The 45241-nt window shown below is 70.0% G+C and carries 44 protein-coding genes; 19 read left to right on the forward strand and 25 right to left on the reverse strand.

From position 1 onward, the window contains the following. A partial coding sequence (gene hppD, locus VM306_RS35240) for a 4-hydroxyphenylpyruvate dioxygenase (protein WP_325522708.1) occupies window positions 1-1020 on the reverse strand: 1020 nt, incomplete at its 3' end. A 113-nt stretch (window positions 1021-1133) separates the two neighbouring features. Between hppD and VM306_RS35245 the strand changes: the two genes are divergently transcribed. After that, window positions 1134-1604, forward strand: coding sequence for an Lrp/AsnC family transcriptional regulator (locus tag VM306_RS35245; RefSeq protein WP_325522710.1), 471 nt, complete (start codon window positions 1134-1136; stop codon window positions 1602-1604). A gap of 25 nt (window positions 1605-1629) precedes the next feature. Here the strand turns inward: VM306_RS35245 and greA are convergent, their stop codons facing one another. Together greA and VM306_RS35255 are read right to left on the reverse strand one after the other, a co-directional pair. Further along, window positions 1630-2124 carry a transcription elongation factor GreA gene (greA, locus tag VM306_RS35250; protein WP_325522712.1) on the reverse strand — a complete coding sequence of 165 codons (495 nt, stop codon included), beginning with the start codon at window positions 2122-2124 and terminating at the stop codon, window positions 1630-1632. A gap of 187 nt (window positions 2125-2311) precedes the next feature. Then, on the reverse strand, window positions 2312-2734 hold the full coding sequence (locus VM306_RS35255) for a DUF4307 domain-containing protein (RefSeq protein WP_325522714.1): 423 nt from the start codon (window positions 2732-2734) through the stop codon (window positions 2312-2314). Between the two features lie 94 nt (window positions 2735-2828). On the opposite strand from VM306_RS35255, the gene mca reads away from it, so the two are divergent. Both mca and VM306_RS35265 read left to right on the forward strand, forming a co-directional pair. Beyond that, window positions 2829-3698, forward strand: coding sequence for a mycothiol conjugate amidase Mca (gene mca, locus VM306_RS35260; protein ID WP_325522716.1), 870 nt, complete (start codon window positions 2829-2831; stop codon window positions 3696-3698). A gap of 35 nt (window positions 3699-3733) precedes the next feature. Then, on the forward strand, window positions 3734-3967 hold the full coding sequence (locus VM306_RS35265; RefSeq protein WP_325522791.1) for a hypothetical protein: 234 nt from the start codon (window positions 3734-3736) through the stop codon (window positions 3965-3967). Here VM306_RS35265 and VM306_RS35270 read toward each other — a convergent pair. From VM306_RS35270 to VM306_RS35285, 4 genes are read right to left on the reverse strand one after another with little or no spacing between them, the layout of a single operon-like run. Then, the gene (locus VM306_RS35270; RefSeq protein ID WP_325522718.1) at window positions 3964-4722 is read right to left on the reverse strand and encodes a nucleotidyltransferase domain-containing protein; all 759 of its coding nucleotides are present in this window, start codon (window positions 4720-4722) and stop codon (window positions 3964-3966) included. The two genes, VM306_RS35265 and VM306_RS35270, sit on opposite strands and share 4 nt — an antisense overlap. After that, on the reverse strand, window positions 4719-5333 hold the full coding sequence (locus VM306_RS35275; protein ID WP_325522720.1) for a nucleotidyltransferase domain-containing protein: 615 nt from the start codon (window positions 5331-5333) through the stop codon (window positions 4719-4721). Before VM306_RS35275 ends, VM306_RS35270 begins: the two co-directional genes overlap by 4 nt. Continuing rightward, the gene (locus VM306_RS35280; RefSeq protein WP_325522722.1) at window positions 5330-7798 is read right to left on the reverse strand and encodes a polynucleotide kinase-phosphatase; all 2469 of its coding nucleotides are present in this window, start codon (window positions 7796-7798) and stop codon (window positions 5330-5332) included. The genes VM306_RS35275 and VM306_RS35280 overlap by 4 nt, the downstream gene beginning before the upstream one ends. Next, complete coding sequence (locus VM306_RS35285) at window positions 7798-9135, reverse strand: 3' terminal RNA ribose 2'-O-methyltransferase Hen1 (protein ID WP_325522724.1); 1338 nt, start codon at window positions 9133-9135, stop codon at window positions 7798-7800. Before VM306_RS35285 ends, VM306_RS35280 begins: the two co-directional genes overlap by 1 nt. Before the next feature lie 55 nt (window positions 9136-9190). Here VM306_RS35285 and VM306_RS35290 point away from each other — a divergent pair, with 55 nt between their 5' ends. Continuing rightward, window positions 9191-11167 (forward strand): thioredoxin domain-containing protein, encoded by a 1977-nt coding sequence (locus VM306_RS35290; RefSeq protein ID WP_325522726.1) that lies wholly within the window; start codon window positions 9191-9193, stop codon window positions 11165-11167. Window positions 11168-11223: 56 nt separating this feature from the next. Next, window positions 11224-11778 (forward strand): hypothetical protein, encoded by a 555-nt coding sequence (locus tag VM306_RS35295; RefSeq protein WP_325522728.1) that lies wholly within the window; start codon window positions 11224-11226, stop codon window positions 11776-11778. Here the strand turns inward: VM306_RS35295 and VM306_RS35300 are convergent. Further along, window positions 11771-12646: a DMT family transporter gene (locus VM306_RS35300; protein WP_325522730.1), complete on the reverse strand. Its 876-nt coding sequence runs from the start codon at window positions 12644-12646 to the stop codon at window positions 11771-11773. The genes VM306_RS35295 and VM306_RS35300 overlap by 8 nt on opposite strands. Before the next feature lie 47 nt (window positions 12647-12693). Here VM306_RS35300 and VM306_RS35305 point away from each other — a divergent pair, with 47 nt between their 5' ends. Beyond that, window positions 12694-14040: a PLP-dependent aminotransferase family protein gene (locus VM306_RS35305; protein ID WP_325522732.1), complete on the forward strand. Its 1347-nt coding sequence runs from the start codon at window positions 12694-12696 to the stop codon at window positions 14038-14040. Between the two features lie 60 nt (window positions 14041-14100). Here VM306_RS35305 and VM306_RS35310 read toward each other — a convergent pair whose 3' ends face one another. Then, a complete protein-coding gene (locus VM306_RS35310) occupies window positions 14101-14226 on the reverse strand; it encodes a hypothetical protein (protein WP_325522734.1) in 126 nt (41 codons plus the stop codon). 88 nt (window positions 14227-14314) lie between these two features. Between VM306_RS35310 and VM306_RS35315 the strand changes: the two genes are divergently transcribed. The 5 genes from VM306_RS35315 (at window position 14315) to VM306_RS35335 (ending at window position 20297) form a co-directional block, all read left to right on the forward strand. Next, complete coding sequence (locus VM306_RS35315) at window positions 14315-15844, forward strand: ATP-dependent DNA ligase (RefSeq protein WP_325522736.1); 1530 nt, start codon at window positions 14315-14317, stop codon at window positions 15842-15844. Window positions 15845-16316: 472 nt separating this feature from the next. Next, window positions 16317-17099, forward strand: coding sequence for a GNAT family N-acetyltransferase (locus tag VM306_RS35320; protein WP_325522738.1), 783 nt, complete (start codon window positions 16317-16319; stop codon window positions 17097-17099). Window positions 17100-17135: 36 nt separating this feature from the next. After that, entirely contained in the window at window positions 17136-18575 is a 1440-nt protein-coding gene (locus VM306_RS35325; protein WP_325522740.1) for a GuaB1 family IMP dehydrogenase-related protein, read from the forward strand. Window position 18576: 1 nt separating this feature from the next. After that, window positions 18577-19530, forward strand: a complete 954-nt coding sequence (locus VM306_RS35330; protein ID WP_325522742.1) for an ABC transporter ATP-binding protein — start codon at window positions 18577-18579, stop codon at window positions 19528-19530. Next, on the forward strand, window positions 19527-20297 hold the full coding sequence (locus tag VM306_RS35335) for an ABC transporter permease (protein WP_325522744.1): 771 nt from the start codon (window positions 19527-19529) through the stop codon (window positions 20295-20297). Before VM306_RS35330 ends, VM306_RS35335 begins: the two co-directional genes overlap by 4 nt. A gap of 54 nt (window positions 20298-20351) precedes the next feature. On the opposite strand, the gene VM306_RS35340 is transcribed toward VM306_RS35335, so the two are convergent. Next, window positions 20352-21644, reverse strand: coding sequence for a PhoH family protein (locus VM306_RS35340; RefSeq protein ID WP_414672494.1), 1293 nt, complete (start codon window positions 21642-21644; stop codon window positions 20352-20354). A 397-nt stretch (window positions 21645-22041) separates the two neighbouring features. After that, window positions 22042-23292, reverse strand: a complete 1251-nt coding sequence (locus VM306_RS35345) for a DUF885 domain-containing protein (protein WP_325522746.1) — start codon at window positions 23290-23292, stop codon at window positions 22042-22044. A gap of 223 nt (window positions 23293-23515) precedes the next feature. Here VM306_RS35345 and VM306_RS35350 point away from each other — a divergent pair, with 223 nt between their 5' ends. Both VM306_RS35350 and VM306_RS35355 read left to right on the forward strand, forming a co-directional pair. After that, window positions 23516-23809 (forward strand): hypothetical protein, encoded by a 294-nt coding sequence (locus VM306_RS35350; RefSeq protein WP_325522748.1) that lies wholly within the window; start codon window positions 23516-23518, stop codon window positions 23807-23809. A gap of 93 nt (window positions 23810-23902) precedes the next feature. After that, window positions 23903-24178, forward strand: coding sequence for a hypothetical protein (locus VM306_RS35355; protein WP_325522750.1), 276 nt, complete (start codon window positions 23903-23905; stop codon window positions 24176-24178). Between the two features lie 54 nt (window positions 24179-24232). Here VM306_RS35355 and VM306_RS35360 read toward each other — a convergent pair whose 3' ends face one another. Then, the gene (locus VM306_RS35360) at window positions 24233-25012 is read right to left on the reverse strand and encodes an isoprenyl transferase (RefSeq protein ID WP_325522752.1); all 780 of its coding nucleotides are present in this window, start codon (window positions 25010-25012) and stop codon (window positions 24233-24235) included. Between the two features lie 77 nt (window positions 25013-25089). Between VM306_RS35360 and trhA the strand changes: the two genes are divergently transcribed. Beyond that, a complete protein-coding gene (gene trhA, locus VM306_RS35365; protein WP_325522754.1) occupies window positions 25090-25761 on the forward strand; it encodes a PAQR family membrane homeostasis protein TrhA in 672 nt (223 codons plus the stop codon). A gap of 80 nt (window positions 25762-25841) precedes the next feature. Here the strand turns inward: trhA and VM306_RS35370 are convergent, their stop codons facing one another. Further along, a complete protein-coding gene (locus tag VM306_RS35370; protein WP_325522756.1) occupies window positions 25842-27236 on the reverse strand; it encodes a class II fumarate hydratase in 1395 nt (464 codons plus the stop codon). A gap of 62 nt (window positions 27237-27298) precedes the next feature. Between VM306_RS35370 and VM306_RS35375 the strand changes: the two genes are divergently transcribed. Further along, window positions 27299-28267 (forward strand): NAD(P)/FAD-dependent oxidoreductase, encoded by a 969-nt coding sequence (locus VM306_RS35375; RefSeq protein ID WP_325522758.1) that lies wholly within the window; start codon window positions 27299-27301, stop codon window positions 28265-28267. Window positions 28268-28289: 22 nt separating this feature from the next. Here VM306_RS35375 and VM306_RS35380 read toward each other — a convergent pair whose 3' ends face one another. Continuing rightward, entirely contained in the window at window positions 28290-28751 is a 462-nt protein-coding gene (locus VM306_RS35380; RefSeq protein ID WP_325522760.1) for an Lrp/AsnC family transcriptional regulator, read from the reverse strand. 110 nt (window positions 28752-28861) lie between these two features. Between VM306_RS35380 and VM306_RS35385 the strand changes: the two genes are divergently transcribed. Then, window positions 28862-29803: a Glu/Leu/Phe/Val dehydrogenase dimerization domain-containing protein gene (locus tag VM306_RS35385; RefSeq protein WP_325522762.1), complete on the forward strand. Its 942-nt coding sequence runs from the start codon at window positions 28862-28864 to the stop codon at window positions 29801-29803. Between the two features lie 55 nt (window positions 29804-29858). Here the strand turns inward: VM306_RS35385 and VM306_RS35390 are convergent, their stop codons facing one another. The 8 genes from VM306_RS35390 to VM306_RS35425 form a co-directional block, all read right to left on the reverse strand. Next, a complete protein-coding gene (locus tag VM306_RS35390; RefSeq protein ID WP_325522764.1) occupies window positions 29859-30269 on the reverse strand; it encodes a L,D-transpeptidase in 411 nt (136 codons plus the stop codon). A 77-nt stretch (window positions 30270-30346) separates the two neighbouring features. Further along, a complete protein-coding gene (locus tag VM306_RS35395) occupies window positions 30347-30865 on the reverse strand; it encodes a L,D-transpeptidase (protein ID WP_325522766.1) in 519 nt (172 codons plus the stop codon). A gap of 170 nt (window positions 30866-31035) precedes the next feature. Beyond that, complete coding sequence (locus VM306_RS35400) at window positions 31036-31806, reverse strand: serine protease (protein ID WP_325522768.1); 771 nt, start codon at window positions 31804-31806, stop codon at window positions 31036-31038. A gap of 132 nt (window positions 31807-31938) precedes the next feature. Then, window positions 31939-32979, reverse strand: a complete 1041-nt coding sequence (gene glpX / locus VM306_RS35405; RefSeq protein ID WP_325522770.1) for a class II fructose-bisphosphatase — start codon at window positions 32977-32979, stop codon at window positions 31939-31941. A 66-nt stretch (window positions 32980-33045) separates the two neighbouring features. Continuing rightward, a complete protein-coding gene (locus tag VM306_RS35410) occupies window positions 33046-33279 on the reverse strand; it encodes an exodeoxyribonuclease VII small subunit (protein WP_325522771.1) in 234 nt (77 codons plus the stop codon). After that, entirely contained in the window at window positions 33276-33620 is a 345-nt protein-coding gene (locus VM306_RS35415; protein WP_089949705.1) for a hypothetical protein, read from the reverse strand. The genes VM306_RS35410 and VM306_RS35415 overlap by 4 nt, the downstream gene beginning before the upstream one ends. Next, the gene (gene xseA, locus VM306_RS35420) at window positions 33610-34860 is read right to left on the reverse strand and encodes an exodeoxyribonuclease VII large subunit (protein ID WP_325522775.1); all 1251 of its coding nucleotides are present in this window, start codon (window positions 34858-34860) and stop codon (window positions 33610-33612) included. Before xseA ends, VM306_RS35415 begins: the two co-directional genes overlap by 11 nt. Next, window positions 34857-35363 carry a lipid droplet-associated protein gene (locus VM306_RS35425; RefSeq protein WP_325522777.1) on the reverse strand — a complete coding sequence of 169 codons (507 nt, stop codon included), beginning with the start codon at window positions 35361-35363 and terminating at the stop codon, window positions 34857-34859. Before VM306_RS35425 ends, xseA begins: the two co-directional genes overlap by 4 nt. Before the next feature lie 63 nt (window positions 35364-35426). On the opposite strand from VM306_RS35425, the gene VM306_RS35430 reads away from it, so the two are divergent. Further along, on the forward strand, window positions 35427-36371 hold the full coding sequence (locus VM306_RS35430) for a 4-hydroxy-3-methylbut-2-enyl diphosphate reductase (RefSeq protein WP_325522779.1): 945 nt from the start codon (window positions 35427-35429) through the stop codon (window positions 36369-36371). Between the two features lie 8 nt (window positions 36372-36379). Here the strand turns inward: VM306_RS35430 and VM306_RS35435 are convergent, their stop codons facing one another. From VM306_RS35435 to VM306_RS35445, 3 genes are all read right to left on the reverse strand, one after another. Continuing rightward, window positions 36380-39793 (reverse strand): hypothetical protein, encoded by a 3414-nt coding sequence (locus VM306_RS35435; protein ID WP_325522781.1) that lies wholly within the window; start codon window positions 39791-39793, stop codon window positions 36380-36382. A 147-nt stretch (window positions 39794-39940) separates the two neighbouring features. Continuing rightward, a complete protein-coding gene (locus VM306_RS35440) occupies window positions 39941-40681 on the reverse strand; it encodes a DUF6542 domain-containing protein (protein ID WP_325522783.1) in 741 nt (246 codons plus the stop codon). A gap of 89 nt (window positions 40682-40770) precedes the next feature. Then, window positions 40771-41682, reverse strand: coding sequence for a DNA recombination protein RmuC (locus VM306_RS35445; RefSeq protein ID WP_325522785.1), 912 nt, complete (start codon window positions 41680-41682; stop codon window positions 40771-40773). A gap of 98 nt (window positions 41683-41780) precedes the next feature. Between VM306_RS35445 and VM306_RS35450 the strand changes: the two genes are divergently transcribed. Together VM306_RS35450 and VM306_RS35455 are read left to right on the forward strand one after the other, a co-directional pair. After that, on the forward strand, window positions 41781-42920 hold the full coding sequence (locus VM306_RS35450; protein WP_325522787.1) for an exonuclease SbcCD subunit D: 1140 nt from the start codon (window positions 41781-41783) through the stop codon (window positions 42918-42920). Continuing rightward, window positions 42917-45241, forward strand: a 2325-nt coding sequence (locus VM306_RS35455; RefSeq protein WP_325522789.1) for an SMC family ATPase, incomplete at its 3' end; no start/stop codon positions are given. The genes VM306_RS35450 and VM306_RS35455, both read left to right, overlap by 4 nt.

Below are 45241 nucleotides of genomic sequence, written 5' to 3' on the forward strand. Positions count from 1 at the left end.
GCCTTCGTCGTCCCGGTCGATCAGAATGCCGAGCTCCTGCAGCGGCGCCAGATCCTCGTCGATCTTGCCGACCCGATCGAGGACGGTCTCGTAATAGGTCGCGGGCACGCGCAGAAACTCGACGCCGCGGTCGCGGAGCGCGGTGACGGTCTCGACGATGTTGTTCGTCGCGATCGCGAGGTGCTGGACGCCCGGCCCGCGGTAGAACTCGAGGTACTCGTCGATCTGCGACTTCTTCTTGCCTGCCGCCGGCTCGTTGATCGGAAACTTGATCCGGTCGTTTCCGCTCGCGACGACCTTCGACATGAGCGACGTGTACTCGGTCGAGATGTCCTTGTCGTCGAACGAGATCAGATTCCGGACCCCCATCACATCCTCGTAGAACTTGACCCAGACGTTCATCTTGCCGAGCTCGACGTTGCCGACGCAGTGGTCGACGGCCTGGAACAGGCGCTTCGGCGCACCCTCCGGCCGCTTCACGGTGGAGGTGCGAGCGATGTAACCCGGCAGGTAGGGGCCGGTGTAGCGAGAGCGGTCCACGAGCGTGTGGCGGGTCTCGCCGTACGTCGCGATGGCCGCGAGACGGACCGTGCCGTGCTCGTCGGAGACGTCGTGCGGCTCTTCCAGCACGGTCGCGCCCTGCTTGCGGGCGTGCTCGATGCACTGGTCGACGTCGCCGACCTCCAGCGCCAGGTCGACGACGCCGTCGCCGTGGCGGCGGTGGTGGTCGAGGAGCTCGGAGCCGGGCGTGACGCCGCCGTGGATCACGAAGCGGGCCGAGCCCGACTTCAGCACGAACGACTTGTGGGTGCGCTGGCCGGTCTCGGGGCCCGCGTAGGCCACGAGCTCCATGCCGAACGCCACCTGGTAGAGCCACGCGGTCTGCGTGGCGTTGCCCGCGACGAACACCACGGCGTCCATGGCGCGCACGGGGAATGGGTCCTTGGTCGCGTCGTAGTCGACCAAGCCCACGAGCTGCCTGAGCTGGTCGTAGCTCACGTCGTCAAGCTGCTGCGTCATGCTCATCAGCATGAGTCGACCTAGCAGGGTGAGCAATAGTCGACGAAATTACTGCACGATTTGTACAGTGATCTGTGCCCAACGACCAGCAGAGTGAGCACTCTGACCAGCCCGTGGACGAACTCGACGCGAAGCTGTTGCTGCTCTTGACGGACGAGCCGCGCCTGGGCGTCCTCGAATGTTCCAGAAGACTCGGCGTCGCGCGCGGAACGGTGCAGGCCAGGCTGGACCGGCTCACGGACAAAGGTGTGCTCACCGGGTTCCCGCCGGCGCTCGACCTCGGCGCGATGGGCTACGGGCTGACGGCGTTCGCGGTCGTCGAGATCGCGCAGGGGCGGCGGGCCGAGGTGTGCGAGGGACTGGCCGCGATCAGCGAGGTGTGCGAGGTGCACGCGACGACGGGTCAGGGAGATCTCTTCGTGAGAATGGTCGCACGGTCGAACGCGGACCTGCAGCGCGTGGTCGACCACATCGTCGACGTCCCGCACGTGCGCCGGCTGTCGACCTCGATCGCGCTATCGACGCCGGTGCCCCCACGCGTGCGGCCTCTCCTGGAACGCGTGAAGGGGCGGTCACCGCGGTGACCGCCCCTTCGACAACGTCGTCGTGTTACCCGGCGTAGGGGACAGCCGAGATCAGCGTGACCTTCTGGAGCTTGCCGTTGGGCAGCTCGTACTGAACGGTCTCGCCGTCCTTCGCGCCGTTGAGCGCCTTGCCGAGCGGCGACAGCGGGGAGTAGACCTCCATCTCGCCGTGCGCGCCCTCTTCGCGGGTGGCGAGCAGGAAGGTCTCCGTCTCGTCGTCACCGTCGTAACGGATCGTGAGCACCGTGCCCGGCGCCGCGACACCCTTCGTGGTGGGGGCCTCGCCGACCTTGGCGGCCTGGAGCAGCTCGTGCAGCTGACGAATCCGCGCCTCCTGCTTACCCTGCTCCTCGCGGGCCGCGTGGTAGCCGCCGTTCTCGCGGAGGTCGCCCTCCTCGCGGCGGGCGTTGATCTCGGCAGCCATGACCGGGCGGTACGCGATGAGTTCGTCCAGCTCAGCCTTGAGCCGGTCGTAGGCCTCCTGGGTCAGCCAGGTCACCTGGGTGTCGCTCACGGTCACCAACTCCTCGTCTTGCTCTGGCGCACGCGTGTGCGCCAGATAGTTCCCGGGCCGTGGGCCCGGAACGGAAAAACACGGCCCGCGCCGGGGCCGTGCTTGAGCTGCAACAGTAACACGGAGACAACGCTCAGCGACGGCGATTTGTTCCCAATCCCGCCGTTCAAAACGCAGATCACCCGCTTGGCCGCTAGCTCGTGGACAAGTAGGGGGGAACCTGGTAGGAGCACCCGAAGACCTCGCCGGTGACCGGCGGCTTCGAGCTCCGGAGAACTGTTGTCTCGACGACGAGCGAATTTCCCGGTGGAACGAGAACTTCACGTCGGCCCGCTTCGTCCCCGTCCTCGGACCGGGCCCGAATGATGCAGACCGCCGCACGCTCCGGTTGATCTCGGGAAACCTCGAAACTGACCTCTACGCGGTCGTCGCCGAGGATGGTGAACGCCGTCTGCTTCGCCTCGATCGGCTTTGTGCCGAGATTTCGGTAACCGACGAAGGCGACCAGGGCACCGACCGCGATGGCTACAGCGAGTAACGCCCACCGGGCCCACTTGGCGAGCGGCTTGCCGCCCTGCCTGCTGTACCGCCCCGCCGGGAGCGCGCGTTGTGCCACTTCCCGCGCCCTCCTCAGTCTCTGGGGAACAATGGTGGCCGACGTTCAGTTGTTGAGTGTCGCAGGACCGCTCACACAGGAGGACCACGGGGGTATGGCCGACAAGCTGCGCCTTATGGCAGTGCACGCACATCCCGACGACGAGTCGAGCAAGGGCGCGGCCACGATGGCCCGCTACATCGCGGAAGGTCACGACGTGATGGTCGTGACCTGCACCGACGGTGGTGCGGGCAGCATTCTCAACCCGGCGATGGACAAGCCGGACGTGCTCGAGAACATCATCGAGGTCCGCCGCGAGGAGATGGCCGCCGCGGCCAAGATCCTCGGCATCCAGCACCGCTGGCTGGGGTTCAAGGACTCCGGCCTGCCGGAGGGCGACCCGCTGCCTCCGCTGCCCGAGGGGTGCTTCGCCCTCGTGCCGCTGGAGGAGTCGGTGCCGTCGCTGGTGGAGGCGATCCGCGACTTCCGCCCGCACGTCGTCGTCACCTACGACGAGAACGGCGGCTACCCGCACCCGGACCACATCCGCACGCACGAGGTCTCGATGGCAGCTCTGGACGCCGCCGCGGACCCCGGGTACCAGCCCGAGCTGGGCGAGGCGTGGGAGCCGCGGAAGGTCTACTACGGGCACGGGTTCTCGCGCGCGAAGATCCTGGCCTTCCACGAGGCGATGGAGGCTCGTGGCATCGAGTCGCCGTACACCGAGTGGCTCGCGAACTGGAGCGCCGACCGTCCCGACGTCATGGACCGCGTGACCACCAGGGTCGAGTGCGCGGACTACTTCGACGTGCGTGACGAGGCGCTGAAGGCGCACGCCACCCAGATCGACCCGACCAGCCGCTGGTTCGCCATCCCGATGGAGATGCAGCGGGAGATCTGGCCGACCGAGGAGTACGAGCTGGTGCGCTCGCAGGTGGACTCGACGCTGCCGGAGAACGACCTGTTCGCCGGAGTTAAGGTCTAGGGGTGCTTTCCCCTGAATTCGACCTCGGCAGCACGGTGGCGTTCGTCGCCGTGCAGCCGTCGAACACGAACGACGACAAGGGCGGCCAGGGTGAGGACTTCGGCAAGTCCTCCCCGGTCGGCCTCGTCCTGCTGATCGTCTTCTTCATCGCCGTCTTCTTCCTCGTGAAGTCGATGAACAAGCACATCAAGGGCTTGCCGGCGTCGTTCGACGAGCCGGCCGCGGAGGAGAAGCCCTCCGGGGCCGCCTCGGAGACCAAGAAGGACTAGCTCAGCCGGGTAGCGACGACGAAGTCGTGGACCGCCTCGAACGCGGGCGGGTCCACGGGCAGGTCGCTCGCCTCCCGTGCCTTCGCGAGCTGCTCGTGCCAGTGCGCGAGGTCCGCTTCCAGCCGTTCGGGCGCGGGCCGGTCGGGCAGGCCTGCCAGCCCGCGGTGCTCGCCGAGGGCCTTGGCCTCGATGAGCGACGGCAGGTAGTCCGGTCCGTCGAGCTTCTCCAGCAACGTCGGCAGGTGCGCGTTCACCTCGCCGGTGCGCAGCAGGTGCACGCCGGTGAGCAACGCACGGAACGTGTAGAGCAGCGGCTTGATCTCGCCGGTCTTCTCGAACAGCCGCCACTGCGTCGCCGCGAACCCGCGGTAGTGGTGCCCGTGCCGTGAGGTGAGACACCCGGCGGCGAGGTCCACCAACTGCCGGTGCGCGTCCGTGCTGTGCACGACCAGCGGCGAGAGCAGCTGCTCCAGCACGTAGCCGTTGGGGCGGGTCAGCAGCCTGCAGAACTTCTGCACGTCGTGGGTGACGAGGTCGATCTCGACCCCGTCCCGCACCCACATCCGCTCCTTCGTCTCCGGTCCGCTGCGCAGGCCCAGGACCTCGGCGAGCGGCAGGACGTGCACGCCGCGCAGGTCCACGTCCGAGTCGCGGGACGGGAACCCGTACAGGTGCGCGCCGGACACGGTCGCGAACAGCAGGCCATGGGACTGCTCGGCCACGACCTCGCTCAGGTCGGGCACCTCGTAACTCACAACGACCTCCTGCGCACGGAAACCAGCCAGTCCTCGACGCGTGCCCGGTCCGGTTCCTCCGGCAACGGGCCCTCCGCGGTGGCAATCTCATCACCGAGCCGGTGCGCCCACGCCACCGCGTCGTCCCACGGCATCGACCCGTCGCGGATCTTCAGCAGCGTCCGGTCGGCGGCGATGTCGTAGCGGCCGGTCCGCAGCAGGGTCAGGCCCACCAGCCGGAGCCGCACGACGTGCATGAGCTGCTTCGGCTTGAGGTTGCGGCCGGCGCGCGACAGCTGCGTCTCCGTCGCGCGCGTGAACGCCCGCACCGCGTACCGGGAGAGGAACGCGGGCAGCAGGTCCCGCAGCTCCTCTCCCAGCGGCGTGCTGATCTCGACCAGCGGGCTCACCAGCGTCTCCAGCACGGTCGGGTTCGACTTCAGGCCGAGCCCGCAGAAGTGCTCGACCTCCCAGCTCAGCCGCTCCGGCTCCGGCCCCTCGATGCTCGTCGGGGGCTTCTCCAGGCGCCAGAACGCCTCCGTGGGCGCGACGAACACACCGCGTCTGTCCACGTCGGACTCCGCGCTCGCGAGCCCGTAGGCGTGCGAGCCGATGATCACTTCAAGAATCACAGCCTGGGGTCCACCGGTTCCGATTCCAACGCCAGCACACCGAAAACGCATTCGTGGACGCGCCACAGCGGCTCGCCGCGCGCGACGCGTTCCAGTGCCTCGATGCCCAACGCGTACTCGCGCAGGGCAAGTCCGCGCTTGCGGCCGAGACTGCGCTTGCGCAGCCGCGAGAGGTTCTCCGGTTGCGTGTAGTCCGGGCCGTAGATGATCCGCAGGTACTCGCGCCCGCGGACCTTCACGCCCGGCTGCACCCGTCCGCCGAGGTTCGCCAGCGGCTTGACGACCATTCCCTCGCCGCCGTCCGCCGTCAGCCCCTCCCACCACTTCACGCCTGCCGCGACCTGCTCGGGATCACCGACGTCGACCACGAGGTGCCGGGTCTGCTGGAACAACGGCCCTTCCAGCTTCGCCAGCGTCTCCAGGTGCCACAGGTGCGACCGGTCGTGGAACGTCCGCCCCTCGGCCGCCAGCAGCTGGAACGGCGCGATCCGCACGCCCTCCAGCCCGTCGGTCGGCCAGCAGTACCGCTCGTAGGCCGCGCTGTACGCCGAAGCGTTCGCGGCGCGCTGGGACGTGCGGGCCAGCAGGTCCGCGACGTCGACACCGCGGGCGGCCGCAGTCCCCAGCGCCTCGACCGCGACCGGCAGCGCGCCGTTCGCCGCCGCGCCGACCGCCGCGTACTGCTCGCGGATCAGCCCGGACGCCTTGGCGTTCCACGGCATCAGCTCCGCGTCGATGAGCAGCCAGTCCGTGGAGAGCTCCTCGAACAGTCCGGTGCACGCCGAACGCACGCGATCCAGCAACGCGTCACCCAGCGCGCCGCCGAAGAACGCGCGCCCGGTGCGCGTGTAGATCGCGCCACCTTCCTCGCGCACCAGCAACACCGCACGCGAGCCCATGTGCTTCTCCTCGCAGATCACCTGCGAGACCCCGGCCGCCCGGTACTCGGCGAAGGCGTCCTCCGGGTGCTCCAGCACGTCGTCGCGCTGCGAGGTCGCCGTCGGCGCCATCGTCGGCGGCAGGTACAGCAGGTCGTGCGGGTCGATCGCGAACCGGCTCATGACCTCCAGCGCCGAAGCCGACTGCTCGGCGCGGATCGTCACGGCGCCCATCACCGACGTCTCGATCCGGCGCAGGCCCGTGACGTCGGTCAGCGCCAGCACGTCCGGTGCGCGCTCGACGGCCCCGGGAGGGAACGGCGAGCTGTTCTCGTACCAGGTCTGGTGCGCCTTCACGGACACGATCTCGCGCGACGGGTAGCGCAGCGCGGTCAGCTTCCCGCCGAACACCACACCCGTCTCGAGGCACATGGTGTTGTTGACCCACTCCGCCTCGGGCACCAGGACGTGGCCGTACAGCACCATCGCGGCGCCGCGGTAGTCGTTCGCCCACGGCAGGCGCACCGGCAGTCCGAATTCGTCGGTCTCGCCGGTCGTGTCGCCGTACAGCGCGAAGCTGCGCACCTTCGCCGACGCACGGCCGTGGTAGCGCTCGGGCAGACCGGCGTGCGCGACGACGAGGTTGCCGCCGTCGAGGACGTAGTGCGCGACCAGGCCGTCGCAGAACCTCGTGGCGGCCAGGCGGAACTCCTCGGACTCGTGCGCGAGCTGCTCCAGCGACTTCTCCAGCCCGTGCCGGACCGTCACCTTGTGGCCGCGCAACGCCCGGACCAGCTTCTCCTCGTGGTTTCCGCGCACGCTCAGTGCGTGGCCGTTGCCGACCATGCCCATCACGAGCCGCAGCACGCCGGGCGTGTCCGGTCCGCGGTCCACGAGGTCACCGACGAAGACGGCCTTGCGGTCCTCCGGCGGCACGGCGTCGACGGGGCGGCCCTCGTCGTCGCGGACCAGGGTGTAGCCGAGCTCGGTGAGCAGCTCCTCCAGCTCCGCGCGGCAGCCGTGCACGTCGCCGATCACGTCGAACGGGCCGGTCTCGTGCCTCAGGTCGTTGAGCAGCTTCTCGTAGACGATGGTGGCACTGTCCACCTCGGACTCGGAGCGCAGCACGTGGACGCGCTTGAAGCCCTCCTTGCCGAGGTACTTCAACGACCGCCGCAACGCGGCCCGGTGCCGCTTCACGACGTGCGCGCCGAAGTCGCGGTCGGGACGTGTCGCGTTGCGCCGCAGACACACCTCGGTCGGGGTGTCGAGCACGATCGCGACCGGCAGCACGTTGGCCTTCCTCGCGACCTCGACCAGCCTCGCCCGGTCGGGAGCCTGCACGTTGGTCGCGTCGATCACGGTGACGCGGCCGGCCTCCAGCCGCTTGCTCGCCACGTAGTGCAGCACGTCGAACGCCGCCGCGGACGCCGACTGGTCGTTCTCGTCGTCGGACACGAGCCCGCGGAAGTAGTCGCTCGACAGCACCTGGGTGGGGAGGAAGTGCCTGCGCGCGAACGTGGACTTGCCCGAACCGGAGGCGCCGACGAGCACCACCAGACACAGGTCGGGGATCTTCAGTTCCATCAGTTCACGTCCTTCGAGCTGAAAACGGCCATCTGGGTCGGAGCGCCGCGTTCGGCGTCCTCCGGCCCGATCGGCACGTAACGCACTGCGTAGCCACGGCGTGCGGCCACGCCGCCGGCCCATTCCGCGAACTCTGCCCGAGTCCATTCGAAACGGTGGTCGGAATGCCTCATCTGGCCCTCCGGCAACGTCTCGAAGAGCGGGTTGTACTCCACGTTCGGCGTGGTCACCAGCACCGTGCGCGGCCTCGCGACCGCGAACACCGAGTGCTCCAGCGCGGGCAGGCGCGACGGGTCGACGTGCTCGACGACCTCCATCAGCACCGCCGCGTCGTACCCCGCGAGCGCGCTGTCGGCGTACGTCAAAGCCGACTGCCGCAACGTGATCCGCTCGCGCTGCCGCTCGCCCATGCGGTCGAGGTGCAGCTTGCGCGCGGCCTCCTGCAACGCCTTCGCGGACACGTCGACACCGTGGATCTCGGTGAACCCGGGTTCGTTCACGAGCACGCGCAGCAGCGCCCCGCCGCCGCAGCCGAGGTCGAGCACGCGCTTGGCCCGTGCGTCCTTCAACGCCTGGACCACGGCCTCCTTGCGCTGTGCGGCAAGGGAGATCTTCGGTTCGGTCAGCGCGTTGTCGAGCTCCTCCGGCTCGACCTCGTCGACGTCCGCGAGGCGCTCCAGGGCCGAGGTGATCAGCGGGCGCCTGCGGGCGAGGTACCTGGTGGTGATCAGCTCCTTGTCCGGGTGCGCCGCCAGCCAGCCGTCACCGGCCTTGAGCAGCTTGTCGACCTCGTCGGCCGCGACCCAGTAGTGCTTGCCGCCGTCGAGGACGGGCAGCAGCACGTACAGGTGCTTCAGCGCGTCGCTGACCCTGAGCGTGCCGGTCAGCGTCACGTCGCCGTAGCGCGAGTCGCCGTGACCGGTCGTCTCGACGGTCCAGCCGAGGGGCGTGAACAGCCGTTCCGCGAGCCGGTGCGGCAGCGCGGGAATGCGGATGACCAGCGGGATCGGCGTCCGGGCGAGCTCGGGGAAGCTGTCGCTGCGGCCGTTCATGGCCGTGCGGAAGACGGTGCCGAGCGCGACCGTGAGCAACGACCCCGCCGCGTACGGCCGGTCGTTGACGTATTGGGTGAGCGTGCTGCCGGGACCTCGCACCAGCGCGATGGGGTCGACCTCCAGCAGGAGTGCGACCGTGCATTCGTCGTGCGTCGCCTTGGGGTAGAAGACGTGCGCGACACCCGAGCTCGTCGTGAAGGACTGGGCCCGGTCAGGGTGCTTGTGCAGCAGGTGACCGAGATCGGTCGCCGGCTGGTGGGTGGTGGTCATGGTGAGCAGCACGCGCACGAGTCTGATCGAGAGTCGCTGTCCGCGCTGCCCATTTAGTGTGGATGGCATGGCGAACCGACTCGCGGACGCGACCAGCCCGTACCTGCTGCAGCACGCTGAGAACCCGGTCGACTGGTGGCCGTGGGGCGAGGAGGCGTTCGCGGAGGCACGACGGCGCAACGTCCCGGTGATGCTGTCCGTCGGGTACGCGGCCTGCCACTGGTGCCACGTGATGGCGCACGAGTCGTTCGAGGACCCCGACGTCGCCGCGTACCTGAACGAGCACTTCGTGTCGGTGAAGGTGGACCGCGAGGAACGTCCCGACGTGGACGCCGTGTACATGGAGGTCACGCAGGCCATGACCGGCCACGGCGGGTGGCCGATGACGGTGTTCCTGACGCCGGACGCGCGTCCGTTCCACGCGGGCACCTACTACCCGCCGTCGCCACGACCGGGCATGCCGTCGTTCAGGCAGCTCGTCGAGGCCGTGTCGGCCACGTGGACCTCGCGCCCGGACGAGATCCTGCAGTCGGCCTCCGCCGTGGTCGACGAGATGTCCCGGCACGCCGCGCCGCTTCCCCCATCCACTGTGGACTCGGACGCGCTGGCGGGCGCGGTCGTGTCGTTGCTGGGCGAGTTCGACCGGCGCAACGGCGGCTTCGGTGGCGCGCCGAAGTTCCCGCCGTCGATGGTCGTGGAGTTCCTGCTGCGCCACCACGAGCGCACCGGCTCGGTCGAGGCGATCTCGATGGCGACCGCGACGGCCGACGCGATGGCGAACGGCGGCATGTACGACCAGCTCGGCGGCGGCTTCGCGCGGTACAGCGTCGACGCGTCGTGGGTCGTGCCGCACTTCGAGAAGATGTTGTACGACAACGCGTTGCTGCTCCGCTTCTACACGCACCTGACGCGGGTCACCGGTTCGGAACGCTACGCGCGCGTCGCCCGTGACACCGCGTCGTTCCTCCTGCGGGACCTGCGCACCGGTGAAGGCGGCTTCGCGGCTTCGCTGGACGCGGACACCGATGGCGTCGAGGGCCTGACCTACGTGTGGTCCTCCGAGGAGCTGGGGGACGCGGCGGCGGCCTTCGGCGTCACCGAGGAACCGAACTTCGAGGACGGCAAGTCGACGCTGCGGTTCGTGTCGGAGCCGGGGGAGGACGTGCGGGCCTCGTTGCTGGCCCGGCGGTCCGCACGGCCCCAGCCCGGTCGTGACGACAAGGTGGTCGCGGCCTGGAACGGCATGGCGATCGCGGCGCTGGCCGAGGCGGGAGCGTTCTTCGGGGAGCCCTCGTGGATCGCGGCGGCCTCGGAGGCGGCGTCGTTGCTGGCCTCCGTGCACCTCGTCGAGGGCCGGCTGCTGCGGACCTCGCGGGACGGCGTGGCCGGGCAGTCCTTCGGCGTGCTGGAGGACTACGGCTGCCTCGCCGACGGCCTGCTTGCGTTGCACCAGGTCACGGGGTCGATCCGGTGGCTCGACCTGGCGTGCGGGCTGCTGGACACGGCTCTCGCGCGGTTCGCCGTTCCGGACTCGCCGGGCGCCTACTACGACACCGCCGACGACGCCGAGGCATTGGTGCGCCGTCCCGCCGACTCGACCGACAACGCGTCGCCGTCCGGCGCGTCCTCGCTGGCTTCGGCGTTGGTGACGGCGTCGCTGCTGTCCGGCGCCGACCGCTCTTCGCGTTACCTGGAGGCGGCTTCGGCGGCCGTGACGCGCGCTGGACTGCTGGCCGCGCGTGCGCCGCGGTTCGCCGGCCACTGGCTGACCGTCGCCGAGACGGTGGTCGCCGGGCCGCTGCAGGTGGCCGTCGTGGGTGCGGCCGACGACCCGCGCCGTGAGTCGCTGTGGGCGGCGGCGGTCGCCCATGTGCCCGGAGGCGGCGTCGTCGTGGCCGGAGAACCGTCGTCCGTGCCGTTGCTGGAAGACCGTCCGTTGCTCGACGAGGCCCCTGCCGCGTACGTGTGCCGCGGTTATGTGTGCGACATGCCGGTGGCCTCGGTGGATGCGCTGGTCACTTCACTGACGGCGAACACCCTCTGACTGATTGCAGGCGTAACGTCGGTAACGACGTAATCATGTAATCAGGGGTGGTTGAAATGGGACGTGGATGGCGAGGACGAGGCGGGTGGCAGCAGGCTGACCTGCCCTCCGCCGACGACGCGGCGGCGTGGTTCGCGGGCAGGCTGCCCGACGCCTGGTTCACGGGCGCGCCCGAGGTGGTCGTCGACCGCGAGGAGATCACGGTCGTCGGCACGCTGGCCGACCTGGAGGGCGAGTTCGACGACGCGTCGCGGGCGGCTGCCGAGTCGGGCCGCATCGCCCGCTGGCGCGAGGAGACGCGGGACGAGCGCATCGAGATCGCCCGGCAGGCGGAGCACCGCTACGGCCGCAAGGTGGCCTGGGGCGCCGTCCAGGGAGGCACGCGTGAGCTGTTCACGCACCTGGCCGTCCCGGTGATGACGCGCCTGCGCCAGCCGGAACGCCAGGTGCTCGACACCCTGGTCGCCGCCGGCGTGGCCCGCTCACGTGCCGACGCGCTGGCGTGGGCCGTGCGGCTGGTCGGCCAGCACGCCGACTCGTGGCTCGATGAGCTGCGGGACGCGATGTCCCGCGTGGACGACCTGCGTTCGCAAGGGCCCGACCTCACGTGACGCTGGGAGCCGCCCGTTCGACTGCGAGGTCGGCGGGCGGCTCTTGTGCCGTCTGAGGCCCGCGAAGACCGATGACGCACCCGAGTGCGACCGTGATGGCGCCGAGGGCGGACACGAGCGTGAGTTGCTGTGCGCCCAGCAACACGGACGCCACCAGACCGGACACCGGCATCAGGCCGATGAGCACCCCGGCGCGGCCGGAGCCCAACCGGTTGACGGCGAAGTACCAGAGCCCGAAGGCCAGAGCGGTCACGACGGTCGCCAGCAGCACGAGTGCGAACGTCTGCCGTGCGTCCGGCACCTGCCAACCGCCGACGAACGTGCCGAGAACCGCGCCGATCACCGTGGCGAACAGGCAGGTCCAGGTGGCCACGCCCAGCACGCCGAGCCTGCCCACGACTCCGACGGAGAACAGCGTGAAGCAGACTTCGCCGACCAACGTGAGCAGCGCGAGCACGAGGCCGGGGCCGTGCCACGAACCGCCGCCGGACAACAGCACGATGCCTGCCGCCACCACCACGGCGCCTACAACGGCCGAGGTGGTGCGCTTGCGTGAGAGCAACGCCAGCGCGATAGGGGCGCCGCCCATCACGGCGGCCACGAAGCCTGGTTCCGCGTACTGCTGTGCGGCGAGCAATAGGGCGTTGAAGCCGAGCATCCCCGACACCACCACGCCCAGCAACGGCGGGATGTCACGCCACGACGGCATGGGTAACCGACGTGCGACCAGCAGCAACACGGCCGCACCCAGTGCGTAGCGCATGGCCTGACCGGTCAGGACCGGATAGCCCTCCAGCATGCCCGTGATCGGCACAGACGCGCCGACGATCGTTGCCGCTATCGCTCCCGCGGCCACCCCGATTTTCATGGTTCAGAGCCTTGCGTTCGACTGGTCCAGGTTTAAGCTCCACTTCAATGGCCACGAACTGGACCACTTTTCGCGAACTGCTGTTGCCGGGGCACCAGCGGCGGCGCGGGGTGGAGGCCGAGCTGCGCCGTGCGATCCGCGACGGGCGGCTCGTGCCGGGCACGCGGCTGCCGTCGAGCCGGGACCTCGCGGCGCAGCTCGGGGTGGCACGCGGGACCGTGACGTCGGCGTACACGCAGCTCGTGGCGGAGGGCTACCTCACCACCAGGCGCGGTTCGGGGACGACGGTCGCGAGCCTCGGACCGGCCGGCGCGTCCGGTGTGCCGGAGCCGCCGCAGCGGTGGCGCTACAACCTGCGGCCTGGGCTGCCCGCACTGGGCGCTTTTCCACGTGCCGAATGGGTTGCCGCCCATCGGGCAGCCCTCGCCGAGCTTCCCGACGACGACCTCGCCTACCCCGACCCGGCCGGGTTCCTGGGGCTGCGCAAGGAGATCGTCGACTACCTGGCCCGTGTGCGAGCGGTCGTCGCGAAGGACGCGGTGATCACCAACGGCGCGGCGGACGGCTTGCAGCTCACCGCACGGCTCCTGAGCGGCAGCATCGCGATCGAGCAGCCCAGTCACGTCGGCGCCGAGGACATGCTGCGGTCGCACGGGCTGGAGACCGTGCCGATTCCGGTGGACGACAAGGGGATCCGGGTCGATCTTCTGTCCAAAACGGACTGCCGCGCCGTGCTGGTGACCGCCGCGCACCAGTTCCCGCTCGGCGTGGTGCTGCACCCGGAACGGCGTCGCGCGCTCGTGGAGTGGGCGCGCGAGCGGGACGCGTTGATCATCGAGGACGACTACGACGCCGAACACCGGTACGACAGGCCGGCGCTGGGGGCGTTGCAGGCGCTGGCGCCCGAGCACGTGGTGTACCAGGGGACGACGAGCAAGGTGCTCTCGCCCGCGTTGCGCCTCGGATGGCTCGTGGTGCCGGAACGGCTGCGCGAGGGCATCGTGGAACGCAAGAAGTACAACGACATGGGCACCGGCACGATCCCGCAGGCCGCGCTCGCGCACCTGTTGCGGACAGGCGGCTATGACCGGCATCTGCGGCGTACGCGCGCGCTCTACCGGAAGAGGCGGGATGCGTTGCTGGAGGCCGTGGCGGAGCACCTGCCGGAATGGCAGCCCATCGGTGTCGCGGCCGGGCTGCACGTCGTGCTGCGCATGCCGGACGGGACGGACGACCTCGCGTTGAAGAGCAGGCTCGAGGAGCGCGGGGTGCACGTGTGGGCGTTGGCGCAGTACACGCGCACGCCGATGTGGCCCGGCTTGGCGCTGGGATACGCGTCCCTGTCGCCCGACCGCCTGCGGGAGGCCGTCAGGGAGATCGCGGACGCGGTCTAGTGGCCCAGAACGCCGCCGGGCGAATTCGCGGCCAGACGGGCGCCGTTCTGGGCCACGCGACTAGAGGATGTGCTCGCGCTTCGAGCTCGTGTCGCTGCTCAGGATGTGCTCGCGGTCGCCGGTGCCGGGACCCGCGAGGGCCGTGACGAGCGCAAGAGCGGCGGCGACGATCGTGAAAGCGCGCATGGCCGAAAACCCCCAGGTAGACCGGCTGGTCCGGTCAGCCTAGCCCGCGCCTCCAGAAATTGTCAGTGCGCGGGTGCACCATGGTCCTGTGCTCCTCTCCGAAGTAGTCGACACGTCGGCCGCCGTGGCGGCGACCCGGTCGCGCCTGGCCAAGGTCAAGGCGCTGTCGGCGTTGCTGCGCTCGGCGACGGCCGACGTCGTGGTCGCGGTGGTGTCGTTCCTGATCGGCACGCCGCGGCAGGGTCGCATCGGCGCGGGCTGGCGCACGGTCGTCGACCTCTCGGTGCCGCCGGCCGCCGCGGCCGACCTCACGATCGCCGAGGTCGACGCCGCGCTCGCCGAGGTGGCGGGGACGTCCGGCAAGGGCTCCGCGCAGCGCCGGACCGACCTGCTGACCGCGCTCTTCGCCCGTTCCACCGAGGCGGAGCAGGACTTCTTACGACGGCTGCTCACCGGCGAGCTGCGCCAGGGCGCGCTGGAGGGCGTGATGCTCGACGCCATCGCCTCGGCCGCGGACGTGCCGGGCGAGACGGTGCGGCGCGCCTTCATGCTGTCCGGCCGCTTGCCGGAGACGGCCGTGACGGCCCTGGAGGGCGGCTCCGAGGCCCTGGAGGCGTTCCGCCTGGAGGTCGGCCGCCCGCTGCGCCCGATGCTCGCCTCGCCCGCGGAGTCGCTGGACGATGCCTTGGGAGAGCTGGGCAGCTGCGTGGTGGAGCACAAGCTCGACGGCGCACGGATCCAGGTGCACCGCGCGGGCGACGAGATCCACATCTACACCCGCACGTTGCGCGAGATCACCAAGACCGTGCCCGAACTGGTCGAGCTGGTCCGCGGCCTGCCGTGCACGTCCGTGGTGCTCGACGGCGAGACCCTGGCCCTGACGGACGAGGGCAGACCCCGCCCGTTCCAGGAGACGATGAGCCGCTTCGGCGCGCAGGACGAACGCGAGCTGCTCCTGCACCCGTACTTCTTCGACTGCCTGCACCTCGACGGCGAGGACCTGCTCGACGCACCCCTGCGCGAACGCCTGGCGGCGTTGCAGCAGGCGGCGGGCGAGCACGTCATCCCCGGCGTGCTGGACCCGTCACCGGAGGAGGCCGCGGCAGTCGTCACGGCATCGCTGGCCGCGGGCCACGAGGGCGTGATGGTGAAGTCGCTGGCCTCGCCCTACGCAGCCGGCCGCAGAGGCCGCGCCTGGCAGAAGGTGAAGCCGGTGCACACCCTCGATCTGGTGGTGCTCGGCGTCGAGTGGGGCAGCGGCCGCCGCCGGGGCTGGCTGTCGAACCTGCACCTGGGAGCCCGCGACCCGGACGGCGGCCCGCCGGTGATGGTCGGCAAGACCTTCAAGGGCCTCACCGACGAACTGCTCAAGTGGCAGACCGAGGCCCTCCAGCAGATCGCCACCGACCGCAACGACTGGGTGGTGATGGTCCGCCCGGAACTGGTGATCGAGATCGAGCTGGACGGCGTGCAGGTCTCGCCGCGCTACCCCGGCGGCGTCGCACTGCGGTTCGCCCGCGTCGTGCGCTACCGCCCGGACAAGGACCCGTCGGAGGCGACGACGATCGAGGAGGTGAGGGCCCTCCTGCCCACGGCACAACCGAACCCGGAGGCCTGAGCCCGAAAGCCGCTGCCGTGCCGCCGGCTGCTGGGCTGCTGCCCGGCCGCTGGGCTGCTGGCCGCTGGACTGCTGACGCGCCGCTGACTGCTGGGCCGCTGACGCGCCGCCAGTCGCCGGACCGTTGGGGCCGCCGGGCGTTGACGGGCTGGCGGGGACGCTGGACGCGCCGCCGGGCTGCTTGGGCTGCTGGCAGGCCGCTGGGACGTTGACGGCCGCCAGGCCGCGCGTTGCGAGGGCGGTCGGCTCGACCTGCCTGGCAGGCCACCCACCAAGCCTCCTCGCCCCGCCGTGCCCGCTCGCCGCTCCTTCCGCCAGCCCGCCATGCCCACCCGGCTCGGCCGCGTCCGCCAGCCCGCCATGCCCACCCGGCTCCGCCGCGTCCGCCAGCCCGCCGCGCCCGCCCCCACCCACCCGCTCCCACCCGTAATTCGCGTGCGGCCCCTCCCCGCTCGCCAATACCGTCAGGCCAGTGACCGACGCGGCCGCGCTCCTCCGCGCGTTCGCCGACCAAGCCCGCTCCGCCGAGTGGACGTCCCGCGACCCCAACGCCACCGTCGACCGCGACGGACCGGTGTTCCGGGTGTCCTGGCCGCACCGGCGAGGGTTCGTCGCGGGGCCGCCCGACCTCGGCGTCACCGGCCGGGAGCTGGACGAGCTCATCGCACGGCAGCGCGACTTCTTCGCCGCGCGCGACCAGTCCGCCGAGTGGAAGACCTGGGGGCACGACACCCCGGCCGACCTGCCGGAGCGGCTCGTCGCGGCCGGGTTCCACTCGGAGGGCCGGGAGACCGTGCTCATCGGACTGGCCGAGGAGATGGTCGCGCCCGTCCACCTCGACGGGATCACCCTGCGCGAGACCAGGGACGCGGCCGACATCGAGAGACTGGTGGCTTCGTCGAGCGAGGCGTTCGGCAAGGACGTCAGCTACCTCATCCCCTACCTGACCGACAAGAAGGACGACCCGGACACCGTCATCGTGGTCGCCGAGACGGGGGACCGCCGCGTCGTCTCGTCCGCGCGGCTGGAGGTCGTGAACGGCACGGAGTTCGGCGGTCTCTGGGGTGGCGGCACCGTCCCGGAGTGGCGCGGCAGGGGCATCTACCGGGCGCTCGTCGCCCACCGCGCGAAGGTGGCGCTCACCAGGGGCGTGAAGTACCTCCAGGTCGACGCCACCGAGAACAGCAGGCCGATCCTGGAACGCCTCGGGTTCGTGGCCGTCACCACGACGACCGGGTACGCCCTGGAACCGTGAGGCCCTGCTGAGACGCTGCGGGTATCGTGGAAGCACGTGCGGTTCATCGAAGGGCATCGACCCTCTTACGACCTGACCTACGACGACGTGTTCCTCGTTCCCGGCCGCAGTGCCGTGGAGTCCCGGTTCGGCGTCGACCTCTCCACTTCGGACGGCACCGGGGCCACGATCCCGATCGTCGTCGCGAACATGACGGCCGTGGCCGGGCGGCGGATGGCGGAGACCATCGCGCGGCGCGGCGGGATCGTCGTCATTCCGCAGGACGTGCCGACCGAGGCCGTCGCGGAGATCACCTCGTGGGTCAAGGAGCGGCACCCGGTCTGGGACACCCCGCTGACGCTCACCACGGGCGACGCGGTCGCGGACGCGTGGAACCTGCTGCACAAGCGGGCTCACGGCGCCGTGGTGATCGTGGACGACGGAGGGCGGCCCCTCGGTGTCGTTGACGAGGCGGCGCTCACGGGCGTCGACCGGTTCGCGCGTCTCGGCGACGTGATGAACACCGACGTGCTGAAGCTGTCCCTCGGCACCAAGCCGCAGGAAGTCTTCGAGAAGCTCCACCACAGCGCGCACAAGATCGCGCTGGGCGTCGACGGAACCGAACGGCTCAGCGGTGTGCTGACCGAGCTCTCGGCACTCAGGGCCGAGGTCTACAAGCCCGCGACCGACGACGACGGCAGGCTGCGGATCGCCGCCGCGGTCGGGGTCAACGGCGACGTCAGGGCCAAGGCCGAGGCGCTGCTCAAGGCCGGTGTGGACGTTCTCGTCGTGGACACCGCGCACGGGCACCAGGAAAAGATGATCACCGCGCTCAGGGCGGTCAGGGAGGCGAACCCCGGCGTGCCGATCGCGGCGGGCAACGTCGTCACCGCGGAGGGCGTGCGGGACCTGGTCGAGGCCGGCGCGGACATCATCAAGGTCGGTGTCGGGCCGGGCGCGATGTGCACCACGCGCATGATGACCGGCGTCGGGCGGCCTCAGTTCAGCGCCGTCGCGGAGTGCTCGGCCGAGGCCCGCAGGCTCGGCAAGCACGTCTGGGCCGACGGGGGCGTGCGGCACCCGCGCGACGTGGCGCTGGCGCTGGCCGCGGGTGCCAGCAGCGTCATGGTCGGCAGCTGGTTCGCCGGCACCTACGAGTCGCCGGGCGACCTGCAGCGCGACGAGCGCGGAAACCTCTACAAAGAATCGTTCGGAATGGCGTCGAAACGCGCTGTGACGGCCCGGACGCGGAGCGACAACGCTTTCGACCGCGCCAAGAAGGGGTTGTTCGAGGAAGGGATCTCTACGTCGAAGATGCGCCTGGACCCGGTGCGCCCGAGCGTGGAGGACCTGCTCGATGCGATAACCTCCGGCGTCCGCTCGGCCTGCACGTATGCCGGCGCGAACTCGTTGGAGGAATTCCACGTCAAGGCTGTTCTCGGCATCCAGTCGGCGGCTGGGTTCGCGGAAGGGCGGCCCCTGCCAGGGGGATGGTGAGATGGACGACGCGGTCGAGGTAAGAGAACTCCGCAAAATCTACAAACCAGGACAAAAACCAGCGGTGGACGGGTTGAGCTTCACCGTCCGCCGCGGTGAGGTCTTCGGTCTGCTCGGCCCGAACGGCGCCGGCAAGACGACCACCGTCGGCGTGCTGACCACGCGCGTCCGCCCCACCGCGGGGCAGGCACTCGTGGAGGGCGTCGACGTGGTCGCGGACTCCAAGCGCGCGCGGCAGCTGCTCGCCGTCGTGCCGCAGCGCAACAACCTCGACCGCTCGCTCAACGCGCGGCAGAACCTGCTGTTCCACGCGGCCTACCACGGCATCGGGCCGAAGGAACGCCAGGAGCTCGCCGACGACATCCTCGAGCGGATGGGTCTGAAGGACCACGCGAAGGCGCTCGTGGACACGTTGTCCGGCGGTCAGGCGCAACGGCTGATGATCGCCCGCGCGCTCATGCACCGCCCGAAGGTGCTGTTCCTCGACGAACCGAGCACCGGCCTCGACCCGCAGGCACGGCTCTTCGTCCACGAACGCATCGCCGCCCTGCACGCCGACGGTGTCACGGTCGTGCTGACCACGCACGACATGGACGAGGCCGCCAAGCTGTGCGACCGCGTCGGCATCGTCGACCACGGCAAGCTGCTGACACTCGACACGCCGGACGAGCTCACGAGGAGCCTGCCCGGCAGCAACACCGTCAGCGTCACGGTGAGCCCGAACGGCCACGAGCCCGCCAAGATCACCCAGGCGCTGTCCGAAGTGGACGACGTGCAGCGCGTCGAGGAGCTCGGCGCCATGTTCCGCGTCTACACCGACGCCGACACAGCGGCCACGTTGCCCGCGGTGCTGAACGTGTTGCGCGACCTCGACGTCGTCGTCAGCGACGTCGCGATCGGCAAGCCCAGCCTGGAGGACGTCTTCATCCACCTGACCGGCAGGGAGCTGCGGTGAGCCAACTCAGGACGTTCCAGGCGATCCTGTGGCGCGACGTCTTCGTCACGGGCCGCGAGCTGCCGAGCTTCCTCGCGCAGGTGATCATCCAGCCGTTCTTCACCCTCTTCATCTTCGCGAAGGTGCTGGGGGACATCGGGTACGTCCAGGGCGACTTCGCCCAGGTGCTGCTTCCCGGCATTATCGCGATGAACGGGTTCCTGGGCGCGTTGCAGAACACGACGCTGCCGCTGGTGCTGGACTTCTCGTGGACGCGGGAGATCGAGGACCGGCTGCTCGCACCGATCTCCATCCCGCTCGTCGCGGTCGAGAAGATCGTGTTCGGCGCGATCCGCGGGTTCTTCGCGGCGATCCTGATGGTGCCGGTCGGGTTCTTGATGCTCGACGTCTCCTGGGCCTGGGAAGGCGTTCCCGGCGCGCTGCTGGTGGTCATCCTCGGCTGCCTCGCCGGCGGGAGCGTCGGCATGGTCGTCGGCACGTCGGTGCCCGCGCGCCGGGTCAACGTGATGTTCGCGGTCATCCTGACCCCGTTGCTGTTCACGGGTTCCTCGCAGTTCCCGTGGAGGTCCCTGGGCGGTGACCTGCTGTGGTTCAAGGTGGTCTGCGCGCTCAACCCGCTGACGTACGTGAGCGAGGGCATGCGCGCCGAGCTGGTGCCGGGCGTGCCGCACATCCCGCTGCCGATCGTGCTGCTCGTGCTCGTCGTCGCGATCGCGGGCTTCGGCGGCCTCGGCCTGCGCGGGTTCATGAAGCGCGCGCTCGACTAGGAGCAGAAGGAAAACGGCCCCGCAACGAAAGCGGGGCCGTTTCCTTTCACGACACTAGGAGGCGTAGTCCTCCAGCATCTCGGTGACGAGCGCCGCGATCGGCGAACGCTCCGAGCGCGTCAGGGTGACGTGGGCGAAGAGCGGGTGGCCCTTCAGCTTCTCGATCACCGCCGCCACGCCGTCGTGCCGGCCGACCCGCAGGTTGTCGCGCTGCGCCACGTCGTGCGTCAGCACCACCCGCGAGTTGCTGCCCAGACGCGACAGCACGGTCAGCAACACGTTGCGCTCCAACGACTGCGCCTCGTCGACGATCACGAAGGAATCGTGCAGCGAGCGACCGCGGATGTGGGTGAGGGGCAGGACCTCGAGCATCCCTCGGTCCATCACCTCTTCCACCACCGCCTGGCTCACCAGCGCGCCGAGGGTGTCGAACACCGCCTGCGCCCACGGCCCCATCTTCTCGTTCTCGCTACCCGGCAGGTACCCGAGCTCCTGGCCACCGACCGCGTACAACGGCCGGAACACCACGACCTTCCGGTGCTGCCTTCGTTCCATCACCGCCTCGAGGCCGGCGCACAGCGCCAGCGCCGACTTGCCGGTGCCCGCACGTCCGCCCAGCGAGACGATGCCGACATCGGCGTCGAGCAGCAGGTCCAGCGCGATCCGCTGCTCGGCGGACCTCCCGTGCAGTCCGAACGCCTCCCGATCCCCGCGCACCAGCCTGATCTGCTTGTCCGCGGTCACCCGGCCCAGAGCGCTCGACGTGCCCGCCAGCAACCGCAGTCCGGTGTGGCAGGGCAGTTCGGCGATGTGCTCCAGGCCCTCGTACTGGGTGGGGTCGACGACGCTCTCCTTGAACAGGCCGTCCACGAGGGACTGGGGAACGTCCAGATCGGACATCCCCGTCCAGCCGGACAAGGTGACGTCGTGCGCCCGGTACTCCTCCGCCGGCAGGCCGACCGATCCGGCCTTGACCCGCAGCGGCATGTCCTTGGTCACCAGGGTGACGTTGCGCCCCTCAGCAGCGAGGTTGAGGGAGCAGGCGAGGATTCGGGCGTCGTTGGAGTCCGTTCGGAAACCTGATGGCAACACCTCCGGGTCGGAGTGGTTGAGCTCGACGTGCAGGGTGCCTCCCAGATCCCCGATGGGGATCGGCGAATCGAGGCGACCATGCCGCAAGCGCAGGTCGTCGAGCAGGCGCAGGGCTTCCCTCGCGAACCAGCCCAGTTCGGGGTGGTGGCGCTTGCCCTCCAGTTCGCTGATCACCACGAGCGGGAGCACGACCTCGTGCTCCGCGAAACGGGTGGCGGCGAGTGGGTCGGACAGCAGTACCGACGTGTCCAGCACATAGGTCGTGATGGCTGGGGCGGCGGACTTGCGCCGGGAGGAAGAACTGCGCAATGAGCCTGAGGAACGGCTCGCGGGACGTCGTGCGTTCACGGCAACTCCCTCACGAACGCGGCACCCGCGTCCGCTCCTCGCTGGGCCAGGCACCACCCTGATCGGTCGTCTCGCCGTCCGCCGAAGCGTCAGGCAGGTCGACCACGAGGGCCGGGTGCCGGCCCCCTCGCGACGTCGTCTGCCACGATCAGAGCCTCCCTGCGCGGTCCGCAGTGGTCGCGTCCCGCCGGTTTCGAAGTTACCTGTGGAAGTGCCCCAACGGCACGAAGCCACACAGGTGAATCCGAACTTGTCATCTCCCGGAAAGCAGCGCGAAACGTGACCGCAGCCGTGTTCGCGCTGGTCAGGTGCTGTTCTCGTGGTCGTTGCGCGCCAGCCAGGACACACCGGTCCCGATCTGGTCCTCGAGCGATCGCGGGACGAGCGGCTCGTCGAGAAGTCTCAGATAGCGGGAGTCGAGCGTCTCTCCAGGCGCGCGGACGTCCAGCCAGGCCCTGACGAGACGGGCTCCCTCGACGTACGTCGTGGTGTACGCGCGCCACAGAGGATCCGCCAGAAACCGGACCATCTGCCGCGCGCGACGCTCGGGAACCAGCAGCCACCTGCGCAGATGGGCGACGACGTCGTCCTGGTCCGAGCCCTGGTCGTGGAGCATCAGAGCCGCGTCCTGCCGCACCGTGAGCAGGCCCGACGCCGCCGACTCGACCTTTTCGGACAGTTCGCCGTCCATTCGCAACCCGAGGTCGCCGAAGATCTGCTCCGTCCACACTCCCCAGCCGGGCCCGACCGCGGCGTGCAGCCCGAGGTCGGCCATGCCCTCGGCCATCAGGCACTGCGGCGTGTTGATCAGGAAGATCGACTGCTCGGCGTGCCCGCGCTTGGCGACCAGGCCCGCGTCCTTGCGGCAGTGCTCGGTGTGGTGGCCCGGATAGGACTCGTGCGCGACCAGGTGCGGCAGGTTCGACATGCGGTGGCCCAGGTCGGCGTTGACCGCCACCCGGCTGCGGTAGCCGCCGAGGTAGTAGTTGAAGCCGCTCCACGGCTTGTCGGTGACGACCTGGTACTCGACGATCTCCTGCTCGGGCAGCGCGTACTTCTGTCGCACACGGTCCCGCAGCGCGCTGGAGACGGCCTGCACGGCGCCCTGGAGCCTGCGTGCGGGCACCTCGTCGGCCGCGCGGAAGGCGGTGAGGCGGTCGGCGAGCGATCCGGGACCCTCGAGCACCGCGTCGAGCTTGCGGTGGGCCTGCGCGTACGAGTCCTCGTCGCCGGGGCGGATGCGGACCTGGAAGTACTGCTCGACCTCGTCGACGAACGCGACGCGCTCCCCGTTGAGCTTGCGCGCGGTGCACTCCAATGCCCGCAGGTGCGCTTCGAGGAATTGTCTGCGCTGCTCAGGCAGGTCGCTGCCGGGTAGCTCCTTGCGCAGCAGCCGTGCGTGGCCGCCCAGCGCTCCGGGGTGCAGGCGCGGTTCGTTGTCGACGGCGCGGCTCAGGGCGGGGTCGCCGGTGAACGAGTCGACGAACCCGGACACGAGGCGCCCGAGCCGCAGCCCCAGCACCAGATATCCGCGAACCAGCTCGTCAGCGTCCATGAGTCGAAGAGCGTAGAGCGTCTACCACAGCGGCCCCCTCACGACCGAATGAAGAATCGAACATCACCTGAACGGGGAACTTTGTTGATCTTGCAGTCACACAATAGGAGTAATGGGCGCATGAAGTCAGATCCGCGGGGTAAATTTTTTGCGAGGCCCCACCGTCCGGAGATCCCCGAAGACTCCGGAAATGACGGGATGACCCGACATGAAGGAGAATGACGTGAAGAAGACCTTCGCAGTGGTCGCTGCCGCTGCTGCTCTGTCGCTCGCGTTCGCCCCGGCGGCCATGGCGGGAGAGGGCGACCACGACCACGACTACTACCACGGCTTCCACCAGGTCAACGGTTCGCTGCTGAGCGTGCTGAACGGCAACAACGTCAACGCCGTCGTCGGTGCCTGCGGCAACAACGTCGGTGTGCTGGGTGCCGCGGTGCCGATCAACTCGCCGAGCTTCACCGAGACCTGCGCCGCCGGCGGCATTGTGGACGGCGACGACGTCAACGTCGAGGGCTGATTTCCACTTTCGGATGAATATTGGTTCAGGGACGTCATTCCGTGACGTCCCTGAGCTGTTTTTGAATAGCAGTACCGTCCACGAGGAGAAGAAATGCTGAAGAAGGCGTGTGCCGCCGCGGTCGCGGCGGCGGGCTTCATGATGTTCGGCGCCACCGGTATGGCGTCCGCGGCGCCTGACGGCTTCGAGCAGGTGAACGGCTCGCTGCTGAGCGTGCTGAACGGCAACAACCTCGACGCCGTCGTCGGTGTGTGCGGCAACAACGTCGGTGTGCTGGGTGCCGCGGTGCCGATCAACTCGCCGAGCTTCACCGAGACCTGCGCCGCGGGCGGCGTCGTGGATGGCGACGACGTCAACGTCGAGGGCTGACGTTCCGCGTTGCACAAGGGGCGCCCACCTCGCGGTGGGCGCCCCTTCGGCGTCTCAGTTGCCGTACCTGCGGTGGCGCTTGGCGTACTCGCGCATGGCCCGCAGGAAGTCGGTGCGCCGGAAGCCGGGCCAGTAGGCCTCGCAGAACCAGAACTCCGAGTGCGCGGACTGCCAGAGCATGAACCCGGAGAGCCGCTGCTCACCGGACGTGCGGATGATCAGGTCGGGGTCGGGCTGCCCTGACGTGTAGAGGTGCTCCGCGATGTGGTCGACGTCGAGCACCTCGGCCAGCTCCTCGATGGTGCCGCCGCGCTCGGCGTGCGCGGTCAGGAGCTTGCGGACGGCGTCCGCGATCTCCTGACGCCCGCCGTAGGCGACGGCCACGTTGACCTGGATGCCGGTGCGGTCCTTGGTCTTGTTTGCGGCGGTGGTGAGGCGCTCGGCGTGCTCGGCGGGAAGCATGTCGATGGCGCCGACGTGCCGGACGCGCCACGGGTTGCCGTCCGCGGCGAGCTCGTCGGTGATGTCGGCGATGATGTCGAGCAACGGTGCGAGCTCCGCGGCGTCGCGGTTGAGGTTGTCGGTGCTCAGCATCCAGAGCGTGACGACCTCCACCTTGGCGTCACCGCACCACTTGAGGAGCTCGAGGATCTTCCGCGCGCCGGCCCTGTGCCCGTGCGCGACGTCGGTGAAGCCGGCCTCCCTGGCCCACCTGCGGTTGCCGTCGAGGACCACGCCCACGTGCTTGGGCACCTGTGTCCCGCTCAACTCGCGCCGGAGAATCCACTCGTAGAGGTGGATAGCGACGTCTTTCACACGGGTCCGGAGTGCCACGCCAGAAGAGCGTACGCCGTGCAAGCTTCATCACTGGGAAGCGGCCCGAAACCTACGGTCGCGTAACCTGGGGACCTGTGACCACTGGGACCACTCCTCCACAGCCCGGACTGCGGCCGCGCCTTCGTGGGTGGCTGCACCTCTGGTCGTTCGTAGCCTCGGTGGCGACGGGCGCGGCCCTCATCGCCGCCGCCGCGTCCACGGTGTCCGCGAAGGCCGCCCTGGCCACTTCGGTCTACGGCATCACCGTTCTGGGCCTCTTCGGCGTCTCGGCGCTCTACCACCGCGTGACGTGGCAGTCAGAACGCGTCCGCACGTGGATGAAGCGCCTCGACCACTCGATGATCTTCGTGTTCATCGCCGGCACGTACACACCGTTCGCCCTGCTGGCGATGAACCCCGGAACCGGCCGCGTCGTGCTCACGGTGGTGTGGATCGGCGCGCTTCTGGGCGTGACCCTCAAGCTGGCCTGGCCGCACGCGCCCCGCTGGCTCGGTGTGCCGATCTACATCGCCCTCGGGTGGGTCGCCATCTTCGTGCTGCCCGAGCTGCTGCACCACGCCGGCGTGGCCGCTTTGGTGCTGCTGCTGGTGGGTGGGGCTCTTTACACCGTCGGAGCAATCTTCTACGCGACTCGGTGGCCCAACCCGTGGCCGCAGGTGTTCGGGTACCACGAGTTCTTCCACGCGGCGACCGTGGTGGCGGCGATCTGCCACTACATCGCCATCTGGCTCGCGATGTACTCCTGACCGGCTGGGTCAGCTCCAGCCCGGCGGCGTGAACCTGGTGCCCTGATCCGGTGCCGGAAACCCGGCACCGGACCCGAGCGTCAACGGCCGCCGTGCGCCATGTGCAGCACGTCCAGGGCCGCGTCCAGCTGCTCCTCGCTGAGCTTCGAAGGCACGTGCCCGCGCTCCAGCACCACCTCGCGGATCGTCTTGCGCTCCTTCAGCGACTGCTTGGCGATCGACGCCGCCTCCTCGTAGCCGAGGTACCGGTTCAGCGGCGTCACGATCGACGGGGACGACTCGGCGTACTCCCGCATCTGGTCGACGGCGGGTTCGGTGCCCAGCAGGACCTTGTCGGCCAGCAGGCGGGCCACGGCGGCCAGCAGGCGGGACGACTCCAGGACGTTGCGGGCGATGACCGGCAGCATCACGTTCAGCTGGAAGTTGCCCTGGGAGCCCGCGAAGGCGACGGTGGCGTCGTTGCCGATCACCTGGGCCACCACCATCATCGTGGCTTCGGAGATCACCGGGTTGACCTTGCCCGGCATGATCGAGCTGCCCGGCTGGAGGTCCGGGAGGGCCAGTTCGCCCAGGCCGGTGCGAGGGCCGGAGCCCAGCCAGCGGAGGTCGTTGGCGATCTTGAACAGCGCCACGGCCGACGCGCGGAGCTGGCCCGAGATCTCCACCACGCCGTCCTGGGTCGCCTGGGCCTCGAAGTGGTCGCGGGCCTCGGTCAGGGGGAGGTTGGTCGCGGTCGCCAGTTCCGCGGCTACCAGGGCGCCGAACTCCTCGGGGGCGTTCAGGCCCGAGCCGACCGCCGTGCCGCCGATCGGGAGCTCGGCCAGGCGGGGGATCGATGCCTTGAGGCGTTCCACCGAGTAGCGGACCTGGGACGCCCAGGCGCCCGTCTCCTGGCCCAGCGTCACGGGTACGGCGTCCATCAGGTGCGTGCGGCCCGACTTCACCAGCGAGGACCACTCGGCTGCCCGTGACTCCAGGACGCCCAGCAGGTGCTCGAAGGCCGGGATCACGTCCGCGACGACTGCCTCGGTGGCGGCCACGCGCAGGGTTGTCGGGAAGGTGTCGTTGGACGACTGCGAGGCGTTGACGTGGTCGTTCGGGTGCACGTCGCGACCGAGGGAACGGGTGGCCAGGGTCGCGATGACCTCGTTGGCGTTCATGTTCGAGGACGTGCCGGAACCCGTCTGGAACACGTCGACCGGGAAGTGGGGGTCCCACTTGCCGGCGGCCACCTCGTCGGCGGCGGAGGCGATGGCCGAGGCCACGTCGTCGGGGAGGACGCCGAGGCGGGCGTTCACGCGGGCCGCGGCGCCCTTGAGGAGGCCGAGGGCCCTGATCTGCGCTCGTTCCAGGCCTCGACCGGAAATCGGGAAGTTCTCGACCGCGCGTTGGGTCTGGGCGCGCCACAATGCGTCGACCGGCACGCGGACCTCACCCATCGTGTCGTGCTCGACGCGGTACTCCTGTTCAGCCATACCTCCGAGTCTCTATCGTCGATCACAGCACTGCCACCCACCACTGGCAGAAGGGCCTTCTCATGGAGCGTGACATCGACCTCCTCATCGTGGGCGCTGGTCCCACGGGGTTGTTCGCCGCTTACTACGCAGGCTTCCGGGAGATGAACGTCGCCGTGGTGGACGCCCTGCCAGAACCGGGCGGCCAGGTCACGGCGATGTATCCGGAGAAGATGATTTTCGACGTCGCCGGGTTCCCGGCGGTCCGCGGGCGCGACCTCGTCAACGGGCTGGTGGAGCAGGCGGGGCAGTTCAAGCCCGACTACCTGCTCGGCCGGCAGGCGCGCACCTGCGAGTCCACTGAGGACGGTCTGCGGATCGGGCTCGCGGACGGAACGGTGATCAACACCAAGGCCGTGCTGATCACGGCCGGCATGGGCGAGTTCAACCCCCGTCCGCTGCCGGCGGGCAACGGGTGGCTGGGACGCGGCATGGTGCACTTCGTGCCCGTGCTGGCCGAGCACGCCGGGCAGCACGTCGTGATCGTCGGCGGTGGCGACTCGGCGTTCGACTGGGCGCTCGCGCTGCACCCGATCGCCGCCAGCGTCACGATCGTTCACCGCAGGGCCAACTTCCGCGCGCACGCCGCGACGGTGCGGCAGGTGCGGGAGCTCGGCGTCGAGATCATCACCGACGCCGAGGTGCTCGCGTTGCGCGGCGAACCTCTGTCCGAAGTGGACGTCAAGGTCAAGGGGGAGGACGTCAAGACGCTGCCCGCGCAGACCGTCGTCGCGGCGCTCGGGTTCACGGCCGACCTCGGGCCGATCGAGTCGTGGGGACTGGAGCTCGACCATCGCGCGGTCGTCGTCGACACCACGATGAAGACCAAGATCGACCGGATCTACGCGGCCGGCGACGTCGCGCAGTACCCCGGCAAGGTCAAGCTCATCGCCACCGGGTTCGGCGAGGCGGCCACCGCGGTCAACAACATCGCGGTGCTGCTCAACCCGTCGGCGCACCTCTTCCCCGGGCACTCCAGCGACGCCAGCTGACCGGCTGCCGAGCGCGTGGGGCTCACGCGCTCGGCAGCGGATCAGGGTCGTGCTTCGCCAGGTGCTGGAAGATGATCGACGTGCGGAAGCCGACGATCTCCTTGCGCGGGCTCAGCCGGTCGAACAGGAACGCGTGCAGGTGCTCGTTGTCCTGGGCGCCCACGTGGATCAGGAAGTCGTCGCTGCCCGCCATCACGAACACCGCCTGTACCTCGGGCAACCCCGCCGCGAACGTCTTGAAGTTGTCGATGACGACGCGGTTCAACGGCCGGACCTGCACGGACACCAGCGCCTGCACACCGCGGTTCAGCGCGGACGGCGCGATGTCGGCGTGGTAGCCGCGGATCACGCCGCGTTCGCGCAGCAGACGGGTGCGTTCCAGGCACGTCGACGGCGCCACGCCGACCTTGCGGGCGATGTCGCGGTTCGACTGCCGGGCATCGCGCTGCAGTTCCCGCACGATCGCCGAATCAAGTTCGTCCACGACACTCCCCAGCACTCCGCTGCCGAATAAGGTTCGACAAAGTATCTGCAAACCTGGCGATCACCCTAACTTCAGCCTCAGATCATGGCAGAAGTTCGGGAGGAACGCAGATGTGGGAACACGAACGTCTCGTCGTCCGCACGGGGAAGCGGTCGGGGATGACCACGATGGTCGCCCTGCACTCGACGGAGGCGGGGCCTGCGGTCGGCGGGTGCCGGATGAAGCCCTACGGGCAGATCACCGACGCCGTGGCGGACGTGCTGCGGTTGTCGAAGGCCATGACGCTCAAGTGCGAGGCGGCCGGGATCCCGCACGGGGGAGCCAAGAGCGTGGTCGTCGTCGACCGGCCGCTCACGCCGGAGCTGAGGCGGGAGGTCCTGCTCGACCACGCCGACCTGATCAACGAGTTCGGCGGCGCCTACCGCGCGGGACCGGACGTCGGCACCGGGCCGGACGACATGCTGGTGCTGAGGGAGCTCACGCCGTACGCGTACTGCCTGCCCGAGGAGCACGGCGGCACGGGGTCGTCGAGCGGGCCCACCGCGCGGGGTGTGCTGGCGGCGTTGAGGGCGGCTGCGGAGCACACCTTCGGCACCGCTGACCTCACCGGCAGGAAGGTGGTCGTCAGCGGGTTCGGCTCGGTGGGCGAGCTGATCGCGGAAGGGTTGGCGGGAGCCGACATCATCGTGTCCGATGTGGACGAGAGCAGGCGGGCGGACCGGTTCGGCTGGGTGCACCCGGACGAGGCGTACAAGGTCAAGGCCGACGTGCTCGTGCCCGCCGCGGTCGGCGGTGTGCTGAGCCCGGAGACCGTCAAGGAGCTGGACGTGCGGCTGGTCGTGGGGCCGGCGAACAACCAGCTCACCGACGACGGCGTCGCCGATCTCCTGGCGGAGCGCGGGATCGTGTGGGTGCCCGACCACGTCGCCAGCGCGGGAGGCGTGATCTACACGCTCGCCCGCGAGGACGACGGCGACGACCACGAGACCGCGTTGAGGAGGGTCGACCGCATCGAGGAGACGGTGCGGAGGCTGCTCGGACCACGTCGCTGAGCGCACGCGCTGCTGTCCACCGTCCCAACGGGACGGTGGACAGCGTGGGTTGGAATTACGGCAGGACCTGGACCTTCTCGCCGACCATCAGGTTGTCGTAGAAGACCTGCGAGGCGTCCCACGACATCCGGATGCAGCCGTGCGACTGGACCGCCGTGTCACCCTGGTGGAACGCGATACCGGTCGTGGTGAAGTACACCGCGTTCGGCATCGGGCCGTTGTAGGGGACACTCCAGTCGTTCTTCACCTTGCGCAGCACCGAGAACGTGCCCACCGGGGTCTCGTAGCCCGGTTTTCCGTGACTGATCGGCACAGGGCCGTAGCTCTTGTTGCCGTTGAAGACCAGCCACGCCTGGTTCGAGTGCTTCTCCAGACACGCTCCGTTGTAGACGGTGCATCCCGCCTGGGCCTGCGCGGGTACGGCAAAACCGAGGGTCAGGAGCACCGTCGCGATCAGAACTCGCATCTCTCATCACCCCTCGGTAGTGGAGTAGCCACCGCGAGGTGATCTGAATCATAGATTTGCGGAACCGCTGATGTTGATCAGGCGACGACCTGAACGGACTCGCCGATCGACAGGGTGGTGAAGTAGTACCGCGCCGACGCCGGGTCCAGGTGGATGCAGCCGTGCGACAGCTCGGCCAGCGAGCCCTCGTGGAACGCGATGCCGCTCTCGGTGAAGTACGTCGACCACGGCATGGGGCCGTTGTACGGCCTGCTCCACTCGTCCTTCACCTTGCGCAGCACGGGGAAGGTGCCGAGCGGAGTCTCGTACCCCTTGCGCCCGTGCGTGATCGCCACCGGGCCGTAAGCGATTTTGTCGCCACGCACGACCCACGTCCGGTTCGTGGAGAGCTGGATGCACGCGCCGTCACTGATGGTGCACGGCGTCGGCTTCACGACCGGCGGGGGCGGAGGCGGCGGGGGAGGGCCTCGGACGAGGACACCGGAGCCGACGGTGCCGGAGCCGGTGGCACCGGAGCCGACGAGGCCGAGGGCGCGACCGAAGACGAAGGTGGTGGCGTGGCGGGAGTCTCGGCGTGCACGGCCCCGTGCGTGCATCCCGCCACCGACATCAACGCGACCGCCACGAGCAGCATCCGCACGGCGAACCCCCTTGCTCGACCCATCCCTTGCCGAAGTAGACGGCAGGAGGGTCATCAGGGTTGCAACGCGGAGGACCCGCCTCCCATAACGGTGGGGAGACGGGTCCTCGGAATGCGTTTACCGGACTACAGACCGCCCACGTTCGAGCTGACCCAGGAGCGGTAGTACGCGACGTCCACGTAGATCGACGGCGCCTGGGCGCAGTTCGCGCCGCCACCGGAGCGGCTCGTCGCGCCGATCAGCTCCCAGCGGCCGGACACGGACTTCACCTGCGGGCCACCCGAGTCGCCGTAGCAGGCGCCCTTGTTGCCACCGGTGTTGTTCGTGCAGATCTCCGACGCGGCGGAGATGCCGGAGCACCGGCTGTCCGCGACGATCGACGTGTCGAGCTCCTGCAGGGTGACCGGGGCGCCACAGGCACCGCGGACCGGGCAGGTCTGGCCCCAGCCGATGATCCGGGTCGCCGTGCCGACCGCGCCGGACGACGTCGGGATGGTGATCGGGGCCTGGCTGACCGAGGTGTTGAGCTGCACCAGAGCCAGGTCGGCCGACGGGTGCGTGATGATCCGCGAGGCGCCGGTCGTGGTGCCGCCGCTGGTGCGGTTCGTGGTGCCGATCCGGGTGCGGATCGACGCCGCGGACGAGCCCTGGACGCAGTGCTTCGCCGTCACGACCCAGTTGGCCTTGATCAGCGAGGCGCCGCAGAAGTGGCTGCCGGAGGTGCTCTGCAGGGACACCATGAACGGGTAGACCTGCGAGGCGTTGGTGCCACCGACGATCATCGGCGAGACCTCGCCGTCGGCGGTGGGCGCGGGAGCCGCGGTGGCCGCGGCGGCGGAGGCGAGCAGAGCGCCCGCGGCCACGACGAATGCGGAGAACAACGAACGTGCCCTCATCGTTGAGTTTCCTTTCCTGAACCCGGCGCAGGGTTGCCGGGGTCAGGACGGAAACTAAGGACGAACCTGACAAGTCACTAGGGTCACTCGTCTGGTCACCGAGCGTTCACAGTTCACAGCGAAACGAGACGCCTACGGCAGCGGCTGCTGCACGTCCTCCGGCAGGTCGAAGTCGACCGAGGCGTATTCGCGCAGCTTGTGGAGGCTGTGGAAGCCGTCGATCATGCGCACGGTGCCGGACTTGGACCGCATGACGATCGACTGGGTCGTGCAGCCGCCCGCCCGGTAGTGCACGCCGCGCAACAGGTCGCCGTCGGTCACGCCCGTCGCGCAGAAGAAGACGTTGTCGCCGGAGACGAGGTCGTTCGTGGTGAGCACGCGGGACAGGTCGTGGCCCGCGCCGATCGCCTTCTCGCGCTCCTCGTCGTCCTTGGGCCACAACCGGCCCTGGATGGCTCCTCCGACGCACTTGAGGGCCGCCGCCGCGATGATGCCCTCCGGGGTGCCGCCGATGCCCACGAGCATGTCCACGCCGGACGTGGGGCGTGCCGCCGCGATCGCGCCGGCCACGTCGCCGTCCGAGATGAAGTGGATGCGGGCGCCGGCCTGGCGGACCTCCTGCACGATCTTCTCGTGCCGGGGGCGGTCCAGGATGCACACGTTCACGTCCGACACGTCGCTGTGCTTGGTCTTCGCGACGCGGCGGATGTTCTCGGCGATCGGCGCGGAGATGTCGATGACGTCGGCCGCCTCCGGGCCCACGGCGAGCTTCTCCATGTAGAACACGGCGGACGGGTCGAACATCGCGCCGCGCTCGGCGACGGCCAGCACCGCCAGCGCGTTGGGCATGCCCTTGGCCATCAGCGTGGTGCCGTCGATCGGGTCGACCGCGACGTCGCACTCGGGGCCCTCGCCGTTGCCGACCTCCTCGCCGTTGAACAGCATGGGCGCCTCGTCCTTCTCGCCCTCGCCGATCACGACGACACCCCGCATCGACACGGTGTGGATCAGCTTGCGCATCGCGTCGACCGCGGCGCCGTCACCGCCGTTCTTGTCGCCACGTCCCACCCACCGGCCCGCGGCCATCGCCGCCGCCTCGGTGACGCGCACGAGCTCCAGTGCCAGGTTCCGGTCGGGGGCTTCGCGACGTCGTTCCGCGGGGGTGTTCACCATTGCGCGCCTCCATGCGACTACTCAGCGTGCCGAATTTTTGATCGGCTGCTGAATCCTCGCACGGCCTCACGCGTCCGAAACGTCCTCCTCGACGACGGCGAGAGCTGCATCGATTCGTTCGCGCGCACCGGCGAGATGCTGCTCACACGTCTTGGCGAGGGCCTCGCCGCGTTCCCACAACGCCAGCGAGTCCTCCAGCGACAGTCCGCCGGCCTCCAGCCTGCGGACCACCTCGACCAGTTCGTCGCGGGCGGCTTCGTAACCCGGTGCAGTGTTCTCGCGGGTGGTTTCCGAACTCACGCGGATTGGCTCCTCAAGCGGCTCAGCACGGTCGCGACGGCCAGGTCGTAGCCGACCAGCGCCTCCGCGAACTCCTCACCGTCACCCTCTCGCACCGCCTCGTCGATGAGCGCCTCGGCCTCCGCGACGCGCCGGTACTGCACGGTTCCGGCGGTGGCCTCGCTCAGGTCGTGCAGCGTGAGGATCAGCGTGCGGCGGCCCGTGGTGTCGCAGTCGCCCACCATCGCCGTCCAGCACTCGGCCGCGGCCCGGTTCGCCGCCTCCGCCTTGGTGCGCAGGCCCGACCCGCACGAGCCGGCCGCCTCCATGGTCAGGGGCAGGAACACCGCATCACGCATCATCGGTACCTCCCCCTTCCGAATCGGCTTCCGGGCTCAGGACAGCGGCCCGCACTGCACCGTCAACGACGCGTACCCGCAGCTGTGTTCCGCTCGGGGCGTCCGTCACAGAACGCAGTACCCCGTCGGGCCCGTCGGGTGTGACGAGTTGCACGACGGCGTACCCGCGGGCCAGCGTGGCGGCTGGTCCGAGGGTCGTCAAGCGGGCTTTGGTCCCCGATAGGTGGACGTCTTCCCGATCGAGTCGTTGCGTGACCGCCCTGCGTCCTTGGTCCCGAAAACGCTTCACTTCCTCGGCACGGCGCTCCAGTGGGCCGTAAGGGTCCGAAAGTACCGGTCGCGAGCGCAGGGCGTCGAGCAGTTCGCGCTCCCGGCCGACCCAGCCGTGCAGCGCGCGCCGGCCCCGGTCGCGCATCTGCCGGACCCGTTCACCCTCCTCGGCGACATCGGGAACCACCCGTTTGCCTGCGTCGGTGGGCGTCGAACAACGCAGGTCGGCGACGTGGTCGACGAGCGGGGTGTCCGGTTCGTGGCCGATCGCCGACATCACCGGCGTGCGGCAGGCCGAGACCGCGCGGCACAGCGCCTCGTCGGAGAACGGCAGCAGGTCCTCCACGCTGCCGCCGCCGCGAGCGATGATGATCACGTCGCACTCCGGGTCCCTGTCCAGGGTGGACAGAGCGGTCATCACCTGGGTGACGGCCGTCGGACCCTGCACGGCGACGTTGACGACGCGGAAGTGCGCGCCGGGCCACCGGTTCCGCGCGTTCGTGAGCACGTCCCGCTCCGCCGCCGACGCGCGGCCGGTGATGAGACCGATCTTGTTCGGCAGGAACGGCGGCTTGCGCTTGCGGCGCGGGTCGAAGAGGCCTTCCGCGTGCAGCAGCTTGCGCAGGCGTTCGATGCGCGCCAGCAGCTCGCCCACGCCGACCGCGCGGATGTCGTCGGCGCGCAGGCTGAGCGTGCCGCGGTTCGGGTAGAAGCTGATCTTCCCGTGCGCGATCACGCGGCTGCCCTCCGTGAGCTGCAGCTCGCGGATCATCGAGGCGTTGCAGGTGATCGACATCGACATGTCGACGCTCGGGTCGCGCAGCGTCAGGAACGCCGTGGAGCTGCGCGCGTTGAGCTGCGTGACCTGCCCCTCGACCCAGACGTCGCCGAGCCTGTTGATCCAGTCGAGCAGCTTGCGCGCGACCGTGCGCACCGGCCACGGGTTCTCCGGTGTGGACTTCCCCTCGGTCACCGCGCCGGGTCGCTCGCGCTTTTGACCGTCAGGATCCGCCGGTTGAGCATGCCGACGAACTCGGGCCGTGCCTCGTGCGCCTTCTCGTAGCGCAGCAGCTCCTCCAGCTGCTCGACGTCCAGGTTCCGCAACCGGGCGCGCAGCTGGGCGATCGACAGCTCGTCGTAGGACGGGAGGAACTGCGGCACCTCGGCGATCGCGCGTTCTTCTTCCTCCCACGGGTCGTCGGCGGGAGTTTCCTGAGAAGTCGTGACGGGCGTCTCGTCCTCGTCGAACGTCGCCCACTCCGGCTCTTCCTCGGCAGGCCTCAGTCCGGAGAGGACGTCGTCGCCCTTGATGGCGAGTTCGGTCACATGCTGCTGCACGCGCATGGAGAGCTGCATGGCCTCGCTGACCACCGTCAACGGGAGTCCGGCGAGCTGCTGCGGCAGCCTGCGGGCCTGTTCGAGGGCGGTCGCGGCAAGGCCGGCGGCGACGCGGACACCCAATGGCAGTGGCTTCATGCCGTCTAGCCTGCCGCAACCGCGTCTGAAATGCCTAGGACCGTGCCTGGGTACCCTGGAGACATGCCCAAGCGAGTCCTGTTGGCGAAGCCGCGTGGTTACTGCGCGGGCGTTGATCGTGCCGTCGAGACGGTCGAGATCGCCCTCGAGAAGTACGGCGCACCTGTCTACGTGCGCAAGGAGATCGTCCACAACAAGTACGTCGTGGAGACCCTGTCCGACCGCGGCGCCATCTTCGTCAACGAGACCGACGAGGTGCCCGAGGGCGCACTCGTGGTGTTCTCGGCGCACGGCGTGTCGCCCGCGGTCCACGCGGAGGCGGAGCAGCGCTCGTTGCGCACCATCGACGCGACGTGCCCCCTCGTGACGAAGGTGCACAAGGAAGCGGTGCGGTTCGCGAAAGAGGACTACGACATCCTGCTGATCGGCCACGAGGGCCACGAGGAGGTCGAGGGCACCGCCGGTGAGGCGCCGGACCACGTCCAGCTCGTCGACACCGCCGAGGACGCCGCGACCGTCGAGGTGCGCGACCCCTCCAAGGTGATCTGGCTGTCGCAGACGACGCTCTCGGTCGACGAGACCATGGTGCGCGTCCGCCAGCTCAAGGACCGCTTCCCGGATCTGCAGGACCCGCCGTCCGACGACATCTGCTACGCCACCTCGAACCGCCAGACCGCGGTGAAGACGATGGCGCCGTCGTGCGACCTGGTGCTCGTCGTTGGCTCGAAGAACTCCTCCAACTCCGTCCGGCTGGTCGAGGTCGCGCTGCAGCACGGCGCCAAGGCCTCGTACCTGATCGACTACGCCAAGGAGGTCGACCCGGCGTGGCTCGAGGGCGTCGAGACCGTCGGCGTCACGTCGGGCGCGTCGGTGCCGGACCTGCTGGTGATGGAACTGCTGAAGTACCTGGAGTCGCAGGGCTACGGCGAGGTCGAGGAGATCACGACGGCGAACGAGAAGATCGCCTTCTCGCTGCCGCGTGAGCTCCGCAAGGACCTGGTCCGCTAGGACACGCCCTAGCCCAGCGACGTCAGCGCCTTCTCGGCGTCGAGCGGCCAGATGGTGGTGGTGTCCGCGCCCGCGGACACCACAGCGGTGCCGTCCGGCCGCCACGCCAGGTGCGTGATCTGCTGGGAGTGCCCGCGCAGCGTCGCCCACAGCGACCTGCTGCCGACGTCCCACGTGATCACGTCGCGGTCCCGGCCACCGCTCGCGAGCCGGCCCGAGTCGGGGCTGAACTCCAGTGCGGTCACCCCCTGCGTGTGACCGCGCAGCTCACCGACCTGCTGCCACGTCGAGGTGTCCCACAGCGCGATCAGGCCGTTGTCGTCCCCGGAGGCGAGCAGCGCGTGGTCCGGTGACATCGCGAGAGCGCGCACCGGGCGCTTGTGCGGGCTGCGCAACGCCCTGTCGTCCTCCGTCTTCGCGTCGCGCACGCTGATCCCGCCGTCGTCACGGCCGATCACGACCTCGGCGCCGGAACGTCCGAACACGGCTGACGTGCGTGCGGCCCAAGGCGTTCCGAGGATCGGCTCCGGCTCGGCGCCGACCGGGTACAGGCCCTCCGGCACCTCACCGCCGACGGTGAGCACCGAGTGGCCGTCGAACGCCGGGGGCACCGGCTGGCGTCCCTCGACGCGCGTGCCGAACGCGTGGAGGTTCGCGACCGGTTTGCCGGTCTCCACGTCCCGCACCGAGAACGGCGCGCTCGTCGCGACGAGCTTGCGGTCCGGGCTGAAACGGCCCATCCAGTTCTGCGCGACCCCCGTCTCCGCCCGGTGGACGACGCGCAACGCCTCGTCGCGGCGTTCGATCACGCCGGCGTCGTCGACGGTGAGCACGGTCCCGTCGGCATCGACCGCGAGCGCGCGCACCGCGTGCGTGGACGGCTTGGGCAGCCTGTCCGCCGGCCAGGACATCAGCTTGTAGTTCGTGAGGATGGCGAGCGAACCGTCCGGGGCGAACTGGACGCTGTTCACCGGTTCGCCGACCGAGAGCGTGGCGAGCGTGGTGCTGCGGGCCATGTCCCACACGTGCAGCTCGCCGTCCTGGGCCGCGGTGACGAGCACTCCGTTGTCGGGGCTCAAGGCGAGCGCCACGACAGCGGCGGTGTGGCCGGGCGGGGTCGCGACGACCGCGCCGGTGGCGATGTCGCGCACCTGCACGAGGCCCTCGTCGTTCGTGACGACCGCCTGCTTCGCCCCGGGCAGGAGCGTGAACCGGTAGATGTAGCCGGACCCCAGGGCGAACCCGCCGACCCGCTGCCGCGTGACCATGTCCCACACGTCGACCGTGCTGCCGGTCGCGACGGCCAGGAACCTGTCGTCGCGGATCGAGAACGGGCCGGTGATCTGACCGACCGGCAGGTCGTAGAGCTTCTGGCGGGTGGCCCGGTCGTAGACCTCGCCACCGACGACCAGCGAGCGGCCGTCCCTGCTGAAGGACACGCCGACCGGCAGCGCGCTCTTCACGAACGGCACCGGTTCGGCGTCGATCGAGGCCCGCAGGGTGATCTGCCCGCTGGAGTGGGAGACGGCGATGGTGCCGTCGTCGGCCACGGCCCAGCCGAAGACGCTGCCGTCGCCGCTCGACATCCTGGCCGACCTGATCCGCTTCGAGGTGGCGAGGTCGTACAGCTCGAAGCGGTCGGAACCCATCAGTCCGACGGTGCCGTCCTTGAACACCATGGACCACCCGCCGGCGTTGTCGAGGACGTGACCGATGCCGGCGTCGGCCGTGCTGATCTCGCGGCCCTGGGAGACGGCAGCGGCGGCGCTGAGCACCCGTCCACGGGCCTCGGCGGTCGGATACGTCCGGTAGGCCTCCGCCGCCGTCTGCTCGGCGCGTTCGGGATCATTGGCCGACAGCGCCTGGGAGAGCTCGGCGAGCTGCTGCGACCTGCGCACGAGCTCGAGCCGGTCCACCTCACGGCGTTGCTGCACGGCGACCACCGCGGTCACCGCCGTGGCGACCAGCAGCGCCGTCAGCCATACCCCGAACCAGCGCTGACGGCGGGAACGGCGGCGTTCCAGCGACTTCGAGGCGTTGATGAACTCGCGTTCGGTGCCGGTCAGCTCCGCTTTCGCGCGGACGACCCACTCGGAGGTCTCGGCGAGCCTGGTGGCGCGGTAGAGCGAGCCGGTGTCGCGGCCCAGCTCCTGCCACGTGCGGGCGGCGTCGGTGAGCCTGCGGTGCGTTCTCAGGCCCTCGCGGTCCTCGTCGAGCCACGCCCTGAGCCGCGGCCACGCCTGGAACAGCGCTTCGTGCGTCACCTCGACGGTGTGCTCGCCGACGGTGATCAGCCGGGTGTCGGCGAGGACGTTCAGGACCTCCTCGCCGACCACCTCCGCGCGGGGGATGGGACGTTTCGCGCCGTCGGCGCTGAGGCGGAGCAGCAGTTGCTTGGCCAGGCGCTGTTCGTCGTCGCCGAGCGTGGCGAACGCGGCCTCGGCGCTCTGGGCGAGCGCACCCTGGATGCCTCCGGCCGCCTGGTAGCCGGCGAGCGTGAGCGTGTTGCCCCTCTTGCGGTGCCACGTTTCGAGGAGCGCGTGGCTCACCAGGGGCAGAACGCCACTGCGTCCGGCGGCTTCCGCGATGATCGTGGTCAGCAGAGCCGTCTCGACCGTGCAACCGACCGTGGCGGCCGGCTGGGTGATGGCGCGGCGTAGCTCGTCAGGCGCCATCGTGCCGAGAAGCACCTGTGCGTCCGTGAGCGCTTCCGCAAGCCGCGGGTACCGGGCGCAGTGGGGGTAGAAGTCGGACCGGACCGCGATCACGCGCCTGCAGTCGGCGTCGAGCAGGGCCTCGAGGAACGCCGACCGCTGGACCTCGTCCTCGCAGAGCGTGAAGAGCTCCTCGAACTGGTCGACGACCAGCAGGCCGGGGTTGGTGGCGAGGGCCTCGGCGATGGCGGCATCGGGATCGCTGCCCGGCGTGCACACGACCGCATTCTCGAACTTCGCCGCGATACCCGCCCGCAGCAACGACGACTTGCCCTCGCCGGACGCACCGAACACCGCCAGGAACCCGCTCGGGCCGAGCCTGTCGAGCAACGCGTGCGTGAGCGCCTCACGGCCGAAGAACCGGTCGGCGTCCTCGGTCGTGAACGGGTTCAGTCCCGCGTACGGCGACGGCCCGTCGTTCGTGCGGCTCTGCGCCAGCGCGACGGCGAGGTCGTGCCAACGCCGTTCCCACGCGGCCTCGTCGCCGTGGCACGCCCGCACGTAGGCCAGCGTGACGTCGAGGCCGGGCAGCCGCCTGCCGCCCGCCGCGTCGGACAGCGTGCTCGCGCTGAAGTGGGCGCGCCGGGACAGGTCCCGGTAGCTCGGCTTCCCCGCGTCGGCTCGTAGTTGTCGCAGATCTGCGGCGAACAGCAGCAGCGGACTGTCGCCCTCGTCCAGTGGACGCTCTCCCCTAGGCATCGCGTTCATGCTGGCAGAGTGGGGCGCTGATCAGGGGGTTGTTGTCCGTGATCCGTTGTGCGGGGTTTGTGGGGCCGATGGCGGACAACGGGGCGGCTCGTCGACGGGTGGGCGTGGCGCGTCGAGTGCCCGTGGCCAGGCCGGCGAGGCCGGCTGTCAGCGGTCGTCGCGCGGCGGGCGGGGCTTGCGCTGACCGGTCGGACGCTCACCACGAGCACCGTCCGGACGCGGGCGCCGGGCAGGCGCTCCCTCCGGCCGCGGACGGCGGGCCGGGGTGCCCTCACCGCGTTCGGGGCGCTCAGGGCGTTCGGCGGCGGGGCGGCGGCGCGGGCGGTCCTCGTCGGCGGCGTCCTCGCGGGGCTTGCGGGCCGGCTTGCCGCGTTCCTTGATCTCCGCCTTGGCCTCGCGGACCTCGTCCTTGGTCGGGCGGTTCGGGTCCTTCTGCAGCACGATCCGCAGGATGCCGAGCGCGACGGTGACGCCGGTCGTCACGGCCATGACCGGGAAGCTGTCGATCAGCGGCTTGCCCAGGCCCAGCGCCATGGCGGACAGGCCGCCCTTCGCCACGCCGCCGGTGAGCAGCACGAGCGTGGGCACGGTGGCGGCCAGGATGAGCGGGGGCTGCACCATCGGCGCGAACAGGCTGCGGCGCTGCACCAGCAGGATGCCCGCCAGCGCGCCGGCGAAGAACACCGCGTTGAACGTCCAGCCGACGGTCTTGCTGGAGTTGATGTCGATGAACGCGCCGATGAACGCCGGCACCAGGGCGCACAGGATCGCGGCCCACCAGGGGATTCCCCTGAACTCGCCGAAGATGGCCCGGTAGTTCCACGGAACCGCGTCGTAGTCTTCGACCTCGTCATCGAAGGCTGCTGAACGCTCGCGCAACTCACTCACGCCGCACACGGTAGCCGTTCGGCCAATCGGTGTTCGTCGGTCCGCGGCTTTCTCACCCAGAAGCAACCTCTGGGCACTCTCCGTGCGTTCTAAGCGGACTGTTCGTCAGCCCTTCGGACCAACGGAAGGGGTGTCGGGGTGGCGGAGGCGTCCGTGAGCGGCTCGACGCTCGCCCGGAAGCCCTCCAGCGCGTCCAGCTCACGCCGGCGCGCGGACAGGAACCGCTGCAGGTGCGTCGTGGAGAGGTTGACGGCCTCGATGGCGGTGTCGGCGGCGCGGTTGGCCCGGCCCGCCTGGAGCCTGACCTGCTCGACGTCGTCGGCCAGCGCGCGTTCGGTGACCGCGAACATCGCCGACGACGCGATCACCGCGAACCCGGTCGGGCCGCACAGGAAGACGCGGCGGTCGAGCAGCCAGCGCAGCAGTTCGGGGTCGGTGTCCAGCGCGGCGACGACAGCGCCGTCGTTGGGGACGAACATGATCGTGCCGTAGATGGCGTCGGCCCAGCGCTGGTAACCCTTGCCCGCCAGTTCGGCGGCACGCGAACGGATGTTGCGGACGTGCACCCGCAGCGCGTCCTGGCGTTCCTGCGGGTCGTCCGTCTCGACCGCTTCCGCCCAGCACGCCATGGACATCTTCGAGTCGACCGGGACCTGCCGGCCGCCGCCGACGTTCAGGACCATGTCGGGACGCACCGCTCCGCCGCCCGCGACGTCGGTCTGCAACGTGTAGTGGAGGTTTTCCCTCAGGCCGAGGGCGCGCGCCGTCTCGACGAGCACCTGTTCGCCGAGTTCGCCTCGTCCGGAGACGCTGGAGAAAGCCACTTCATAGCGCTGGAGGGCCACCTGCTGTGCGTCGTAGCGCGCGCGTTCTGCACCGATGGCGGCGAGCGCCTCGTCGGTGCGGCGGACGCTGTCCTGGTAGAGGCGCCAGACGAACAGCAGCGCCCCGGCACTGACGAGTGCCAGGACGATCGAGGCGGTGATGATCACTGCGGTCACGGCACCGATGATGCTCCCCCACCGATGTTGAACTCGATCGGGTGACACGCCGGGAACCCTCCCGGAGATTTGTCGGACGTCGTCTCTACGGTGTCGCCATGCGGATCCTGCACACCTCCGACTGGCACGTGGGGCGGACCTTCCACGGTCGTGATCTGCTCGTGGAGCAGGAGTCGGTGCTGAGCGGCCTCGCTGACCTCGTCTCTTCCGAGAAGGTCGACGTCGTGGTCATCTCCGGCGACCTCTACGACAGGGCCGTGCCGTCGGCGGACGCGGTGGCGTTGTGCGCGCGGGTGCTGATGAGGATCCGCGCGGCCGGGGCGAAGATCGTGATCACGCCGGGCAACCACGACTCGGCGGCGCGGATCGGGGTGTTCGGCGAGTTCGCGGCGGCGGGCGGGCTGCACCTGCGCACGCAGATCTCGTTGCTGGACAAGCCGGTCGAGCTGGCGGACGAGCACGGACCCGTGGCGGTGTACGGGATCCCCTTCCTGGAGCCGGAACCGGCGCGGCACGCGCTCGGGGTGGCGGACAAGGGCCACGCGCCCGTGCTGACCGAGGCGATGCGGCGCATCCGCGCCGACCTGGCCGGGCGTGAGGCGCGGTCCGTCGTGCTGGCGCACGCGTTCGTCACCGGTGGGGCGCCGTCGGAGTCGGAGCGCACCATCGCGGTGGGTGGCGTGCAGGACGTGTCGATGCAGGTGTTTGCGGGCGTCGACTACGTGGCTCTCGGGCACCTGCACGGGCCGCAGACGCTCGCGGAGAACCTGCGGTACTCGGGCAGCCCGCTGGCGTACTCGTTCTCCGAGGCGCGGCACCGCAAGTCGGTGTGGCTGGTGGAGCTCGACGAGGGCGGGCTCGTCGGGGTGGAGCGGCGCGACCTGCCGGTGCCTCGGCAGCTGGCGACGGTGACGGGTACGTTGGCCGGCGTGCTGGAGGACCCGGCGCACACGCCGCTGGAAGACCACTTCCTGTCCGTGGTGCTCACGGACCAGGTGCGGCCGATGGACGCGTTGCGGCAGCTCCAGAAGCGCTTCGAGCACGCGGTGCACGTGGAGTGGCGGCCGGAGCAGGGGCCGCGGCACGACATGACCTACGCGGACCGGGTGCGCGGCCGGACCGATGAAGAGGTGGCCTGCTGCTTCGTGTCGGACGCCAGGGGTTCTGAGCCGTCCGAGGCGGAGAAGGCGTTGCTGCGCGAGGCGTTCGCATCGGTGGCGAGGGAGCAGGAGCGATGAGACTGCACCGCCTGGAGCTGACGGCGTTCGGGCCCTACCCGCGGCCGGAGTCCGTCGACTTCGACGAGCTGGGCGCGGACGGGTTGTTCCTGCTGCACGGCGATACCGGCGCCGGCAAGACGACGTTGCTCGACGCGGTGGCGTTCGCGCTGTTCGGCCGGGTCCCCGGCGCGCGTGGCGACGTGAAGAAGCTGCGCTGCGAGTACGCCGACCCCGAGGTGCCGACGGAGGTGTCGCTGGAGCTCACCGTGCAGTCGCGGCGGTTCCGGATCGTGCGCTCGCCGGAGTTCGACAGGCCGAAGAAGCGCGGCGGCGGGTTCACCACGCAGCCCGCGAAGTGCTCGCTGACGTGGCTGGAGGGCTGGGACGGCGAGGGCATCACCCGCATCGACGACGTGGCGCGTGCCGTCGAGGACATGCTGGGCATGTCGTACGAGCAGTTCTTCCAGGTCGTGCTGCTGCCGCAGGGCGAGTTCGCGAAGTTCCTGCGGTCGGACACGGCCGAACGCGAGGTGCTGCTGGAGAAGCTCTTCGGCACCGAAAGGTTTCTCGACGTCGAGAAGTGGTTCCGCGACAAGCGGGTCGTGGCCGGCCGTGTGCTGGAGGAACGCCGTCAGGGCGCGGCCAAGCTGATGCACCGCGTCGCCGAGGCGGCCTCCGAGGAGCCCTCCGACGAGCCTGGTTGGGTGGAATCGGTGCTGGAGCGGCTTTCTCTCGCCGTCAAGGACGCCGAGGGAGTGGCGGAGGAGACGGCGGGCGTGGCCGACGGCGCGGACGCGTTGCTGGCCCAGGCCCGCGTGCAGGCCGACCAGTTGCGCCGTGTGCGGGAGGCTCGTGAGCTGCTGGCGCGTGTCGAGGCGGCAGACTCGGCGTCGTGGTTCGCCGAACGCGACGCCGCCCGCCGCGCGATTCCGGTCGTGCCGGCTCATGCCGAGATCGCGAAGCTCCAGCAGTCCTACGAGTTCGCCGTCCGCGACGAGACCCACGCCGCGGAAGCGCTGGCGCGCCTGGGTTACGAGGGCTCGTCGTTGCGGGAGGACGCCGAGCGCTACCGCGAGGAGGCCGGCGGGCTGGGCGAGCTGGCGGCCGAGGCCGAACGCCAGCAGGCCGACGTGCGCAAGCTGTCGGTGCTGAAGAACTCCTCCCACCAGGTGGAACGCCGGCTGCTGGCGCTGAACGCCGAGCTGGAGGTGCTCCCCGATCGCCTGGCGCAGTGCCGCGCCCAGCTGGACGCCGCCGTGGAGGTGTCGGGCCGCCTGGAGTCGCTGAAGGCCCGCGCGGACGCGGCCGAGGCGCTGCCGGGCGCGACGCAGGCGTTGGAGCGCACCAAGAACGAGCTGCACCAGGCGATCGACGTCCACCAGAAGGCCAAGGACGTTCTGCAGCAGGTTCGCCAGCAGCGGCTCGAGAACATGGCCATCGAGCTGGCCGCGGCTCTCCAACGCGGCAAGCCCTGTGCCGTCTGCGGTTCCCCCAGCCATCCCGCCCCGGCCCAGCCCATGCTGGGCGGTGTCGGCGCCACCGCCGAGGAGGAGGCCGCCCACGACGAGCAGGCCGCCCTCGACCGCCGCAACGAGGCCGAACGGGCCGCCCACGCCGCCGAGCTGCGCATCCAGGCCTGCTGGGAGGCGCTGGGCTCCGAGGAGCCGGCCGTCGCGCTGTCCGAGTACCGCAGGGCGCTGGAGCTGGCCCGCACCCGGTCGCAGCGGCAGACCGAGTTCGTCGGTCTCGAAGCCAAGGCCCGCGACCTGGGAGCGGAGAGGGGCCAGGTCGAGCAGGACCTGGTCGGGTTGCGCACCGAACACGCGTCGCTGGTCGGCGTCGTGGAGGAACGCGGCGCCCGCCTGGACAAGGCCCGCGGCGAGCACGAGGACGTCCTGACGCGCCGCGACCACCTGCTGCGCCTGGCGAAGGCCCTGGTGGAGCTGGACGAACGCCGCAACGCCCGCGCCGCCGCCCTGGCCCGCGTCGAGGAGCAGCAGGCCTCGGTCGCAGCCCTGGCCACCGAGGCGGGCTTCCCCGGCGTGGCCGCCGCCCTGGCCGCTCACCGCCCGGCGATCAAGCTGCAGGCGCTGGACGAGCGCATCGCCGCCTGGGAACGCGCCCGCGCCTCCGCCCTCGCGACGCTGGAGGAGCTGGCCGGGGTCGACCAGGACGAGGAGGCCGACCTGAACGAGGTGACCGCTCAGGCCTCCTCCGCCCGCGCGGCCGCCTCCGCCGCGGCGACGAGCCTGGCCCGCGCCAGGGAGGCCCTGGCCCGCGTGAGCGAGCTGGCCGCCCGCCTGCGGGCCGAGCGGAGGTCGCTGGAGCCGCTGGAGGCC

Source organism: Lentzea sp. (assembly GCF_035525475.1).
In the GTDB taxonomy this organism is placed as follows: Bacteria; Actinomycetota; Actinomycetes; order Mycobacteriales; family Pseudonocardiaceae; genus Lentzea.

Excerpts from the sequence above, each read along its gene's own strand:
- VM306_RS35370 (WP_325522756.1), bottom strand. The coding sequence starts at position 27,236 with ATGGCTGAACAGGAGTACCGCGTCGAGCACGACACGATGGGTGAGGTC.
- VM306_RS35310 (WP_325522734.1), bottom strand. The coding sequence starts at position 14,226 with ATGCGCGCTTTCACGATCGTCGCCGCCGCTCTTGCGCTCGTCACGGCC.
- VM306_RS35435 (WP_325522781.1), bottom strand. The coding sequence starts at position 39,793 with ATGAACGCGATGCCTAGGGGAGAGCGTCCACTGGACGAGGGCGACAGT.
- VM306_RS35450 (WP_325522787.1), top strand. The coding sequence starts at position 41,781 with ATGCGGATCCTGCACACCTCCGACTGGCACGTGGGGCGGACCTTCCAC.
- VM306_RS35330 (WP_325522742.1), top strand. The coding sequence starts at position 18,577 with ATGGACGACGCGGTCGAGGTAAGAGAACTCCGCAAAATCTACAAACCA.
- VM306_RS35375 (WP_325522758.1), top strand. The coding sequence starts at position 27,299 with ATGGAGCGTGACATCGACCTCCTCATCGTGGGCGCTGGTCCCACGGGG.
- VM306_RS35345 (WP_325522746.1), bottom strand. The coding sequence starts at position 23,292 with ATGGACGCTGACGAGCTGGTTCGCGGATATCTGGTGCTGGGGCTGCGG.
- VM306_RS35355 (WP_325522750.1), top strand. The coding sequence starts at position 23,903 with ATGCTGAAGAAGGCGTGTGCCGCCGCGGTCGCGGCGGCGGGCTTCATG.
- mca (WP_325522716.1), top strand. The coding sequence starts at position 2,829 with ATGGCCGACAAGCTGCGCCTTATGGCAGTGCACGCACATCCCGACGAC.
- VM306_RS35400 (WP_325522768.1), bottom strand. The coding sequence starts at position 31,806 with ATGAGGGCACGTTCGTTGTTCTCCGCATTCGTCGTGGCCGCGGGCGCT.
- VM306_RS35300 (WP_325522730.1), bottom strand. The coding sequence starts at position 12,646 with ATGAAAATCGGGGTGGCCGCGGGAGCGATAGCGGCAACGATCGTCGGC.
- VM306_RS35395 (WP_325522766.1), bottom strand. The coding sequence starts at position 30,865 with ATGCACGCACGGGGCCGTGCACGCCGAGACTCCCGCCACGCCACCACC.
- VM306_RS35390 (WP_325522764.1), bottom strand. The coding sequence starts at position 30,269 with ATGCGAGTTCTGATCGCGACGGTGCTCCTGACCCTCGGTTTTGCCGTA.
- VM306_RS35280 (WP_325522722.1), bottom strand. The coding sequence starts at position 7,798 with ATGGAACTGAAGATCCCCGACCTGTGTCTGGTGGTGCTCGTCGGCGCC.
- VM306_RS35425 (WP_325522777.1), bottom strand. The coding sequence starts at position 35,363 with ATGAAGCCACTGCCATTGGGTGTCCGCGTCGCCGCCGGCCTTGCCGCG.
- VM306_RS35290 (WP_325522726.1), top strand. The coding sequence starts at position 9,191 with ATGGCGAACCGACTCGCGGACGCGACCAGCCCGTACCTGCTGCAGCAC.
- VM306_RS35415 (WP_089949705.1), bottom strand. The coding sequence starts at position 33,620 with ATGATGCGTGATGCGGTGTTCCTGCCCCTGACCATGGAGGCGGCCGGC.
- glpX (WP_325522770.1), bottom strand. The coding sequence starts at position 32,979 with ATGGTGAACACCCCCGCGGAACGACGTCGCGAAGCCCCCGACCGGAAC.
- VM306_RS35305 (WP_325522732.1), top strand. The coding sequence starts at position 12,694 with ATGGCCACGAACTGGACCACTTTTCGCGAACTGCTGTTGCCGGGGCAC.
- VM306_RS35295 (WP_325522728.1), top strand. The coding sequence starts at position 11,224 with ATGGGACGTGGATGGCGAGGACGAGGCGGGTGGCAGCAGGCTGACCTG.
- VM306_RS35385 (WP_325522762.1), top strand. The coding sequence starts at position 28,862 with ATGTGGGAACACGAACGTCTCGTCGTCCGCACGGGGAAGCGGTCGGGG.
- VM306_RS35430 (WP_325522779.1), top strand. The coding sequence starts at position 35,427 with ATGCCCAAGCGAGTCCTGTTGGCGAAGCCGCGTGGTTACTGCGCGGGC.